The sequence below is a fragment of the Lutibacter sp. HS1-25 genome (assembly GCF_004121075.1).
GTDB lineage: Bacteria > Bacteroidota > Bacteroidia > Flavobacteriales > Flavobacteriaceae > Lutibacter.
In genome coordinates this window covers 1-57,671 of sequence record NZ_RHLN01000012.1, presented here as the reverse complement: position 1 = coordinate 57,671, position 57,671 = coordinate 1, and the positions used below count along the sequence as shown (strand labels likewise).

The 57,671-nt window shown below is 31.5% G+C and carries 42 protein-coding genes, 1 tRNA gene and 1 pseudogene (1 of these 44 running past the window's edge); 35 read left to right on the top strand and 9 right to left on the bottom strand.

What is annotated here, in order from left to right; genetic code table 11:
• From nagB to EC396_RS06330, 11 genes are all read left to right on the top strand, one after another.
• Window positions 1–433: the 3' portion of a glucosamine-6-phosphate deaminase gene (nagB, locus tag EC396_RS06380; RefSeq protein WP_129365872.1), read on the top strand. It extends 1,481 nt beyond the left edge of the window; the window shows 433 of its 1,914 coding nt (coding positions 1,482–1,914); its start codon lies beyond the left edge, outside the window; the stop codon is at window positions 431–433.
• Between the two features lie 7 nt (window positions 434–440).
• Entirely contained in the window at window positions 441–2,519 is a 2,079-nt protein-coding gene (locus tag EC396_RS06375) for a beta-N-acetylhexosaminidase (RefSeq protein ID WP_129365871.1), read from the top strand.
• Between the two features lie 46 nt (window positions 2,520–2,565).
• On the top strand, window positions 2,566–3,423 hold the full coding sequence (locus EC396_RS06370) for a BadF/BadG/BcrA/BcrD ATPase family protein (RefSeq protein WP_129365870.1): 858 nt from the start codon (window positions 2,566–2,568) through the stop codon (window positions 3,421–3,423).
• A gap of 43 nt (window positions 3,424–3,466) precedes the next feature.
• Window positions 3,467–6,751, top strand: a complete 3,285-nt coding sequence (locus tag EC396_RS06365) for a VCBS repeat-containing protein (RefSeq protein WP_129365869.1) — start codon at window positions 3,467–3,469, stop codon at window positions 6,749–6,751.
• A 75-nt stretch (window positions 6,752–6,826) separates the two neighbouring features.
• Complete coding sequence (locus EC396_RS06360) at window positions 6,827–9,199, top strand: TonB-dependent receptor (protein WP_129365887.1); 2,373 nt, start codon at window positions 6,827–6,829, stop codon at window positions 9,197–9,199.
• A gap of 4 nt (window positions 9,200–9,203) precedes the next feature.
• The gene (locus EC396_RS06355) at window positions 9,204–10,022 is read left to right on the top strand and encodes a DUF4249 domain-containing protein (protein WP_129365868.1); all 819 of its coding nucleotides are present in this window, start codon (window positions 9,204–9,206) and stop codon (window positions 10,020–10,022) included.
• Window positions 10,023–10,332: 310 nt separating this feature from the next.
• The gene (gene rsgA / locus EC396_RS06350; RefSeq protein ID WP_129365867.1) at window positions 10,333–11,271 is read left to right on the top strand and encodes a ribosome small subunit-dependent GTPase A; all 939 of its coding nucleotides are present in this window, start codon (window positions 10,333–10,335) and stop codon (window positions 11,269–11,271) included.
• Between the two features lie 204 nt (window positions 11,272–11,475).
• Window positions 11,476–11,928 carry a D-aminoacyl-tRNA deacylase gene (gene dtd, locus EC396_RS06345; protein WP_129365866.1) on the top strand — a complete coding sequence of 151 codons (453 nt, stop codon included), beginning with the start codon at window positions 11,476–11,478 and terminating at the stop codon, window positions 11,926–11,928.
• A 51-nt stretch (window positions 11,929–11,979) separates the two neighbouring features.
• The gene (locus tag EC396_RS06340) at window positions 11,980–13,887 is read left to right on the top strand and encodes a DUF3857 domain-containing protein (protein ID WP_129365865.1); all 1,908 of its coding nucleotides are present in this window, start codon (window positions 11,980–11,982) and stop codon (window positions 13,885–13,887) included.
• Window positions 13,887–15,905, top strand: coding sequence for a DUF3857 domain-containing protein (locus EC396_RS06335; protein ID WP_129365864.1), 2,019 nt, complete (start codon window positions 13,887–13,889; stop codon window positions 15,903–15,905). Before EC396_RS06340 ends, EC396_RS06335 begins: the two co-directional genes overlap by 1 nt.
• A gap of 100 nt (window positions 15,906–16,005) precedes the next feature.
• Window positions 16,006–16,578: a YceI family protein gene (locus EC396_RS06330; RefSeq protein WP_129365863.1), complete on the top strand. Its 573-nt coding sequence runs from the start codon at window positions 16,006–16,008 to the stop codon at window positions 16,576–16,578.
• A gap of 63 nt (window positions 16,579–16,641) precedes the next feature.
• Here the strand turns inward: EC396_RS06330 and EC396_RS06325 are convergent, their stop codons facing one another.
• The gene (locus EC396_RS06325; RefSeq protein ID WP_129365862.1) at window positions 16,642–17,103 is read right to left on the bottom strand and encodes an Lrp/AsnC family transcriptional regulator; all 462 of its coding nucleotides are present in this window, start codon (window positions 17,101–17,103) and stop codon (window positions 16,642–16,644) included.
• Window positions 17,104–17,257: 154 nt separating this feature from the next.
• Here EC396_RS06325 and EC396_RS06320 point away from each other — a divergent pair, with 154 nt between their 5' ends.
• The 4 genes from EC396_RS06320 to EC396_RS06305 all read left to right on the top strand — a co-directional run bounded on the left by EC396_RS06320 (window position 17,258) and on the right by EC396_RS06305 (window position 20,992).
• Window positions 17,258–18,457 carry an aminotransferase class I/II-fold pyridoxal phosphate-dependent enzyme gene (locus EC396_RS06320; protein ID WP_129365861.1) on the top strand — a complete coding sequence of 400 codons (1,200 nt, stop codon included), beginning with the start codon at window positions 17,258–17,260 and terminating at the stop codon, window positions 18,455–18,457.
• A 107-nt stretch (window positions 18,458–18,564) separates the two neighbouring features.
• Window positions 18,565–20,031, top strand: a complete 1,467-nt coding sequence (gene nhaC, locus EC396_RS06315; protein WP_129365860.1) for a Na+/H+ antiporter NhaC — start codon at window positions 18,565–18,567, stop codon at window positions 20,029–20,031.
• Between the two features lie 47 nt (window positions 20,032–20,078).
• Window positions 20,079–20,456 carry a PH domain-containing protein gene (locus tag EC396_RS06310; protein ID WP_129365859.1) on the top strand — a complete coding sequence of 126 codons (378 nt, stop codon included), beginning with the start codon at window positions 20,079–20,081 and terminating at the stop codon, window positions 20,454–20,456.
• 155 nt (window positions 20,457–20,611) lie between these two features.
• Window positions 20,612–20,992: a hypothetical protein gene (locus tag EC396_RS06305; protein WP_129365858.1), complete on the top strand. Its 381-nt coding sequence runs from the start codon at window positions 20,612–20,614 to the stop codon at window positions 20,990–20,992.
• Window positions 20,993–21,041: 49 nt separating this feature from the next.
• Here the strand turns inward: EC396_RS06305 and EC396_RS06300 are convergent, their stop codons facing one another.
• The gene (locus EC396_RS06300; protein WP_129365857.1) at window positions 21,042–23,192 is read right to left on the bottom strand and encodes a putative porin; all 2,151 of its coding nucleotides are present in this window, start codon (window positions 23,190–23,192) and stop codon (window positions 21,042–21,044) included.
• An 87-nt stretch (window positions 23,193–23,279) separates the two neighbouring features.
• On the opposite strand from EC396_RS06300, the gene EC396_RS06295 reads away from it, so the two are divergent.
• Both EC396_RS06295 and EC396_RS06290 read left to right on the top strand, forming a co-directional pair.
• The gene (locus tag EC396_RS06295) at window positions 23,280–23,882 is read left to right on the top strand and encodes a ribonuclease HII (protein ID WP_129365856.1); all 603 of its coding nucleotides are present in this window, start codon (window positions 23,280–23,282) and stop codon (window positions 23,880–23,882) included.
• 52 nt (window positions 23,883–23,934) lie between these two features.
• The gene (locus EC396_RS06290; RefSeq protein ID WP_129365855.1) at window positions 23,935–24,987 is read left to right on the top strand and encodes a nucleoid-associated protein; all 1,053 of its coding nucleotides are present in this window, start codon (window positions 23,935–23,937) and stop codon (window positions 24,985–24,987) included.
• Window positions 24,988–25,284: 297 nt separating this feature from the next.
• Here the strand turns inward: EC396_RS06290 and lipB are convergent, their stop codons facing one another.
• Both lipB and EC396_RS06280 read right to left on the bottom strand, forming a co-directional pair.
• Window positions 25,285–25,980: a lipoyl(octanoyl) transferase LipB gene (gene lipB, locus EC396_RS06285; protein WP_129365854.1), complete on the bottom strand. Its 696-nt coding sequence runs from the start codon at window positions 25,978–25,980 to the stop codon at window positions 25,285–25,287.
• A complete protein-coding gene (locus tag EC396_RS06280; protein WP_129365853.1) occupies window positions 25,980–26,138 on the bottom strand; it encodes a YqaE/Pmp3 family membrane protein in 159 nt (52 codons plus the stop codon). The genes lipB and EC396_RS06280 overlap by 1 nt, the downstream gene beginning before the upstream one ends.
• Window positions 26,139–26,227: 89 nt before the next feature.
• Here EC396_RS06280 and gldA point away from each other — a divergent pair, with 89 nt between their 5' ends.
• Window positions 26,228–27,121: a gliding motility-associated ABC transporter ATP-binding subunit GldA gene (gldA, locus tag EC396_RS06275; protein WP_129365852.1), complete on the top strand. Its 894-nt coding sequence runs from the start codon at window positions 26,228–26,230 to the stop codon at window positions 27,119–27,121.
• On the opposite strand, the gene EC396_RS06270 is transcribed toward gldA, so the two are convergent.
• The 3 genes from EC396_RS06270 to dnaE are packed head-to-tail and all read right to left on the bottom strand — an operon-like array spanning window position 27,114 to window position 33,343.
• A complete protein-coding gene (locus EC396_RS06270) occupies window positions 27,114–27,863 on the bottom strand; it encodes a head GIN domain-containing protein (RefSeq protein WP_129365851.1) in 750 nt (249 codons plus the stop codon). The genes gldA and EC396_RS06270 overlap by 8 nt on opposite strands.
• 4 nt (window positions 27,864–27,867) lie before the next feature.
• On the bottom strand, window positions 27,868–28,971 hold the full coding sequence (locus EC396_RS06265) for an acyloxyacyl hydrolase (protein ID WP_240665645.1): 1,104 nt from the start codon (window positions 28,969–28,971) through the stop codon (window positions 27,868–27,870).
• Window positions 28,972–28,984: 13 nt separating this feature from the next.
• A complete protein-coding gene (gene dnaE / locus EC396_RS06260) occupies window positions 28,985–33,343 on the bottom strand; it encodes a DNA polymerase III subunit alpha (RefSeq protein WP_129365850.1) in 4,359 nt (1,452 codons plus the stop codon).
• A 283-nt stretch (window positions 33,344–33,626) separates the two neighbouring features.
• Between dnaE and EC396_RS06255 the strand changes: the two genes are divergently transcribed.
• From EC396_RS06255 to EC396_RS06205, 11 genes are all read left to right on the top strand, one after another.
• Window positions 33,627–34,076: a SoxR reducing system RseC family protein gene (locus EC396_RS06255; protein WP_129365849.1), complete on the top strand. Its 450-nt coding sequence runs from the start codon at window positions 33,627–33,629 to the stop codon at window positions 34,074–34,076.
• A gap of 11 nt (window positions 34,077–34,087) precedes the next feature.
• Window positions 34,088–35,026: a Fe-S cluster domain-containing protein gene (locus tag EC396_RS06250; protein WP_129365848.1), complete on the top strand. Its 939-nt coding sequence runs from the start codon at window positions 34,088–34,090 to the stop codon at window positions 35,024–35,026.
• Complete coding sequence (gene rsxC, locus EC396_RS06245) at window positions 35,019–36,347, top strand: electron transport complex subunit RsxC (RefSeq protein ID WP_129365847.1); 1,329 nt, start codon at window positions 35,019–35,021, stop codon at window positions 36,345–36,347. Before EC396_RS06250 ends, rsxC begins: the two co-directional genes overlap by 8 nt.
• Before the next feature lies 1 nt (window position 36,348).
• Window positions 36,349–37,332: an RnfABCDGE type electron transport complex subunit D gene (locus tag EC396_RS06240; RefSeq protein WP_129365846.1), complete on the top strand. Its 984-nt coding sequence runs from the start codon at window positions 36,349–36,351 to the stop codon at window positions 37,330–37,332.
• A 2-nt stretch (window positions 37,333–37,334) separates the two neighbouring features.
• Window positions 37,335–37,931: an RnfABCDGE type electron transport complex subunit G gene (locus EC396_RS06235; RefSeq protein WP_129365845.1), complete on the top strand. Its 597-nt coding sequence runs from the start codon at window positions 37,335–37,337 to the stop codon at window positions 37,929–37,931.
• A 5-nt stretch (window positions 37,932–37,936) separates the two neighbouring features.
• Window positions 37,937–38,542, top strand: a complete 606-nt coding sequence (locus EC396_RS06230) for an RnfABCDGE type electron transport complex subunit E (protein ID WP_129365844.1) — start codon at window positions 37,937–37,939, stop codon at window positions 38,540–38,542.
• 2 nt (window positions 38,543–38,544) lie between these two features.
• The gene (locus EC396_RS06225) at window positions 38,545–39,120 is read left to right on the top strand and encodes an electron transport complex protein RnfA (protein WP_129365843.1); all 576 of its coding nucleotides are present in this window, start codon (window positions 38,545–38,547) and stop codon (window positions 39,118–39,120) included.
• A 325-nt stretch (window positions 39,121–39,445) separates the two neighbouring features.
• Window positions 39,446–40,015 (top strand): 30S ribosomal protein S16, encoded by a 570-nt coding sequence (locus EC396_RS06220; protein WP_129365842.1) that lies wholly within the window; start codon window positions 39,446–39,448, stop codon window positions 40,013–40,015.
• Between the two features lie 15 nt (window positions 40,016–40,030).
• A complete protein-coding gene (gene rimM, locus EC396_RS06215; RefSeq protein WP_129365841.1) occupies window positions 40,031–40,564 on the top strand; it encodes a ribosome maturation factor RimM in 534 nt (177 codons plus the stop codon).
• Between the two features lie 3 nt (window positions 40,565–40,567).
• Window positions 40,568–40,655 (top strand) — tRNA-Ser (locus tag EC396_RS06210).
• Window positions 40,656–41,098: 443 nt separating this feature from the next.
• Window positions 41,099–41,815, top strand: coding sequence for an ATPase (locus EC396_RS06205; RefSeq protein WP_129365885.1), 717 nt, complete (start codon window positions 41,099–41,101; stop codon window positions 41,813–41,815).
• Window positions 41,816–41,978: 163 nt separating this feature from the next.
• Here the strand turns inward: EC396_RS06205 and EC396_RS06200 are convergent, their stop codons facing one another.
• Window positions 41,979–42,731, bottom strand: a complete 753-nt coding sequence (locus EC396_RS06200) for a ThuA domain-containing protein (protein ID WP_129365840.1) — start codon at window positions 42,729–42,731, stop codon at window positions 41,979–41,981.
• A 13-nt stretch (window positions 42,732–42,744) separates the two neighbouring features.
• Window positions 42,745–45,672 (bottom strand): glycoside hydrolase family 2 protein, encoded by a 2,928-nt coding sequence (locus EC396_RS06195; protein WP_129365839.1) that lies wholly within the window; start codon window positions 45,670–45,672, stop codon window positions 42,745–42,747.
• Between the two features lie 234 nt (window positions 45,673–45,906).
• On the opposite strand from EC396_RS06195, the gene EC396_RS06190 reads away from it, so the two are divergent.
• The 6 genes and pseudogenes from EC396_RS06190 to EC396_RS06165 form a co-directional block, all read left to right on the top strand.
• Window positions 45,907–47,088 carry an aldose epimerase family protein gene (locus tag EC396_RS06190; RefSeq protein ID WP_129365838.1) on the top strand — a complete coding sequence of 394 codons (1,182 nt, stop codon included), beginning with the start codon at window positions 45,907–45,909 and terminating at the stop codon, window positions 47,086–47,088.
• A gap of 194 nt (window positions 47,089–47,282) precedes the next feature.
• A complete protein-coding gene (locus tag EC396_RS06185) occupies window positions 47,283–51,548 on the top strand; it encodes a hybrid sensor histidine kinase/response regulator transcription factor (protein WP_129365837.1) in 4,266 nt (1,421 codons plus the stop codon).
• A gap of 285 nt (window positions 51,549–51,833) precedes the next feature.
• Window positions 51,834–53,366 (top strand): hypothetical protein, encoded by a 1,533-nt coding sequence (locus EC396_RS06180; RefSeq protein WP_129365836.1) that lies wholly within the window; start codon window positions 51,834–51,836, stop codon window positions 53,364–53,366.
• A 2-nt stretch (window positions 53,367–53,368) separates the two neighbouring features.
• Entirely contained in the window at window positions 53,369–55,126 is a 1,758-nt protein-coding gene (locus EC396_RS06175; RefSeq protein WP_129365835.1) for an SLC5 family protein, read from the top strand.
• A gap of 13 nt (window positions 55,127–55,139) precedes the next feature.
• Entirely contained in the window at window positions 55,140–56,462 is a 1,323-nt protein-coding gene (locus EC396_RS06170) for a glycoside hydrolase family 27 protein (RefSeq protein ID WP_129365834.1), read from the top strand.
• Window positions 56,463–56,474: 12 nt separating this feature from the next.
• Window positions 56,475–57,671: pseudogene (locus tag EC396_RS06165) on the top strand (transketolase); the annotation flags it as partial.

The window sequence follows — 57,671 nt, the reverse complement described above, 5'->3', positions numbered from 1 at the left end:
TGTTGATGTTGAAATTGTAGCCGATTTAATAGCGACTATTAAGCCACACCAGGTGTATGCAGCAGGAGATTTAGCCGATCCACACGGTACGCATAAAGTTTGTTTAGATGCCATTTTTGCAGCACTAAAACAATTAAAACACAACGATTATATGAACGATTGTTGGGTTTGGTTATACCGTGGTGCTTGGCACGAGTGGAGTATTCATCAAATTGATATGGCTGTTCCAATGAGTCCAGATCAGGTTTTGAAAAAAAGAAAAGCCATATTTTTTCACCAATCACAAAAAGATGGTGTAATGTTTCAAGGAAATGATACACGCGAATTTTGGGTAAGAGCTGAAGAAAGAAATAATGAAACTGCTGTAAAATATCACAAACTAGGTTTGGCAGATTATGCTGCTTTAGAAGCTTTCAAAAGATATTACTATTAATAAAAATATGATGAAAAAAATTCTATTTCTCTTTTTTAGTGTATTTACAATAACTTGTTTTGGGCAATCAAAAAGCCTGAATTTAATGCCTTGGCCTCAAAAAATTACTTTGGAAACTGGCGAGTTTATTGTTAAACCAGATTTTACAATTGGGGTTAATAATTCAAATTCGGAAAGAATTGATTTGGCAACGACCAATTTTTTAAGAAGATTGAGTGGTAGAACAGGTGTTTTTATAGACAATGGTTTTGCTTTTTCTGCTTCTGAAGTTGAAAACCCTTCTTTAGAAATTGCGTATCAACGTATTGGAAAATTAGCAGTTAATGAAGATGAATCGTATGTTTTAAAAGTTTCAAATTCAAAAATAAGTATTGAAGCTACAACAGATATTGGTGCAATTCACGCATTAGAAACCTTGTTGCAATTGTTAAATAACAACGATTCATCTTATTATTTTCCAGCAGTATCAATTCAGGATTTTCCAAGATTTACTTGGCGTGGATTGATGATTGATGTTGCAAGACATTTTCAGCCTGTTGAGGTGTTAAAAAGAAATTTAGATGCAATGTCTGCAGTTAAAATGAATGTTTTTCATTGGCATTTGACCGATGATCAAGGCTTTAGAATTGAGTCTAAAACGCATCCAAAATTGCATCAGTTGGGTTCAGATGGTTTGTATTACACGCAAAATCAAATTAAAGAAGTGGTAAAATATGCTTCAGACAGAGGGATTCGTGTAGTGCCAGAAGTTGATGTGCCAGGTCATGCAACGGCAATTTTAACTGCATATCCTGAAATTGCAAGTAAAGATACTGTTTATACAATCGAAAGGTTTTCGGGTATTTTTGATCCAACTTTAAATCCTATCAACCCAAAAACCTATGAAATTTTAGGTGATTTGTTTGGTGAAATGGCAACTTTGTTTCCAGATCAATATGTACATATTGGTGGCGATGAAAATGAAGGTAAGCATTGGGATGAAAATGAAGAAATTCAGGCTTTTATGAAGCAGCATGGTTTGGAAACCAACCACGATTTGCAAACTTATTTCAATATTAAATTGGAAGAAATTTTGGCAAAAAACGGAAAATCGTTGATGGGTTGGGAAGAAATTATGACCGATAAAATGCCTACTTCAGCTTTAATTCATTCTTGGAAAGGTGTAAATGAAGGTGTGGAGTTGGGAAGTTCGTTAATTGCTGCAGCTAAAAAAGGTTATTATACCATTCTTTCAAATGGTTTTTATATAGATTTAATGCAACCGGTTAGCGAGCATTATTTGGTAGATCCTTTACCTAATACCAATAATTTAACTGCCGAAGAAAAAGCAAGAATTTTAGGTGGTGAAGCAACTATGTGGAGCGAGTTGGTTACGCCTTTAAATATAGATTCTAGATTGTGGCCAAGAACCGCAGCCATTGCAGAGCGATTTTGGTCTGATGCATCTGTAAATGATGTTGAAAATATGTACAAACGTTTAGCGTATGTTAACTTTAGGTTAGAGGAATTGGGAATTACTCAAATTAGAAACCGTGATGTTATTTTAAGAAATATCACCAACAATCAGCCTACAGAATCTTTGGAAGTTTTGACAAAAGTTTGTGAACCTGTGAAAATTTATTCGCGTAATGCAGGTGGAACAGAATACAAAACATTTTCGCCATTTACGCTTTTTGCCGACGCTTGTACTGTTGATGCGGCTGATAGTTTTACATTTAAAAAAGCAGTTAATAACTTTTTAACCGAACAAAATGCTTCAAATACTGAAGCAATAACCCACTTTTTTGATACTTGGATTGTTAATTATGAGGCTTTTAAAAATTTAAAAAAGAATCCGATTTTAAATACAATTGATCCTTTGTATCGCAACTTAGCTTCAATTTCAACAGCATTTAAAAATGCTTTTCAAAATGAAAATTTAAGCAAAGAGCAACTTCAAAAAATAGGGGGCTTATTACAGGTTTTAAAAGAACCAGTTGTTGATGTTGATTTGGCAGTTTATCATGATTTGCAAAAATTACATGCTTTTTTAGTCGATAAAAATAGCCGTAAAATCACTCCGAAAAGTAAAAAAATAAAACAGTAGCATTCTTATAAATACTTGTTTTTATAAATTTTAAAAAATTACAATTATGTTATTAATTGCAGATAGTGGTTCAACAAAATGCGACTGGGTTTTGTTTGAAGATAAAAAGCAGGCGCCTATTAAATTTAGAACAAAAGGTTTAAATCCTTCAATTTTAAAAAAGGAGCATTTAGAAGAAATCTTAGCCAATAGCAAAGAATTGCTTCAATATAAAAATGAAATAAAATGTATTTATTTTTTTGGTGCAGGTTGCAATACATCAAAAACAATTGAGGTTATAACATCTTTATTTTCCAAGCTTTTTCCTAATTCAAGAGCCATAGTTAAAGAAGATACTATGGCGGCTGTTTGGGCAACAACTTTTGACCCAGCGGTGGTTTGTATTTTAGGTACAGGTTCTAATTGTTGTTATTACGATGGTGCAAATATTCAGTTAAAAGTACCTGCAATGGGTTATTTGTTAATGGATGAAGCCAGTGGAAATTACTTTGGAAAAGAGTTGCTTAAAAGTTATTATTACAATCAGATGTCGCCAGATTTGAAAGCAGCTTTTGAAAAAGAATATACTTTAGATGAGAATATTGTGATTCAAAATTTATACCAGTCAAATACGCCAAATCAATATTTAGCAGAGTTTGCAAAGTTTTTATTTCAACATAAAAACAATGCTTTAATTGATAAAATTATTAGAGAAGGCATTGCTAAATTTATAGACAATAATATTTTACAATTTAAAGAAGAATTAAAAACAGTGCCATTGTATTTTGTGGGTTCAATAGCTTTTTATGCCCAAGATTATATTATGGATGCTTTAAAAGAAAGAGGTTTAAAAACATCTCGTTTTGTAAAACGACCAATTGAAAGTGTGATTTTAAAAATAAAAGAAACCAACTTTTTAGATTAATTGGCTTAAATTGTTGTTTTTAATGGTTGAAAATTAATTGTTTATGGTGCAAAAAATCTTAAAATATAGCTTCGTAATATTGTTAGTTTTAGTTGTTTCTTGTAAAAAATCAACGGAAACAATTGAGACTTCAAATAGCAATACACTGTTTACATTGGTTGATAACCAAACAACTAAAGTTAATTTCAACAATAAAATTACCGAAACACTTTATTTTAATTTTATAAACTACCCTTATATTTACAATGGTGGAGGTGTTGCTGTTGGCGATATTAACAACGATGGTTTGGAAGATTTATATTTTACCGCCAACCAAGGTTCAAATAAATTATATCTAAACAAAGGCAATTTTCAGTTTGAAGATATTACTGAAAAAGCAGCTGTAACCGATGCAGAAGGTTGGTCAGCAGGGGTTACTATGGTCGACATTAACAACGATGGTTTTTTAGATATCTATGTTTGTAAATCGGGTTCGTTAAAAAATCCTGAACTTCGAAAAAACAAGCTTTACATCAATCAGCAAAACAATACTTTTAAAGAAAGTGCTGCGCAATATGGACTTGATCATATTGGGTTTTCTGTACAAGCTTATTTTTTTGATTTTGATTTAGACAACGACTTGGATTTGTATTTGGTAAATCACAGAGAAGATTTTCAAAATAACACATTTATCAATGCTGAAATTCAACAGAATATTCAAGATTACAACTCAGATCAGTTGTTTAGAAATAACGGTGAAAAATTTGAAAATATAACCAAACAAGCTGGTGTTGCCAATAAAGCTTGGGGTTTAAGTGCTTCAATAGGCGATTTTAACAACGATAATTTACCTGATATTTACGTAGCAAATGATTTTTTAGAACCCGATTTTTTATACATCAATCAAGGAAACGGAACTTTTAAAGATGAGGTTTTAACTTATTTTAAGCATATTTCATACAACAGTATGGGGTCTGATTTTGCCGATATTAACAACGATTTAAAACCAGATTTGCTGGTGTTGGATATGATGGCAGAAGACCATATTCGCGGAAAAGAAAATATGGCAACTATGAGTACTCAAAACTTTTGGGCGTTGGTAAATGCAGGTTATCATTATCAATATATGTCTAATATGTTGCAGCTAAACAATGGCAACGGTACTTTTAGTGAAATTGGGCAACTGGCAGGAATCTCTAAAACCGATTGGAGTTGGGCGCCTTTAATGGCCGATTTTAACAACGATGGTTTTAACGATTTGTTTGTAACCAATGGAATTGCACACGATTTGTCGAATCAGGATTTTAGAAATCAGATGAAAACAAATATTCAAAATCGCAAAAAAGTTTCGTTAGATGAAGCCATAAATATGATGCCATCTAGTAAATTAAGCAATTATATTTTTCAAAATAATCAGGATTTAACCTTTTCAAATACCACCAAAAATTGGGGTTTAGATGCTGAAATAAATTCGAACGGCGCTGTTTATGCCGATTTGGACAATGATGGTGATTTGGATTTGGTTGTAAATAATATGGCTCAAGTGGCTTCAATTTATCAAAACAATGCCAACAATAATTTTGTTTCATTTTCTTTTGAAGGTCCAGAAAATAATAAAAAAGGTATTGGAGCCAAAGTCACTGTTTTTGCAGGTAAATTGCAGCAGTCTAAAACATTGTATGTTAGTCGAGGTTTTCAATCGTCAGTTTCAAATAAGTTGAATTTTGGATTGGCAAAACAAGCAAAAATTGATAGTGTTAAAGTAGTTTGGGTTGATGGATTTCAGCAAAAATTAACAGCCATTTCAATCAATCAAAATCATTTATTGGCTTATAAAAATGCAGCTGTAAAAACTTCAACTTTTGAAGAAAAAAGTGGTTTGTTTGTTAACGTGCTTCCTGAAGATTTGGGAATCAATTTTCAGCAAAAAGAAAACAATTTCAACGATTTTGACTTGCAATTGTTGTTGCCTCAAAAACAATCTGAAGTGAGTTCGCCTTTGGCAGTTGCCGATGTAAACAGCGATGGTTTGGATGATTTTTTTGTTGGAAATGCAACAGGTGCTGCAGCGGCATTGTACATTCAAAATAGCAACGGAACGTTTAAAAGTTCAAATATTAATTTGTTTGAAATGGATAAGTTGTTTGAAGATACGGATGCTGTATTTTTTGATGCAGATAACGACAAAGATTTGGATTTGTATGTAACTTCTGGAGGTTATGAAATAAAAGAAAATAGTGAATTGTTGCAGGATAGATTGTATGTAAACGATGGAAATGGCAATTTTAGCAAAGCAACTAATTTACCAAAAATTACTACAAATTCTAAAGGTATTGCGGCTTCTGATTACGACAATGATGGCGATGTTGATATTTTTGTTGGCGGAAGGGTCATTCACGGAAAATATCCTTTGTCTAATAATTCGTACTTGTTAGAAAATAACAATGGAAAATTTGTAGATGTAACTTCAGAAAAAATAAATGATTTGTCTGATTTAAAAATGGTAAACGATGCTATTTTTACCGATTATGACAACGATGGAGATTTTGATTTAATGGTTGTTGGCGAATGGATGCCTGTTGTGATATTTGAAAATGTTGGCAAAAAATTCATTAAAAAAGAAGTTTCGGTGCTTAAAAATTCAAATAATTGGGCACAAAGTATTACAGAAACCGATGCGAATAGCGATGGTTTTAAAGAATATATTATTGGTAATTGGGGTGCAAATAACAAGTTTCACCCATCCCAAGAAAAACCATTACACATTTATGCAGATTATTTAGATAGCAATACCACTTTTGATGTTGTGTTGAGCAAAGTTTCAAAAACAGGTGCGTTGTTACCGGTTCGCGGTAAAGAATGTTCGTCGCAACAAGTGCCAGTATTAAATGAAAAAGTAAAATCTTTTAAAGAGTTTGCATCGTTAACATTGCCTGATATTTACGGAGAACAAGCCTTAAACAATGCAACACATTATACCGCACACAATTTTAATTCTTTTATTTTAAAATTCAGCAAAAACAAACAATTTGAAATTGAACAATTACCAGTTCAGGCACAATTTAGTCCAACATTAAGTGCAGTTACTTTTGATTTTAACAACGATGGCTATTTGGATATTTTTGGTGTTGGAAATGTGTATGAAGCTGAGGTTGAAACCATTCGTTACGACGCTTCAAAAGGATATGTTTTGCTTGGAAATAAAAATGGCGGCTTTGATTTTTTAAATGATACCAGTTATTTTAACAACAACGAAGCAAAAGTTATTTCAAAAATTGTGATTAAAAATCAACCTCACTTGGTTATTTTAAATAAAAACAATGCACTTAAAGTATTGAAAATAAAATAATCAACGCTTACCGGTTTTAAATTTATCTTACCTATTTTTGTAACTGTGAATTCAAAAGTTTTCATAGTAAAACACATCAATTTGAAAAAGATATTTCTTCTAATTATATTCATTTCCACCTCAATAGTTGCGCAGCAACGTTACACAATTAGTGGCATTGTAACCGATGCAAGTAGTGGAGAAACCTTATACGGAGCTTCAGTTTTTATAGAAAATACAACCATTGGCGTTTTGACAAACGAATACGGTTTTTACTCTATTTCTGCGCCAAAAGGTACTTGTACTTTGGTGGTTTCCTATTTAGGTTATGCCAATGTGGTTCAGCAATTTGACTTAAATACTGATAAAAAATTGGCTATTGAGTTAAAAGAAAATTCAACCCAATTAAACGAAGTGCTTATTACATCTTCAGATTCTGAAGAAATGAGTATTTCAAAACCGCAAATGAGTGTTTTAAAATTAAGTGCAGCAACCTTAAAACAAGTTTCGTCGGTAATGGGTGAAGTTGATATTTTAAAAACCATATTGTTGCTTCCTGGTGTTACTAACAATGGCGAAGGCTCTACGGGTTTTAATGTTAGAGGTGGTGCTGTTGACCAAAATTTGGTGTTATTAGACGAAGCTATTATTTACAATACGTCGCATGTTTTTGGTTTTTTCTCGGTTTTTAATTCTGATGCAATTAAAGATTTAAAATTGTACAAAGGTGGTATTCCGGCAAGATTTGGTGGTCGGGTTTCATCGGTGTTGGATGTGCGTCAAAAAGATGGAAACAGCAAACAATTTAAAATGTCTGGTGGAATTGGTACAATTTCTAGTCGTTTGGCTATTGAAGCGCCACTTTTTAATGGTCAGGGATCTTTTATTGTTGCGGGTAGAGCGTCTTATGTTAATTTGTTTTTAGATGCTTTTAACAAAGATTATGGTGTTGGATTTTACGATTTAAATTTAAAGGGCAATTATAGTTTAAACGATAATAATAAGCTGTTTCTTTCGGGTTATTTTGGAAGAGATAATATGGTTTTTTCGGATAGTTTTAATAATTCTTACGGAAATTTATCTGGAAATTTAAGATGGAATCACATTTTTAACGATAAATTATTTTCAAATTTATCGTTGATTTATAGCAAATACGATTACGAATTAGGGATTGATATTTTTGAATTTGATTGGATTTCTTCCATAGAAAATTTCAACGTAAAATACGATTTTAGGTACTATATAAATGATGCCGTTAAATTAAATTTTGGAGCCAGTTCTATTTCTTACAATTTCAATCCTGGTGAAATTTTTCCAACGTCAGGAACTTCTTCAGTAAATTATTTTAAATTAGATCAAAAAAGAGCTTTTGAATCGGGTGTTTATGCCAGTGTTGAACAAAAAATAAGTCAAAATTTTTCTGTTGAATATGGTTTGCGTTGGAGTTATTTTAACCGTCAAGGAGGTCAGTCTGTGGCAAATTATGTAAACGGTATGCCTGTTGTTTATAATGAGAAATTAGGGATTTATGAAACGGGTGAAATTGAAAGTGAAACCGATTATGCCAAAGATGAAAGCATTGCAAATTATAACAATTTTGAACCACGTTTGGCTGTTGCTTACGAGTTAAATAATTCGTCTTCTGTAAAAGCTGGATATTCGCGTACTGCACAATACCTTCATTTATTGTCAAATACAACCAACGTAACACCTTTAGATGTTTGGACTCCTAGTGGTAAATTTATCAAACCCCAACTTTCAAACCAATATTCGGTTGGGTATTATAAAAATTTTAAAGGTGAATTATTTTCTTTAGAAGTTGAAGCTTATTATAAAGATGTTGCAAATAGAATTGATTATATTGATGGAGCCGATTTAATTGGTAACAATTATATTGAAGGTGAAATATTAAATGGTCAATCTAGGGCTTATGGATTGGAATTTTTGCTGCGTAAAACAGTTGGAAAATTTACGGGTTGGTTTGCATATACTTTGTCTAAAACCGAACAAAAAACTTTAGGCGGAAAAGCAGGTGGTTTGGGAATTAACGATGGTAATTGGTATAATTCATCTTATGATAGGGTACATGATTTGTCAATAACAGGTTCTTTTAATTTAAATGAAAAATGGTCGTTTGGAACAAATTTTGTTTTTCAAACGGGTAGACCTGTTACTTATCCCAACGCACAATATGTGTACGAAGGTTTGTCTATAGCAAGTTATACACCAAGAAATTCAAACCGTTTACCGGTTTATAATAGGTTAGATATTTCAGCAACTTATGTGCCCAATAAAAAACCAGATAATAGGTGGAAAGGCGAATGGGTTTTTGGAATTTACAATGTTTACAATCGCAAAAATGCAGCAGCTATTTCCTTTGGTCAAAATTTGGAGTCTAGTGTAAATGAAGCAACAAGAACCGCTATTTTTGGTATTGTACCATCTGTAACCTATAATTTTAATTTTTAAGAAAATGAGCAAATTGTTAAAATATAGCCTGTTACTTTTTTATGTATTGTTAACTTCTTGTACCGATGTTGTTGATGTTGATGTGCCAATGGCAACACCAAAATTGGTTGTTGAAGCTTCTATTGATTGGGAATTGGGAACTATGGGAAATAGACAAACAATTTATCTAAGTTTGTCAACTTCTTATTTTGAAAACAACAAGCAAAACATAGTTACAGGAGCTTCTGTAAAAATAACAAACAATTCCACCAATCAAGTTTTTGTTTTTGAAGATCAAAATAATGGCGCTTACACAACAAATAGTTTTAGACCAGTTGTCAATCAATCTTATTCATTAGAAATTATTTACAATAACGATATTTATACAGCAACCGAAACATTGATGCCAGTGGTACCTATTGATTTTGTGAGTCAATCAAAAAATCAGGGTTTTAATAAAGACGCCCTAGAAGTGAATGTACTTTTTACAGATCCTGCTCAAATAGAAAATTTTTATTTAATTAAATTTACTTCTGAAAGAATTTTGTTACCTGCATTGTTTGATATTTCTGATGAATTTACCGATGGTAATCAAATGAATGTTTTTTATGAAAGTGAAGATTTTGAAGTGGGAGATGCCGTGAATATTGCGTTGTACGGAATTTCAAAACAATACTATAATTACATTCGTTTATTGATAGAGCAAAGTAGTGAAGGCGGTCCTTTTAGTACCATTCCAGCACAATTAAAAGGAAATTGTATCAATACTACAAATCCGGCTGCAAATGCTTTTGGCTATTTTAGATTAACGCAAGTATCTAAAGTACCCTATGTTTTTAAGTAGTTTTTTTAAAGTATTTTAGAGGTTAAAAGAATCATTGCAAAAGGTTCAAAGGATTAAATTTTTATTCCTACGAATTACGAATTACGAATTACGAATTACGAATTACGAATTATGAACTACGAATTACAAATTATGAATTACGAATATCAAACTTCTAATATCTAATATCTAATATCTAATATCAAGTATCAAACTTCTAATATCAAATATCAAATATCAAACTTCTAATATTGTAAATCTCTAAATTCGTAATTCAATAGAACTTACTATATTTGTGCATATGTTTTTAATAAAAACCCAAAACTAAAATTTGAAAGGAATTGTAACTAAGTCTACAGGAAGTTGGTACACTGTTTATTATAACAATGGAGAGCGTTTAGATTGCCGTTTAAAGGGTAAATTTAGAATGCAGGGCATTAAAAGTACCAATCCGGTTGCAGTTGGTGATCAGGTAAATTTTGAATTTGAAGATGGAAAAGAAACTGGTGTTATCAATAAAATTTTTGATCGTAAAAATTACATCATTCGAAAATCTGTAAATCTTTCAAAACTAACACATATTATAGCTTCTAATATAGACATTGCTTTTTTGGTGGTGACTATAGACAATCCGCCAACTTTTACGGGTTTTATCGATCGTTTTTTGGCTACTGCCGAAGCTTACTCAATTAAAACAGTCATTCTTTTTAATAAATTAGACAGTTATAGCGATGAGCAGCTAGACAAGTTGGCCATGTTAGACGATATTTATACCAACATAGGCTATCAATGTATCGCTATTTCGGCAACAAAAAATATTGGTGTAGATGAGGTTGAAGCTTTGATGAAAGATAAAACTACCATGTTTTCAGGACATTCAGGAGTTGGGAAATCAACACTTATAAATGCCATTGAACCAACATTAAATTTAAAAACCAAAGAAGTATCTAAACAACACAAGCAAGGTATGCACACTACAACTTTTGCTGAGATGTTTGAACTTGGTTTTGGAGGTTTTATTATTGATACACCAGGAATTAAAGGTTTTGGTGTGGTTGATTTTGAACCAAGCCAAATTACTGATTATTTTCCTGAGTTTTTTAAGCTGAAATCAAAATGTAAATTCAACAATTGTTTGCATATAAACGAGCCAAAATGCGCCATTAAAGAAGCAGTAGAATCTGGCGAAATTGCCGCATCACGTTACAATAGTTATGTGCAAATGGTTGAAGGCGATGAAGAACATTATAGGGTAGATATTTATAGTTAGTAATTAAGTTGAAAAGTCAGAAGTCTTTTGGTTGCTAAGCGAAGTCGAAGCTATAATAATGGAGTCAGAAATTGAAAGTTAAAAAGCCTAAAGTCAGAAGTCTTTTGGTCGTTGTGCGCAGTCAAAGCGATAATAATATAGTTATAAGACCCAAGTTGTGATCTTGATCACAGTCAATAGAAACCATCAACCACAAAAAAACACATGAAATCTGTAATACAAAGAGTCACAAAAGCAGCTGTAACTATTGAGGGAAAAGTTGTAAGCGAAATAAAAAATGGCTTACTTATTTTATTAGGTATTGAACCTTTAGATGATGAAAACGATATAGAATGGCTTTCAAAAAAAATTGCAAATCTTCGCATTTTTAATGATGAAAACCAAGTAATGAATAAATCGTTGATTGAAGTTAATGGCGATGCCATTATTGTTAGTCAGTTTACCTTACACGCTAGTACCAAAAAGGGCAACCGACCGTCTTATTTAAACGCTGCAAAACCTGAAATTGCCATTCCGTTATACAAACAATTTATCAGCAGCTTTGAAAATCAAATCAATAAAAAAGTAGGAACTGGCGAATTTGGTGCAGATATGAAAGTTGATTTGTTAAATGACGGCCCTGTAACCATTATTATTGATTCAAAAAATAAAATTTAATTGAGGGTTATTTAGTATTTTTTTTTATTTTTATTGGAATAAAAAATTCTAATGAAAAACATATTAACCCCACTGCTCTTTTGCATTTTTTCAACAAGCTTATTCTCACAAGATTATAGTTTTGAAATTTCAAAAATTCCAATAAATCTGCTTAATAATGCAAATTCTGTTGTGCTTTTTGAAGACACTTTTGTAAATGTTAAATCTCAAAATCAAATGACGATTGAGGTTAATACAGCTGTAACAGTACTAAATAAACTGGGAGACTACAATAGCCATGTATACGTCCATTTTGATAAAAATCAAAAAATTAAAAGTATTGAAACTTATATTTACAATGCTTCTGGTAAAGAAATTAATAAAGTTAAAAGTAAAGAATATGAAGATGTAAGTGCTGTAGATGGAGGTACACTTTATGGAGATAGTAGAATGTTATATTATAAATATACACCAATTTCTTATCCATACACTATTCAAAAAAAATATGTTATTGAAACTATAAATACTGGATTTGTACCTAGTTGGCAGCCTGTAGATAGTTATTCAACTTCAGTTTTAAGCAGTAGTTATCAAATTAAATCAAGTGAAGGTTTAGCTATTAGATTTAAAGAGAAAAATTTTGAAAATTACACCATTGAAAAAGAAGTTGCTACAAATAATCTAAAGTATAAAGTAGTTAATGTTGAAGCTATTAAAAGAGAACCCTATTGTCCAATATTTAAAGATTTTACACCTTATTTATTGGTAGGTCTAAATAAATTTAGTTTAGAAGGTATTGATGGTGAAGCTAATAATTGGGCGGAATTTGGAAAATGGAGATATGACTATTTGTTAAATGGAAACGATGAAATTAATGATAGTGCGAAATCTGAAGTTCTAAATCTGGTAGATGGAATTTTAGATCCGATAGAAAAAGCTAAAATTATTTACAAATATGTTCAGGACAGAACCAGATATATCAGTGTTCAGGAAGGAATAGGAGGTTGGATGCCTATAAAAGCCAATGATGTTCATAGATTGGGCTATGGAGACTGCAAGGGGCTATCGAATTATACTAAGGCGTTACTTAATGCCGTTGGTGTTGAAGCATATTATACTATTATTTGGGCTGGTGATGAAAACAGAGATGTTGAAGAAGATTTTTTCTCTATGCAAGGCAACCACATCATTCTAAACTTACCAACAAATGATGGTGATATTTGGCTAGAGTGCACAAATCAAAAAGTGCCATTTGGGTATTTAGGAGATTTTACAGATGACAGAAATGTTTTAGTAATAAAACCAGATGGTGGAATTATAAAACGTACTAAAATTTATGAAGCTTCAGAAAATTTACAAAAATCTATTGGAAGTTATGAGGTTAGAGGAAATGGAAGCATTCAAGCTGAAGTTAAAATTATTTCAAAAGGAACACAATATTTTGACAATCTAAAAAGTGATGGTGCAAGTGATAAGGAGCTTGACGTATTGTTTAAAGATTATTTTTCTCATATCAACAATATAAAATTTTCAGAGTTACAAGTTATTAATAATAAAAAAGAAATGGCATTTGAAGAAGAAATCGCGTTTGAAGCATCTAATTATGCCATTCTTAATGGTAACGAAATGTTAGTGCCAATAAATGCTTTTAATAGAAATTTTGTCATTCCTAAAAGAGTAAGAGAACGAAAATTATCATTCCAAATTTCGCAAGGTTATTTAGATGTTGATGAAGTTGATATTAAATTGCCTGTAAGTTTTGATATTGAGTATGTTCCTGAAAATAAAACAATTGAATCTAAATTTGGTAAGTATATAGTTGAGGTTTCTAAAGTTGATGAACATACCTATTTGTACAAAAGAACCATACAAATTAACGAAGGTGAATACCCAAAAGAAGAGTATGAGCTATATAGAAATTTTAGAAAAGAAATTAGTAAATATGATAATTCAAAAATAATTTTAAAAAGTAAATCCTAATGAAAAAGATTTTAATTACTCTAGTCATTGTTTTTAACATGGCACAACTAATAGCGCAAGATTATAAATTTGGAAAAGTTTCAAAAGAAGAGCTTGAGGAAACCTATTATCCGCTAGATTCTTCAGCAAATGCAGCTATTTTATATAAAAAAAGATATACCCATTTTGAATACATTCAAGGGGTGGGTTTTGAGGTTGTTACAGATGTTCATGTTCGAATAAAAATATACAATACTGAAGGTTTTGATTGGGCTACAAAAAGTATAAAATATTATAAATCTTCTTCTGCAAATGAGAAAGTATCGTCTTTAAAAGCAACAACTTTTAGTATTAATAATGGTAAAATTGTTGAGACAGATTTAAGTAATAAAGATGTTTTTGATGAAGAGATAAATAAATATTGGTCTCAGCAAAAATTCACAATGCCTAATTTAAGTCCAGGATGTATTGTAGAGTGGAAATACAAAATTTCTTCGCCATTTAAATCTATTGATAATCTTCAATTTCAATATGGTATTCCTGTGAAAAAGATGCATATTGAGATAGAGATTCCTGAGTATTTTGTGTACAATAAAAGTTCAAAGGGTTATTATCTTGTGTCTCCAAAAGTTGAAAAGAAAAGAGGAAATATTATATTTAATACTAAATCTAGAGCTGAAGGAACTGGGTGGACACCTTCAGGAACTACTAATTTTTCACAAACTAATATTGATTATATAATAACTAAAGAGATCTATGATGTTAACGATGTTCCTGCATTAATTGAAGAGCCTTATATTAATAATATTGACAATTATAGGGCTACAGTAGAATATGAATATTCAGAATTGCATTGGCCAAACGAACCAGTTAAGTACTATGCAAATAGTTGGGAAGATGTAACTAAATCTATTTATAACGATTCAGATTTTAGCAATCAAATTTATAAATCAAATCATTATAATGAAGATTTAGCCGTGGTTTTAGATTCGGCTAAAACAAATTCGGATAAAATTAATGGAATTCTTGAATTGGTGAAACGAAAAATTAAATGGAATAATTTCAACGGTTTTACAACAGAAAATGGTACTAGACAAGCCTACAAAGAGGGTGTAGGTAATGCAGCTGATATCAATTTAAATTTGGTTTCAATGTTAAATACAGCTGGTTTTAAAGCAAATCCTGTCTTAATTAGTACTAGATCTCATGGTATACCCTTATACCCAACTATTGAAGGTTTTAATTTTGTAATTGCAGGGGTAGAATTAGATGATAAAATTATATTGTTAGATGCTACCGACCAAAATAGTACTCCAAATAATTTACCGCTAAGGGATTTAAATTGGCAAGGAAGATTAATTAGAGATGATAAATCTTCAATTTCAATAGATTTAATTCCTACTGAACCATCTGAAGTAAATTCAAAAATAATTATTAAAGTTGATGAACTTGGAGAAGTATCAGGAATGGTAAGAAATAGTTACACTAATTTAAGAGCTATAAATTACAGAGATACTTATTGTAAACTTAAAGATGAAGATATTATTACTAAAATTGAAGATAAGAATAAAATAGAAATTGAAGAATTAAGGGTTGACAATAAAAAAGATCTTTATAAGTCTGTTGTTGAAATGTATAGATTCAATAGTGAAAATCTTGTTGATCGTGTAGGAGATAAAATTTATATAAAGCCATTGTTATTTAAATCAGAAACTGAAAATCCTTTTAAATTAGAAAAAAGAGAATACCCAATTGATTTTGGAACTCCACTGATTGACAATGTTACAGTTTCAATTGCAATACCTGAGGGTTACAAAGTAGCCTCTATTCCTGAAAAAATAGCCATTGGTCTGCCAAATAATTATGGTATGTATTTATTTGATGTTTTAACTTCAGGAAATTCAATAAATGTTAAGTCGTATTTAAAAATTAATACTGCAATATATCCAGCGTTAGATTATGATACGCTTAAAGTTTTTTTTAAAGACATAGTTAGTAAAAATCTAGAAAGCATTGTTTTAGAGAAGGCAACATTGTAATATGATTCATAAAATTTTATTAAAAAAGGCTATTCTTATGTAAGTTTTTAATCTAAAACTGTACTATTGTAATAACTACTAATTGATAAAATTTTAAAAAATGAAAAAAATAGGAATCTTAATATTTGCCATTGCATTTATTGCAATGTCTTTTACATTGGTTGAAGAAAATTATACAGTTGATACTGCAAGTTCAAAAATCACATGGAAAGGATACAAACCAACAGGTGACCATTCGGGAACTATTATGTTAAAATCTGGTACTATTAAAATGAGTGCTGGTAAATTAAAATCTGGATTGTTTGTAGCTGATATGTCTTCAATAAAAGATAATGATGGCAGTGCAAAGTTAGAAGGTCATTTAAAATCTGCTGATTTTTTTGACGTTGAAGCTTTCGAAACTTCAAAATTTGAAGTTACAAAAACACACCATAAGGCTGGTAAAATGCATATAACTGGAAATTTAACAATTAAAGGCATTACCAAAGAAATTACTTTTGAAGCTGCAGTAGTTGCAAAAGGAAATACGGTTACTTTAACAAGTGAAACTTTTCAGGTTAACAGAGCTGATTACAATGTTAAATACAAGTCAAAATCGTTTTTTGACGATTTAAAAGATAAATTTATCAATGATGAATTTGACCTTCAAGTGACCATTGTTGCTAAAAAATAAACAAGGTTTACGCAAGTTAAAAGGCTGTTTTAAAAATTCAATTTTTTAAAACAGCCTTTTTTATTAAAGTAATTCCAGTTTCGAATGTTCTTTTACCGTACTCATTACAAAATTACTTTGCACATTTGCAACCGATGGTAAAACCGATAATTTATTTTTTAAAAATAACTGATACGATTTTATATTGGGAGTTACAATTTTTAACAAATAATCAAAATTACCAGCAATGTGGTAACAACCAATAATTTCGGGCATTTTTGAAGTTGCGTTTTCAAACTGTGTAATCAGTGTTTTTGAGTGTACTTGTAAAGTTACCTGACAAAAAACAACCAAATCCAACCCCACTTTTTCCTGATCCAATTCTGCAACATACCTTTTAATAATCCCCGATTTTTCCAATCTTTTTATACGATCGTAAGTAGGCGAAACAGTCAAATTTACTTTTAAAGCAATTTCCTTAATGTTGATTTTTGAGTTTTCTTGTAAAAGTGTTAAAATCTGTTTGTCGGTTGTGTCTAAATTCATTTTAGTAAATTTTCCTAAAATTAGTAAAAAATTTCAATAAAAACAGTAATATATATTGTTGTATTTGTTTATGAAAGTTTAAAATACTGAATATGTAAAATAATACAGAATATAAACTTGTTAATTGGTAAATTTGAGATAAATGTAATTTATTATGACAAATAAACCGGCAAATAACATTCAGGATTTACAGTATTTTGGCGAATTTGGAGGTGTAAATCCTTCAATATCAGACTCGGCAACGTATACTTTCTTACATGCCAAAACAATGCTCGATACATTTGAAGGTCATGCAGAAGGTTGCTATTTGTACTCACGACATACAAGTCCAAGTAATTTGTATTTAAGCAAAGCATTGGCTGCGATGGAATTTACTGAAACAGCAAATGTAGCTGCTTCAGGTATGGGCGCTATAACATCGGTAATTTTGCAGGTTTGTGGCGCTGGTGATCACATAATTTCAGCACGAACAATTTATGGAGGTACTTATGCTTTCTTAAAAAACTTTGCACCCAAACTAAACATCAATACTTCATTTGTAGATATTACTTCATTAGAAAAAGTAGAAGCAGCCATAAATCCTTCAACAAAAATGATTTATTGTGAGGCTATAAGTAACCCATTATTAGAAATTGCCAATCTTTCTGCATTGTCTAAAATTGCCAAAAAATACGATATTCTTTTGGTGGTAGACAATACTTTTTCGCCCATGATAATTTCGCCTCAAAAATTAGGCGCCAATATTACCATTCATAGTTTAACAAAATTTATAAACGGTACCAATGATACTGTTGGTGGTGTGGTTTGTGGTTCTCAAAAATTTATAGATAGTTTACGCAATGTAAATGATGGTGCCGCTATGCTTTTAGGACCTGTAATGGATAGTTTTAGGGCAGCAAGTATTTTAAAAAACCTGCGTACTTTGCATATTCGTATGAAAAAGCACAGCGAAAATGCCTTGTATTTAGCTCGGCATTTTGAAAATGATGGTTTAAAAGTGGTGTATCCAGGCTTGGAAAGTCATAAAGACCATAAACTTTTTAAATCTATGTTTAATGTTGAATATGGATTTGGAGGTATTTTAACTATTGATGTTGGCAATTTAGAAAAAGCCAATGAATTAATGGAATTAATGCAAAACGAAAATTTAGGCTATTTAGCTGTAAGTTTAGGATTTTATAAAACCCTTTTTAGCGCTCCAGGTACCAGTACATCTTCTGAAATACCTGTTGAAGAACAAGCAGCTATGGGACTTTCAAACGGAATTATACGTTTTTCAATAGGTTTAGACAACGATATTGAAAGAACTTATAAATCTATGAAGGATTGTATGAAACAAGTTGGAGTGTTGTAATTATTCTTTCTTTTTACACGTTGATGCCCCGCTCACATTCTGAGTGGGGTTTTTTGTTGCAAAAAAAATCAATTTTCCGTACTATTACATTTCTTAAAAAATAGTAGATGGATAGTAACGATAATTTATCGGAAATTGAGATTAACGAACAAAAAATAATTAAAAATAAGGAGTTGAATATTTGGGAAGCCATGATACCTGTGGTTTTGTTGATGTGTATGCTGGCTTATAATATTTTTTATGCAAATGGCGAATTGTTGGGCGAATATTCTAACCAGTTTATTTTACTGGCAGGTGGAGTTATTGCCGCAATAGTTGGTTTTTTTAATAAAGTGCGCATAAAAGGTATGTTTGTTGAAATTAAGGAAAATATGAAAAGCGTATTTGTGCCAATTATCATTTTATTTTTGGTTGGTGCTTTGGCTGGTACTTGGCTGGTAAGTGGTATTATTCCGGCAATGGTTTATTACGGTTTACAGGTGTTAAGCCCTGCAATTTTTTTACCGGCATCCGTTATTATTGCTTCAATAATTTCAATAGCAACAGGTAGCTCTTGGACAACATCAGCAACGGTTGGTATTGCATTGGTTGGAATTGGAACTGCACTGGGTATTCCAACCGGAATGATCGCGGGTGCTGTAATTTCGGGTGCTTATTTTGGAGATAAAATGTCGCCTTTAAGCGATACTACAAACTTAGCTCCAGCAATGGCAGGAACCGATTTGTTTACCCATATTGGGTATATGACTTATACAACTGTACCATCTTACATTATAACGTTAATTGTATTTTCTATTTTAAGTTTTACCATAGAAACCACAGGAAGTACAGATCTAAGTAGTTTGTTGCATTCTATAAACAGTACTTTTAATATTTCGCTTTACCTGTTTATTGTTCCTTTGGTTGTTATTGTTTTAATTGTTTTAAAAACAAGACCGTTAATTGCATTGGGAATTGGTGTTATTTTAGCAGCAATATTCGCTTTTATTTTTCAGCCTGAAATTTTAAATTCACTTTCTTCTTCAAAAATAAGTGCTATTATAAATGCGGTTTTTAGTGATACAGAAATTGTAACAGATAACGAAAAATTAAACGAACTTTTTAGTGCTGGAGGTATGAAAGGAATGTTGTGGACTATTTATCTTATTTGTTGTGCTATGGTTTTTGGTGGTATTATGGATGCCATTGGTGCTTTGGCAAGAATTACCAATGCATTGTTAAAAATAGCAAGTTCGGTTTTTGGTCTTTTTGCAAGTACGGTAATAAGTTGTGTTGGTTTAAATGCAATTGCATCAGACCAGTATTTGGCAATTGTTATACCAGGAAAAATGTTTAAAAAAGCGTATCAAGATAAAAATTTGGCGCCTGAAAATTTAAGTAGAACCTTAGAAGATTCGGGTACTGTAACTTCGGTTTTAATTCCTTGGAATACCTGTGGAGCTTACCAATCGGGTGTTTTGGGTGTGGGCGTTAGCGAGTATTTTATATATGCAATTTTTAACTGGTTGAGTCCAATAATGACTTTAACTTTTGCTGCATTTAATATTAAAATTAGACAACTGGTTAAGAAATAAATTATTGATGTTTTAGATTGATTAATACTAAAAAATAATATTAAAAAATGGGCTTATTTAATAAATTACTTGGAAATGCAAGTGAAGTTTCTTCGGAAAAATTAAATGAAAAATACAAAAGATTGCTTGTAAATGGCGAACAAGTTGAACTTGGGTTTAAACTTTTGAGAGATGTTTTTATGTTTACAAACAGAAGGTTAATTTTAATTGATATACAGGGAATTACAGGAAGTAAAGTCGAATACAAATCGATGCCCTATAAAAATATTTCAAGATTTTCACTAGAAACTGCAGGAACATTTGATTTGGATGCCGAATTGAAAATTTGGATTTCAAGTGAAGATACACCAACAGTTAGTAAAAAATTTAACAAAAGTATAGATGTTTACGAGGTGCAAAAATATTTGGCAGATAAAGTAATGTAATTTGTAAAGTGTTTTAAGTTATATAAGTAATGCTGTTAAACTTATCCTAAATAACACGTTATGAGGTGTTTGAAATTTTAGGATTCATTGTAATTGTTTAATTTTGCAAAACTGTCAATATCAAGCGTTGATAGTTTAATTTTTAATACAATGAGATGGAGTTAACACAAAATTATAAGTATCATTTTGATGCTTCTTTGGGGGTTTTATTTAAGTATTATTATGGTGAAATTAGTGTGACAGATATTTCATCTTCTTGGAAATATGCTTTTGACAATAATTTAATTCCAAAAGAAACCAAGGGTTTTGTAATTGATTATACCAATGCTAGTTTTGCTATGGAAGTTCAACAGCATAACTTAATAGCCGATTTTTACAGAGACCATATTGAAGAATTTGATAAATGTAAAATTGCTGTTATTACTTTAAATCCTAAAGACATAGTAATACCAATTTTGGTTGGATCTAAAAATCTTGGATGCGAATCTCAACCATTTAGTACGCTAGAAGCAGCCATAGAATGGGTGTTAAAATAAAATTATAAATGTTTTTTTATCATTAAAGAAAAAGGCTTCAAAAAAAAAATTAAATAAAGAAATTCCAAACCATACCTATTCTAAAGGTCAAATCTCGGTAAGGATAAGAAGGTGCTGAATAGTAGTTTCGCCCTGTAAATCCACCACTAAAATTTTCCAACTGTAAATAAAATCGAGTTCGTTGAATTCTAAAATTTAAAAAGAACTCTAACAACGGAAAGTTTCCAATATTAGTAGCATCTTGTAAGTAAAATTCACTTATTAAAGGGTTGTAAGCATTCATTAAATAATTGCTAAAATAGTTAAAAGTAACACCAGTTTGTAAGTAAAGCGGTTTGCCTTTAAATACATCTGTAGCATAGTACAAAGTGTTACGTGTTACCCATGTTGGAACTCTAAAAAACGATTGGCCAGTAACCACATTTTGATACATTACTGTATTGTCAAGTGAAAATTTACCAACAGTAAATTCTTTTAACAATTTAATTTTAAAATAGTTCAGTGTTTCGCTTGCTTGCTCAGGAAGTGACTCTTGATTAAAGTAAGTATAATTGTCAATTATATTGTAACTGGCTTCTACAGTTGCCCATTTTTCTGAATTAAAAGCACCTCCAAAAGTGGTTATTTTTTCGTTTCCAAAATTGTTTTGCCAATTGTATTTTATATAATCACTTTGGTATAATTGCTTGTTAAATTCGGGTACTTTTGATGTAAATTCGGCATATCCCTTAAAATTAAAAAGGTCATCCATTTTGTAGGTAATACCTGTTTTTATGGTGTTTCCGTTTAAATTTCCTATAGCAATTGTTGAAGCATCAGCAGTTAATTGTAAATCTCCAAAAGTTTTTACCCACTCTGCTCCAATTGAAAAAGCGTTTCCTTTTATTTTGTCTCCAATGGTTTTGTCATTGTAAAATAAAACACTGTTGTAATGGTAGTTGTAAGTAAAATAATCGACTTTAAATTTTACGCTTCCAGTGTAAACAGAATATAGTTTTAAAAACAATTCACCATTAAAAGTTTGGTAAGAAGTATGATCTTTAATAACACTTTCAAAAGCATTTCCGTAAATAGAACTTGCACTCGTTTGATTGAAACGATAATGTTCTGTTTCGTATAATAACGAGTTTCCTAGTTGAAGGTTAAACAATTGCTTTTCAATTTTATCAATTACAGAAAGTGTGTCTTTTTTTAACTCTAATGAAGTCAATGCAACAGCATCTAAAGACAAGCTATCTATAGGTTTTACAGCATCTTTTTGTGCTAATTTAATTGATTTTTGAATAGAATCATTTGGTTTTATTCGAAAGTTTTTATGCAGCGAGTCAAGTGGTTTTGGTGTTTTAATCTGACTTTTCACATTGTTTTTTTCAAAGCTTCTATTTGAAAACAAAGTAACAATTTGATCAATATAATAACGTTTTCCCTCCAACGTATTATCGGCATTGTTGTAATTTACTTCAAGTCTAGAACGGTCGTTGTAATTTGGATTGTTGTTTTCAAAATAAATGACAGACTGTGGTGTCAATCCACCATTTTGTTCATTGTTTAAATTATAACCATACATATGTCCACGTAAATAGTAACGCTTATTTTTTGTGTGGTAATTAAATGAAGTTCTAAAATTTCTTTGATCTGATTTTGAATTTTGATAGCGACCTTCAGATTTTACGCCTTTATACGCAATATATATATTAAACTCCTTTGAGGTGTTTGCAGTTAAAAATACATCAGCCACTTGCCCTTGTTGAATCCCTTTTCGGTACATCAATTCTGAAGTTGGCGTAGGAACACGATAATAATAAATATCGTTTAAAGTGTAATAATTAAATTGCTTGGCATTAAAACCAATACTTGGTAGCACAGCACTGTTGTAAAAATTATACCCCAAATTATTAAAAGTCTCACCTTGGTTGGCAAATTCTATCAACTCAAAATTATCTTTTCTTAAAAAGTTAAATTTGTATTTTTTTTGAATTGTAAGTATGGTATCAACAATTGTTGTATCGTTGTTAAGAGCTATTAATTTATAGTCTTTATAACTTGTTTTTCCGTCAATAGTAACTTTACGTTCTTTACGGTATAGCAAACTATCACTTTGATAATTGGTATTTGTATCATTATAACCATTGTTGGTTATTTGACCAAAACCATTTAAACAAAACAGTCCAAAAATTGCGATTAAAAACATGTTTCTCATAAGAGGCAAAGGTAAAATATTTGATTGAAATGAGCGACAATAAATTATTTGATAAATTAGTCTAATTTTACAGCTTAATTTTAAGAAATGGCACTTCAAAAATTTTATTTAAAAAACTGTGTAGAAGCAGGTACAGACGAGGCTGGAAGAGGTTGTTTGGCGGGACCTGTTGTGGCTGCTGCCGTTATTTTGCCTGCCAATTTTGAACATCCACTGTTAAACGATTCTAAACAATTAACCGAAAACCAACGTCAAATTTTAAGACCAATTATTGAAAAAGAAGCTCTTGCTTTTGGAGTGTCGTTTATTTCAGAAGAAAAAATAGACGAAATCAACATTTTACAAGCTTCAATTTTGGGAATGCACAAAGCCATAAAAAAGCTAGCTATTATACCCGAGCATATTATTGTTGATGGTAATAAATTTAAGCCATATAAAAATATTCCGCACACAACTATTGTAAAAGGAGATTCAAAATTTATGAGTATTGCCGCAGCTTCAGTTTTGGCAAAAACCTATAGAGATGAATTTATGGAGAAAATTGATGCTGAATTTCCTATGTATTTATGGAAACAAAACAAAGGATATCCCACTAAAAAGCACCGAGATGTTATAAGAGAATGTGGTCCAACCTGCTATCACCGTAAAACATTTAAATTGTTACCAGAACAGTTAAAATTAAAATTGTAGTTGTAAAATGTAGCTATAAAATGATACATTTGCTATCCTTAAAAATAAACCAATGATTAAAAGAACCAGAGCAGCCATTTCAAAATTTATTATTCATAAAGTTGGTAATAAATTTAACAGCGCCACAAATATATTTTCAGAAAACGTGATTACTTTTGATGAAGAAAGTTACGAGTTAATGAAACCTTTTTTATTAAAATCGTTTGGAAATTTAACCGAAAGTTACCGTTTTAATCACCATTCAAATGTTGAATTAAATGAGATTAACAACTATACTTCTCAAATTTTTCAAGACAACGAATCGTTTGTTGAAGTTTCAAAAAACATTGTAAAACATTTGTTTGAACAATCAAATTCGGCACAAATTAAAACAGGTGACGTAATTATTGCTTTGTTTGAAGATATTGAGTTTAAAGAAGTAGTTACCCAAGCTGTAGGTATTTTTAAAATTGAAAATAAGTTGAATTTCTTTCAAACTTATACAGAAAATAACAGTTTGGATATTTTTGTTCAAAGTGGTATTAGTACCCGAAAACTAGACAAAGGTTGTTTAATTATCAATTCTTCTGACGCTGAAGGTAGAGCGGTTTTAAGTATTGATACCAACAATTACGATGCGCAATATTGGATTAAAAACTTTTTAAGTGTTAAGTTGGCCGATGATAGCAACCAGCATACCCAAAATTATTTAGAAATGTGTAAAGATTTTTCTGATGAAATTATCAAAGAAGATTTTGGAATGCAGGAAAAATCTAAATTTTTAGCAAAAACTGTCGATTTTTTTAAAGAAAATGAAGATGTAAATATTGAAAGTTTTAAAGAAGAAGTTTTTGAAGAAAACAACGATTATAAATCAATGTTTGATGACTATAAAAAGCAATATGAAGAATTAAATGATGTGTTTGTTCGCAATCAGTTTGCAATTTCAGATGCTGTAGTAAAAAAGCAAAAGCAAAAACTAAAAACGGAAATTAAGCTAGATACCAACATTCAAATAAAATTGGATATCGACTCACCCGATGCTTCAGCTGAGTATTTAGAAAAAGGCTACGACGAAGAGCGTAAAATGAAATATTACAAAGTATTTTTTAACGACGAGGAGTAAAACTTAGTCTGAAAGTTTGAATGTCGAAAGTTAAGTGAAATGCCCTCTTGAGAGGGGTTAGGTGGTATGTTTTTAAAGTCAAAAGTTTAAAAGTTTTGCTCACTAAGCGTAGTTGAAGTGTGGTTGGAAAACCTCAGGTTCACTTCAAAACGAAGCTAAAACCTCAATAAAACTTCAAAGTTCACTAAGTTTAATACAAAGCGCTCAGCGCATTATATTTTTTAGTGAACTCTGTAAGTTTTTTATGTATTTTGTGGTAAGGTTGATTGAAACGGTAAACTTAAAGCTATCAACTTTTTAACCAACAAATTCAACTTCAAAAAGTTCAGTAAAATGTTTTAAAATTTTAGCTTTTACTTCTTCCATAGGGATTTGTTTACCTAGTTCGGCTTCCATAGATGTTACTGCTTTTCCTTTTATTCCGCAGGGAATAATATTGTCAAAATAACCTAAGTTGGCATTTACATTTAACGCAAAACCGTGCATAGTAACCCAACGACTGGTACGAACACCCAAAGCACAAATTTTACGGGCAAATGGCGTACCAACATCTAGCCAAACACCTGTTTCGCCTTCACTTCTTTCAGATTTAATACCGTATTCTTCAAGGGTTTTGATAATAATTTCTTCTAAAAAACGTAGGTATTTATGAATATCAGTAAAAAAATTATCTAAGTCAATAATAGGGTAACCAACCAATTGCCCAGGACCGTGATAGGTAATGTCACCACCGCGATTGATTTTGTAAAATGTAGCACCTTTTTCAACCAATTGTTCTTCATTTAACAACAAATTACTCATATCTCCACTTTTACCTAAAGTGTAAACATGAGGGTGTTCAACAAAAATAAAATAGTTGTTAGTTGGGTTTGTTAAATTATTACGTCTGTTATCAACTTTTACGTCAATAATTTTTTGAAATAATGTTTCTTGATATTCCCAAGTTTCTTTGTAATCTTTTAAACCTAAGTCAATTAATGTAACTTTTTGCATTAGTTGTTTGGATTGTTATTAATAATTAAAGCTGCAATTACACCAGGAACCCAGCCCAGGCAAGTTAAAATAAATACAATTATTAAAGAACCACAGCCTTTATCTACAACAGCCAAAGGTGGAAAAATAATACAAAGTATAACTCTAAAACAGCCCATTTAATGTTTTTTCAAAGGTCACATAATTATATGTACTATGCAACGTTAAATTGTTACAAATAATTACAATTAAAATGTATTTTTGTTGAATGAGTATTGAAGTTAAAAATATTACCAAATTATACGGAGAACAGCAAGCCTTAAATAATGTAAGTTTTACAATTAATAAGGGTGAAATTGTTGGTTTTTTAGGGCCAAATGGTGCTGGGAAATCTACTATGATGAAAATTATTACAGGTTATATTGATGCCTCTGAAGGTGCTGTAATAGTTAATAATTTTGATATTTTTATTGATAAAATTGCTGCTCAAAAAAGTATTGGCTATTTGCCAGAACACAATCCGTTGTATTTAGATATGTATGTACGCGAGTATTTACAATTTAATGCTGAAATTCACAAAATTGCAAAAGTTGAAGTCGAAAATTGCATTCAAAAAGTAGGTTTAACTCCTGAAGCACATAAAAAAATAAATCAGCTTTCAAAAGGCTATCGTCAGCGTGTTGGCTTGGCTGCTGCTTTGTTACACAATCCAGAAGTGTTGATTTTAGATGAACCAACTACAGGTTTAGATCCTAACCAACTTTTGGAAGTAAGAAATTTAATTAAGGAAGTTGGGAAAGATAAAACGGTACTTTTTTCGACACATATAATGCAAGAAGTTGAGGCCATTTGCAATCGTGTAATTGTAATTAACAAGGGGCAATTGATTGTAGATAAAAAGTTAAGTGATTTTAAAGAAAATGAAGAACAAATAATTGAAGTTGAATTTGATTTTAAAATTGAAAAACGTTTTTTTGAAAGCATTCCGTATTTAAAATCTGCCGATAATTTTCATGACACTTCTTGGGTTTTAACATTTTCAACTACTATTGATATGCGTTCAAAAGTATTTGATTTTGCACACGATAATGGCTTAAAAATATTGCAATTAAACACTAAAAATAAAAATTTAGAAAGTTTATTTAGAGCGTTAACTACTTAAAAATAAGTTTGCCGTAATTACCCAAAGCTTCCAAAGTTACTGTAGGTGGCTGGTTGTAAGAAATTACGTTTCCGGTAGAATGAATTGTGCCTGTTAAACTTTGAATAGGATAAACAACCATATCATTAGAGCTAACCTGTTTTACATTGATGTTTTGGGCTTTAAAATTTTTACCTTCAAAACGCGTATCTCCATCTGAAAAATTGATATCTAATTTGTTGGTAGTGCCTTCTAAATTAAAAACAGCAATACCATTTCCCCAAATAGAAACACTTTGGTTTTTAATGTTTAAATACCAATCTCCAACAGATAAAAATCGGCTTTTATCACCAACAGACATAAGGTATAGTGTAGGGTAGGTTAGCACACCATTTGAGGTAACATTAAATTCGGAAGCATTTCTAATACGTGTTAAGTTTGGAACTGTAATGTATATTTTGGTTAAATCGTATTCTCTTATAAAATTACAAGTATTGTGATTTTTCAATATCAATTCGTTGTTAATAATTTCAACACTAATATCGTTTTGTAAATTTTCACCTGTTTCTACAATTACTTTTTGCGTATCGCCTTGGGTAATAATTAATGATATGTGTTCGTGTACTACTACTTTGTCAAAAAACGGAACATCAACTTCTTTTTGAGTTGTTTTTCCTGCAGTTTGAAAACAATTGTTGGCATTTTCACTGTTGCAGCTTCCAATAAGTATTAGTGTAATTATGTAAATTATTTTTTTCAACATGATTTTAAATTCTAATTCCTATTCCAAATTCAGCAGTTTCAGCATTGGCAGCATGGGCTTTTAAGCGTATTGATAAAAACCATTTGTTGTTGATAATGTATCTTTTTAAGCCCAAAGTTTCATACACTCTTCCATCATAAGGAAAAGGATATTTTACATAATAACCAACAGATCCAACTATAGATAATTTGTTGATAAACAATTCGTAACCTGCAAAAAGGCTAATTCTTGAAAACGAATCAACTTCGCCTAAATCAGATATTGGAATTGTTAAATTAATGTCGTAATAATTTTTTAACATAGGTGAAATATACAAATCAGATCCAATTTGAAATGCAGATTTTCTACTAATGCGTTTGTCTAAATATGCTGAAGCTACAAAAAACGGTTTTATACCACTATTGATAATTGACGACTCGTTAGCGCCACCTCTAATTGCCAAATTTAGTTTTATTGGCTCTGTAAATTTTTCAGTATTAGAAGGTGGAATAAATGTAATAGCAGGTTCTTTTGGTGTTAAATTGTAGTTTAAACCTGCAGTAATTGCCCAAGTATTAACGCCTGAGTTGGGTGATTTTAAATTGGCATTTGATGCGTGAACAAAGGTCAATCCTGCTGTAACACCTAAATTATCTAATAAATAATTGCGTTGGTAATACAATTTAAAATAAGTGCTAGAGTTAATAGCGGTTCCAAAAGCAGTATTTTTGTTGTTATTATCTTTATCGTATGGTTTTGTGTTGTACGCCAAACCAATTCCTGCACGAACTACTAACTGATTGGGCGAAGTTCTGTTAGTTAAGTAAAAATTATAATGACTATAAAGCGAATAAAGTTCGCCAAGTACCTTTGATTTATAATCTTGATATCCAAATGAAATACCAACATCAGGATATTTGTACAGGCCTTGCCAGTTTTTTAAACCATAAGTTTTTATGTTGTAACTGGCAAAAACACCTGTTGGATGACCTTGTAAAAATATTGTTGCATCTGGATTGGTGTTTAGTATGTTGCCATAAAAATAATCTGCTTGAAAATAGGAAGGTTTGGTTTGACCAAAACTCATTTGCCAATACAATAGTAACAACGCAATAATTGTTTTTCTCATGAACAATTCAATCTTAATTAAGTTTAAAGTTTATTTGTTCTTTGTTAAGTACTTCAATAAATTCATTTGAAATATCAACTTTAAAACTTCTACTAGGTAAATTAAGCGTTATGTTTTCTTCAGAGTCGAACACAACAAAACTCAGGTTTTTTGTACCTTTAAATTTATTGAAAATGGTATTTAATTTTTGAATATTGCCTTCGTTAATATCGTTTAATGAAATATTTAAGGTTATTTTTTTTGAAAATTCTTCTAAAATATCTTGTAACATTTGTATGGTTCCAAAAGTAATTCTAACATCGTTATTCCAGCCTTTTCTGCAGAAAATTTTGGCATAAATAAAGGCATTTGGCACTAAAAAATGTCTGAATTTTAAATATTCTTCACCAAAAAGTCTAAATTCGTGAGAGCCGCTATAATCTTCTAAGTTAAAAGATGCCCAGCCTTTTCCGTTTTTTGAAACACGGTGTTCAACATTGGTAATAATACCGCCAACAGCTAAATCTTTATTTATCAATTCGGCCTGATTTTGAAAAACAGCCAATGGTGTATTGCAATAATAACGTATTTCAGTTTTAAAATCGTCTAAAGGATGCCCAGAAATATAAATACCAACCAATTCTTTTTCTTTTGAAAGTGCTTCCATCATACCCCATTTTTGCGCGTGTGGAATTTCAGGTTCAGGAAATTGAATTTCAGAAGCTTCACCAAACATAGATATTTGTGCAGAATTTTTATTTTCCTGATATTTATTACCGTATCTAATGGCTCTTTCAATAAAAGTCACACCTTTTTCGTCTAATTGGTAGTATTGAGCGCGGTGAACATTTGTGAAAGAATCTAATCCGCCAGCCATTGCCAAACCGTCAAATGCTTTTTTGTTTGCAGCTCTCAAATCAACACGTTTTGTAAGGTCGAAAATTGAAGTGAAATTGCCATTTTTTGAGCGTTCTTCAACAATAGCATCAACAGCAGCAGCTCCAACTCCTTTAATAGCACCCATTCCAAAACGAATGGCTCCATCTTTATTTACAGCAAATTTATAATAAGATTCATTTACATCTGGTCCTAAAACAGGAATTTCAGCACGTTTGCATTCTTCCATAAAAAAGGTAACCTGCTTAATGTCATTCATATTATTAGACAATACAGACGCCATATATTCAGCAGGGTAATGTGCTTTTAAATAGGCTGTTTGGTAGGCAATATAAGCGTAACATGTTGAGTGTGATTTGTTAAAAGCATAGGCTGCAAAAGCCTCCCAATCTTTCCAAACTTTTTCTAATTTATCTTCTGGGTGGTTGTTGTTTTTTCCTCCTTCAATAAATTTAGGTTTCAATTTTTCAAGTAAGGCAAATATTTTTTTACCCATTGCTTTTCGCAACATATCGGCTTCACCTTTGGTAAAACCCGCTATTTTTTGCGAAAGTAACATCACTTGCTCTTGATAAACGGTAATTCCATACGTTTCTTTTAGGTATTCTTCCATACCATCTAAATCGTAGGTAATATCTTCACGTCCGTGTTTTCGATCAATAAAAGATGGAATATATTCCATTGGACCTGGTCTGTACAATGCGTTCATGGCAATTAAATCGGCAAACTCTGTTGGTCTTAACGATTTCATGTGCTTTTGCATTCCGGGCGATTCGTATTGAAAAACGCCAATGGTTTCACCTTTTTGAAAAAGCTCGTATGTTTTTGGATCGTCTAACGGAAAATCGTCTGGAATTAAATCTATTCCATGTTTTGCTTTTACAATTTTAACGGTATCTTTAATTAAGGTCAGTGTTTTAAGACCCAAGAAGTCCATTTTTAATAAACCCGCAGTTTCCACAACATTGTTGTCGAACTGGGTTACATACATTGCAGAATCTTTAGCGGTTGCTACAGGAACCAAGTTTGTAATAGGTTCTGGTGTAATAATTACGCCACAAGCATGTGTGCCCGTATTACGCACAGAGCCCTCTAAAGCACAGGCTTGTTTAATAGTTAGCGCATCTAAATTGTTGCTTTCAGCTATTTTTCTAAGTTCTATTACATTTTCAAATTCTTCAGATTTTAGCCCTTTTATTTTGTCTTTGCTTTTTTGATCTTCGCCAAAAATATTTTGCAGTTTAACGCCCGGAATTAATTTGGCAATCCTGTCGGCATCCATTAAAGGTAAATCAAGTACACGTGCAGTATCTCTAATTGAAGATTTTGCTGCCATAGTACCGTAGGTAATAATTTGAGCTACCTGACTTGCGCCGTACTTTTCAATTACAAAATCAATAACTCTTTGGCGGCCTTCATCATCAAAATCAATATCAATATCGGGTAATGATACACGATCGGGATTTAAGAAACGCTCAAAAAGTAAATCGTATTTAATGGGGTCAATGTTTGTAATCCACAAACAATAGGCAACTGCAGATCCTGCTGCAGAACCACGTCCGGGACCAACCGATACATCCATTTTACGTGCCTCTAAAATAAAATCCCAAACAATTAAAAAGTAACCAGGATATCCGGTTTTTTCAATAACTGCAAGTTCAAAATCCAAGCGTTCCTTTATATCGTCGCTAAAATTTTCGCCATAACGTTTTTTTGCACCTTCGTAAGTTAAGTGTTTTAAATAAGCATTTTCACCTCTTACGCCACCATCTGTAAGATCTTCGGGATTAATAAATTCTTTTGGAATGTCGAATTTAGGTAATAAAACATTTCTAGCTAAAGTATAAACTTCTATTTTATCTACTATTTCTTGTATGTTTGAAATGGCTTCCGGAATGTCTTTAAACAAATCTTTCATTTGTTCCTGAGACTTAAAGTAGTACTCGTTATTTGGCAAACCATAACGATAACCTCGACCACGTCCTTTTGGTGTTGCCTGTTTTTCACCATCTTTTACACACAATAAAATATCGTGCGCTTCAGCCTCTTCTTCGGTAGTATAAAATGTGTTGTTAGTAGCTATTAATTTTATTTGGTGTTTTTTTGAAAACGCTATTAAAACATCGTTTACATGGTTTTCATTTTCTTGATTGTGACGCATTAACTCTAGGTAAAAGTCGTCTCCAAATTGTTCTTTCCACCAAATCAAAGCTTCTTCGGCCTGACTTTCACCTACGTTTAATATTTTACTTGGTATTTCACCATATAAATTTCCTGAAAGTACAATTAAATCTTCTTTGTGCGCTTCAATAATTTTTTTATCAATTCTTGGAACGTAGTAAAAACCATCAGTATGTGAAAGTGACGACATTTTAGCCAAGTTGTGATAGCCATTTTTGTTTTTGGCTAATATTACAATTTGGTAACCATTGTCTTTATTGCTTTTGTCAGTATGGTCTTCGCAAACATTAAATTCACATCCTAAAATTGGTTTTAAAATGCTTTTAGGTTGTTGGCCTTCGGCTAAATTACTGTTGTGTTTTTCAACAGTTCCATTGTATGCAAGAGCATCTCTAACAAAGTAAAAAGCGCCCATCATATTACCGCTGTCTGTTAAGGCAACGGCTGGCATATTGTTTTTTATAGCGGCATTGATAAGATTGCCAACGCTAGATGTAGATTGTAAAATAGAGAATTGAGAATGGCAATGTAAATGTGCAAATTGAGCACTTTTAAAATCGCTTATAATTTCTTTGGAATGAACAATATCTTCTTCAGAATTATTAGCGGTTTTTAAACTTAATTTACGACTCTCTTTTTTTAAGTTAACATGATTTAACCCTATAACATTAATTGTTGAAGGATTTTTTGCGTCAAAATGCTGAAAATAATCAGCAGTAACATCCAATTCCTCTTTTGTAAAAACACGTTGTCTTATCAACTCAAAAAAGCAACGCGTTGTTGCCTCTACATCGGCAGTTGCATTGTGCGCTTCAGAAAAAGGCTTTTGAAATAAATACTGGTGAAGCTCGGTTAATGTTGGTAATTTAAATTTACCACCTCTACCACCAGGAATTTGACACAATGTTGCTGTTGTTTCTGTACAGGTGTCTAAAACAGGTAAGCTGTTTAAATCTGTTTGAATGTTTTTTCTAACAAATTCACAACCCATAATATTTAAATCAAAATTTACATTTTGACCTACTACAAATTTTGATTTTGAAAGGGCTTCATTAAAAAGTTGCAATACTTTTTCAAGACTTTCTCCTTTTTCCTCGGCTAATTGGGTTGAAATACCATGAATTTTTTCAGCATCAAAAGGAATGTTGAAATTTTCAGGTTTAATTAAATAATCCTGATGTTCTATTACTTCACCATATTCATTGTGTAATTGCCAAGCTATTTGAATACACCTAGGCCAATTGTCGGTATCGGAAATTGGAGCATTCCATTTTTTTGGTAAACCAGTGGTCTCAGTGTCAAATATTAAAAACATTTATGGTGTATTTTTTTGATAAGAAAATAGAATTTTTAAAATTATGAATTTTAATATTTTGAAGATTGAATTAATTGTGTTATTTATTAACAATTAAATTTGAAGGTTATTTATCTCATATTCAGTAAGCTGGTTAACCAATTTAGCGATTCAACAAAATACATAAATGTGTTAAATCTGTATATAAAAGTTAAATTAAGCTAAAACCTAATATTCGTCATATTTTATTTTTTAATTTAAGTATAATTTTACCGCATTAATAGCATATTGTATCAATTTAATTATGACAAAACTGGATTTAGACAGTTATAAAACACCACAAGTTAACTTAATAAAACATGAAGGAGTTATCTCAAAAATCTCTGATGTGGGTTATACGGTTTCTTTAAAAGGAAACGTAAGTTGTGAAGGGTGTAAGGCGCAGTCTGCATGTGGAGTTTCAGATTCAAACGATAAAGAAATTGAAATTTTTAGTAACGACCAATCTTTTCAGTTAAATGAATCAGTTGATGTGGTTTTGAAAAAAGAATTGGGTTTAAAAGCGGTGTTTTGGGCATATGTTTTTCCTTTTATCCTTTTGTTTGTAGTTTTAATTATCACTTCTTTATTTTTAAAAGAATGGATTGCCGGGTTGGTGTCAATAGCTATTCTAGTACCTTATTATTTAGTGATTTATTTTATGAAAGATGCATTTCAAAAAGTATTTCAAGTTTCAATTTTAAAATTTAACTAAAAAAATTAAAAATGACAGATTCCGTGTTATATAGTGTTTTGCTATTAGCTTCTTTAGGAGTAGTTGCCGCAGTTGTGCTGTATATTGTTTCTAAAAAGTTTTATGTGTACGAAAATCCTTTAATTGGGGAGGTTGACGAAATTTTACCAGGTGCAAATTGTGCTGGTTGTGGTTCGCCGGGTTGTAAATCTTTTGCTGAAAAATTGGTGAATACTGAAGATATTTCAGATTTATTTTGTCCAGTAGGAGGAAATGATGTTATGAAATTAGTAGCAGCTAAATTAGGAAAAGAGGTAACTGAAAAAGACCCAACGGTAGCAGTTTTACGTTGTCAGGGAGGTTGTGATGTGCGTCCTAAAACTTCAGAATATCAAGGGCCAAGAACCTGTGCTATTTCTGCAATGATTTATAGTGGAGAAACCGATTGTCAGTTTGGTTGTTTGGGTGATGGAGATTGTGTAAATGTGTGTGATTTTGATGCCATGTATATGGATGAAGCTACAGGTTTACCGGTAATTATTACCGACAAATGTACTTCGTGTGGTGCTTGTGTAAAAGCTTGTCCGCGTGATATTATTGAAATGCGTCCAAAAAATAAAAAGGATTTAAAAATATTTGTTGGATGTTTAAATGAAGACAAAGGTGGTATTGCCAAAAAAGCATGTGCTGTAGCATGTATTGGTTGTTCTAAGTGTGAAGATATTTGCCCTAAAGATGCCGTTTTAATGGAAAATAATTTGGCATATATAGACCCTGCATTGTGTACACTTTGTAGAAAATGTGTAGAGGTTTGTCCAACACATTCAATTATAGAAACTAATTTTCCTCCTAAAAAAGAGAAAAAAGTAGTAGAGAAAAAGGTTGAAGAGAAAACACCAGAAATTGAAAAAGTTGCAGTTGTAAAAGAAACAGTTACTGTTGAATCAAATAATACAAAAACGGATGCTTAAAACATTTCCAAAAGGAGGGATTCATCCTCCAGAAAATAAAATCACGTCTTCAAAAGAAATTAAAAGAATGAAGGTGCCAACAGCTGTTAGTGTTCCTATTGCTCAGCATATTGGAATTCCTGCTGAAATTGTGGTTCAGGCAAAAGAAAAAGTTGCAAAAGGTCAGGTAATTGCAAAATCTGGTGGGTTTGTTTCTTCAAATATTCATTCGCCTGTTGCAGGTACAGTTACCAAATTAGACTTAATTATTGATACAAGTGGATATAAAAAACAATGTATTGTAATTAGAACAGACCCAAAAGATCCTTCAAATTTTGAGGAAATTGAGTTGCCTTTAAAAACAGATATTGAGCTTGAGCCAAAAGAAATTTTACAAAAAATTACCGATTGTGGTATTGTTGGTTTGGGTGGTGCTACGTTTCCTTCACAGGTAAAATTAAATGTTAGAGAAGGTTCAAAACTAGACTACCTTATTATAAATGGTGTAGAGTGTGAACCATATTTAACAGCTGATCACCGCTTAATGCTTGAAAAAGCTGAAGAAATTGTGGTTGGTATTAAAATTTTAATGAAGGCTTTAAATTTACAAAAGGCTGTTATTGGAATTGAAAACAATAAAAAAGATGCCATTGGTCTTTTTAAAAGTGTCATCAAAAAAGAAGATGGTATTCAAGTTGCTGCTTTACAAGTAAAATATCCGCAAGGTGGTGAAAAGCAGTTGGTTAAAGCTATTTTAGGTCGTGAAGTTCCAAAAAACGGATTGCCTTTAGATGTAGGTGTAATTGTGCACAATGTGGGTACTATTTACGCTATTTATGAAGCCATTCAGTACAATAAACCTTTAACTGAGCGTGTTGTTACGGTAACAGGTAAAAAATTAGAAAACCCTTCAAATTTTTGGGTGAAAATAGGAACTTCTATTAAGGATTTAGTTGCTGAAGTTGGTGGTTTGCCAGAAGGAACTAGAAAATTAGTAAATGGAGGTCCAATGATGGGGAAAGCAATTAAAAATACCGATGTGCCAGTAACCAAAGGAACTTCGGGTATTTTGATGATTTCTGAAGAAGAGGCGAGTAGAGGAAAGGCAGAAAATTGTATTCGTTGTGGCGAATGTGTTTTTGTTTGTCCAATGGGATTAGAACCTCATTTATTGATGAATTTATCAGAAAAAGGATTTTATGAAAAAGCTTCAGGTGAAGATATTATGACTTGTATTGAATGTGGTTCATGTAGTTATGTTTGTCCATCTAGCCGTCCTTTATTAGATTATATCCGCTTCGGAAAAAATATTGTTAAAAAATTAGAAACCTCTAAAAATTAAAATGAGTCAACCTATTATTATATCGGCCTCACCGCACGTACATTCCAGTAAAACATCAAAAAAAGTAATGTACGATGTGGTTATCGCTTTAGTTCCAGCATTTTTAGTTTCACTATATGTATTTGGATTTAGCGCATTGTTATTAACTGCAGTTGCAGTAATTTCTTGTATTTTATTTGAATTTTTAATTCAAAAGTATTTATTAAAAACCGAAGTAACAGTTGCAGATGGTTCTGCATTAATTACGGGTATTTTGTTGGCTTTTAACTTGCCTGCAGGATTGCCAATTTGGATGATTGTTGTTGGTAGTTTGGTAGCAATTGGTGTTGCTAAAATGTCGTTTGGCGGACTAGGATTTAACATTTTTAATCCTGCTTTGGTAGGGCGTGTGTTTTTACTGGTTTCATTTCCTGTACAAATGACAATGTGGCCATTACCTGATGGGATTACCGGAGCTACTACTTTAGGAATTATTAAAGAAGGTTTGATGTTTGGAAATACAATGACAGACATTAGCGCTCAACTGCCATCTAATATGGATATGTTTTTAGGAATAACAGCAGGTTCTATTGGTGAAATGTCTGCTTTGGCATTGTTACTTGGTGGTGTTTATTTGTTAATTAGAAAAGTAATTACTTGGCATATTCCTGTTACTATTTTAGCTACAATGGCTGTTATGACAGGTGTTTTTTGGGTAGTTAACCCAGAGAGTTATGCAAGTCCGTTAATTCATATTTTATCGGGTGGAGCTATTTTGGGTGCATTTTTTATGGCAACAGATATGGTAACCAGCCCAATGACCAGAAAAGGGATGATTATTTTTGCAATTGGTATTGCTGTAATTACTGTAGTTATTCGTTTGTTTGGAGCTTATCCAGAAGGGGTTTCGTTTGCAATAATCATTATGAATGCCTTTGTGCCACTTATTAATAAATATTTTAAACCTCGCCGATTTGGTGCAAAAATCAAATCTAAAATTGTATAATCATGAGTAAAAATAAAGATACATTTATTAATATGGTGGTTTCGCTATTTGTAATCACTATTATTTCAGGTTTTTCATTGGGTTATGTAAACGAATTAACCGTTGGGCCAATTGCCAAAGGTAAAATTGAACGTAAAGTAGTTGCCTTAAAAATGGTATTACCTGAGTTTGATAACAATCCAGTTGAAGAAGTTATTATGTTAAAATCTGCTTCTGCTAAAGATTCAGTTGAAGTCTATCCAGCTTTTAAAAACGGTGAGTTTGTTGGTGCAGCTGTAATTGGTTCTACTGAAAAAGGATTTAGTGGATTGGTTAAAATTATGGTTGGTTTTAAACCAGATGGAACCATTCAAAATATTGAAGTATTAGAACAAAAAGAAACACCAGGTTTAGGAACAAAAATGAAGGATGAATCATTTATTGCTCAATTTAGAGATAAAAATCCTTCAACATTTAATGTTAAACCAACCAAAGATCAAGGTAATGTAGACGCTTTAACAGGCGCAACTATTTCAACAAGAGCTTTTGGAGATGCTGTGCAAATGGCTTATGATGAGTTTATGTTAAATAATAGTTCAATTATAGCACTTAAAAATTAAAAAGAATGGCAGAATCTGTAAATCAAACCCAGAATTTTTTAAAAGGGATTGTAAAAGAAAATCCAATTTTTGTAATGTTATTAGGGATGTGTCCTACTTTAGGAGTCACCTCATCAGCATTTAACGGATTGGGAATGGGCGTAGCAACTATGTTTGTATTGATAATGAGTAATATTGTTGTTTCTTTAGTAAAATCTCAAATACCAAGCAAGGTTCGTATACCTGCATTTATTATTATCATCGCATCGTTTGTTACCATTGTTGAAATGATTTTAGAAGCATTTGTACCTTTTTTATATGAGCAATTAGGAATTTTTATTCCGTTAATTGTTGTTAACTGTATTATTTTAGGAAGAGCAGAATCTTTTGCTTCTAAAAACAACGCACTTTCATCATTAATAGATGGTTTAGGAATGGGATTGGGTTTTACGTTGGCATTAACAATTTTAGGAGCAACACGTGAGATTTTAGGAAACGGAAGTGTTTTTGGATTTAAATTTGTTCCTGCAGATGCAAACACATTTATCCTATTTATTTTACCTCCGGGAGCATTTATTGCACTCGCTTATTTAACTGTTTTATTTAACAAATCAACCACTAAAACAACTTAAAAATGGATTATATTATTATACTTATTGCTGCGGTTTTTGTTAACAACATTGTACTAGCTCAATTTTTAGGAATTTGCCCTTTTTTAGGGGTGTCAAGCAAAGTATCAACTTCGGTTGGTATGTCAGGAGCTGTATTGTTTGTAATGACCATTGCAACTATGGCAACTTATTTATTACACCAATATATATTGGTTCCTGCAGGTTTAGATTATTTAAGAACCATTACTTTTATTTTGGTAATTGCCGCATTGGTTCAAATGGTTGAAATTATGTTGAAAAAAGTGAGTCCGCCATTGTATCAGGCATTAGGGGTTTTCTTGCCATTAATTACAACAAACTGTGCTGTACTTGGGGTTGCTATTTTAGCTTTAGGTTTAGAAGGCGGAAGTTTGTTGAAAGCCGTATTTTTTGCAGTTTCAAACTCGTTGGGTTTTGCTTTGGCATTGATTGTTTTTGCAAGTATTCGTGAGCATTTAGAATTGGCAAATATTCCAAAAGGAATGAAAGGAGTACCTATTAACTTATTGGTTGCAGGTTTACTTTCGTTGGCATTTTTAGGATTTACCGGATTGGTTTAAATGTTGAATGGTTTAAGGGTGTAAAGGTTTATTGGTATATAGGAGCAAAGGTTAAAAGTTATGAAAATTTGTAATTGAACTTTGTTAATTATCAATTCGGATCTGAAAAGCTGTCAACAATTTAATATTGAGCACTTTAAATGGAATATCGTAAAATAGCAATCTATATTCTTTTCTCTTTGTTCTTTTTCTAAGTTGAAGAATTTTTAAAATCACATTTCAATTCGAAATAACCTAAAATACAGATTGTTATTTCAAAAAAACACATTATATTTGCAAACTCAAATTTATAACCAAGGTCGAGAACCTTTAAAATTAAAAAAGAATGCCAGTAAAAATTAGATTACAAAGACACGGTAAAAAAGGAAAACCATTTTATTGGGTAGTTGCTGCAGATGCACGTGCTACAAGAGACGGAAAGTACTTAGAAAAATTAGGAACATACAATCCTAACAGCAACCCAGCAATTATTGATTTAGATGTTGATGGAGCCGTAAAATGGTTGCAAAATGGTGCACAACCAACTGATACTGCAAAAGCAATTTTATCTTATAAAGGTGTTTTGCTAAAAAATCATTTAGCAGGTGGTGTTAGAAAAGGTGCTTTAACTCAAGAGCAAGCTGAAGAAAAATTCCAAGCTTGGTTAGATGAAAAAGCTGGTAAAATTACTGCAAAAGTTGATGGTTTAGCTAAGTCTAAAGCTGATGCAAAAGCTGCAATTTTAGCAAATGAAGTAAAAATTAATGCAGAGCGTTTAGCTGCTGCAAATGCTGCTATTAAAGCTGAGGCTGATGCAAAAGCTGCTGCAGAAGCTGCAAATGCAGTTGTAGAAGAAGAAGCTGCTCCATCTATTGATGATGAACAAGCTGCTGCTCAAGAAGGAAAAACTGAGTAAATTAATGTTGCGATAATGCGTAAAGAAGATTGTTTTTATTTAGGCAAAATCGTTAGAAAACATAGTTTTAAAGGGGAAGTTGTAGCTAAGTTAGATACAGACGAACCAGAACTTTACGAAAATTTGGAATCAGTATTTGTTGCTTTAAGCAATAATCTGGTTCCTTTTTTTATTGAAGAAAGTATACTTCAAAAAGGAAATCAATTGCGTATTCAGTTTGAAGATATTACAACTGAAGAAGAAGCTGATGCTATTTTAGGTGCTGGCTTGTATTTGCCACTTGAATTTCTTCCAAAATTAACAGGAAACAAATTTTACTTTCACGAAATTATTGGTTTTGATATTGAAGATATTCATTACGGTTACCTTGGTGTAATTACAGGTGTAAATGATACTTCAGCACAACCATTATTCGAAATCGATTCAAACGGAACAGATGTTTTTATTCCAATGATTGACAATTTTATCAAAAAAGTTGATCGTGATCATAAAAAAATCATTGTTGAAGCTCCAGAGGGTTTAATTGATTTATACCTAGATAACCAATAAATTAGAGGGGTGGCCGAGTGGTCGAAGGCGCACGCCTGGAAAGTGTGTATACTCCAAAAGGGTATCGAGGGTTCGAATCCCTTCTCCTCTGCAAGTAAATAACCAAAAAACAACAAAACCCCATAAACGCTATGTTTATGGGGTTTTTTAATGCCTCAATTTATAACCAAAAACCAAGATGGTCGATTGGCAAGCCACCGCACGGAGTTGGATGCTAAAAGCGGAAGAAATGAAATTATCATCTCGAGCGCAGTCGAGAGCAAACGATCCAAACGCTTTACCACTTGACCATTTTCAAGACAACCTCCAGGTCAACCAAAACAAAAGATATGATATCCCGCTATGAAAATTTTAAAAAACCCCTTTTTCGAAAGAATATATCCTTAAAAGCTTCGAAACCAGGAACGCAGTGACGCGAAGTTTTAAGGATGGTTCTGCGCAGCAGAAATTCCTACGAAAAAGTGTCCTTTTTTGATTCGTTTTTTGGACAAGCAAAAAATGAATAGAATGTTTAATCAAATCCAAAAAAAAACTATGAACCCAACACCACACATCAAAACAGAAGGCACCTCAAAATTCCAAATCGGTGAAATCCGAAACAACACAATTCACTACGATTTTGAAAAAATAAAAACCTACCTCAACATCAAAGGCCATATGTTATTCGGAAAAAACTTCAGAATCTACAAAGAAGACGAAGCTTTGTTCTTCAAACTATGCTCATACTTCATTCAAGACCACCACAGCTGCGCTCAAATGGGAATCGACACCAGCAAAGGTTTGTTGCTTACTGGACCCGTAGGATGTGGCAAAACATCATTAATGAAGTTACTTTTGCACCTGGCACCACACAAAACAAACTACGTGTTTGTTCCAACCCGAAATATTGTGTTTAATTTCAATACATCCGGATTCGAAGTTTTAGAAAAATACAACCAAACAAAAAACTACTGCTTTGACGATTTAGGTGTAGAACCAACCGGTTCTCATTACGCCAAAGAATGCAACGTAATGGGTGAAATACTTTTATCACGTTACGATCTATTTACCCAAACCAGTCAAAGTCTTAGTTTTAGTCAAAGTCTTAGTTTTAGTTTTAGTCAAGGTCATAGTCATTCAAAAACCCACATCACCACCAACCTCAACGTAGACGAAATCGAGAAAAAATATGGAAATCGTGTAAGAAGCAGACTAAGACAAATGATGAACGTTATAGCATTTGACTCAAAATCCACAGATAAAAGGCTGTAGTTCATCATTCACGAATACCAAAACAAATAATAAAGGGATGAGTAATGTTTAACTTGATAAGCTTTGTTCGTGATTCAAAAGATAAAAGACAATAGTATATTTTATGGTTTAATCAGATATTTTTTTAGATAATAGTTATGTTAAACGAAAGATTAGTAAGATTTTAATGATTGGTGTTTACCCATTTTATACCCCTTGTTAACAATTGCCAAGATTCATAGTTGTCAAAATCCTGTGGGTCATGTCCTATAGATAAGTAAAAGATATTTCCTTTTCCAAATTTTGTTGTCCAACAAATGGGCATTACAGCGCCTTCTATCCAATAGTCATAAGTATTAGAAAATGTAGTAGTTGCTAGCACTTTTACTTTAGGGTCTATATGCATATAATACTGCTCAGTATGTTTTATGTCAAAGCTTTTTAATCCTTTACTGATTGGACTTTTCTCATTAGAAATTTTAACAGTATAATTTATTAAACCTCCTGGGTGTGCTACAAATTGTCCGCCAATCATGTATTGGTAACCAGTATTGTTTCTAAATGAATCACCCAATCCACCGTGGCAACCTGCTAATCCAACACCATTTTTCACAGCTTTTTGTAGCGCATTGCTTTGTTCTTTTGAAATTTGCCCCATGGTCCAATGTTGAATAATAATATCGGTATTTTCCATGATTTCTTTTTGTGTATAAACTCCTAATGAATCACTTAAAGTTACAATAGCACCTTCTTTTTGAAGCCATTCATTGACTCTTTTTGCAAAAGCTTCTGGTTGATGACCTTCCCAGCCTCCATACACTAACAATACTCTTTTGTTTTTTAAAGAAGCTAATTTCATGCTTTCCTGAGAAAAAATAGAAGTTGTAAAGAATAATAGCAATGCAATAGCGGATAAATGAATGACTTTATGTTTCATATTCAAATTGGTTTTAATAAAGAATCATATTCTGTAATATTTTTTTGGCTACAATACTTGCGGAAGTATTTGATTTTATTGCTTTTTTTAAATCTAATGTTGAAATGATAATTTCGCCTCTTCCAACCGGAATTCTAACAATCGCCGAAAATAGTTCTTCTTTATGATCAGCATAGATGCCAACAATAGTTTCTCCATTTTCACAACGAATACCAAAACGATTGTTTTCATAACCAGCCAAACATTGATACTCCCAATTGAAAGCGGTATCAACAGGTAATTCATTGAAAATACCATCTTCTTTTACAAAATAATTACCACCATACCAATTGGTTTTTATTTTCCTGTTACCTCTATAATCCATCACTTCTTTAGCTGAAAGCCACTCGGCAAATTTTTCAACATCATCAATAATTACCAATTTATTTCCGTGATTTAGCCATTGTAAAATGTCTTGTCTTAATGGGAATTTTTGTTTTCCAAACAAATCTGTAAAGTTGTCTGTAACCATTACCTGTGTTTCAATATCTTGCGTTTTAACAGCAGTGACATTGTTTTTAACAATAGCGATCTCTTTTAAAATTTCAGGCAAATAATTAGTCGTGTCTGAAATAGTAATAGTTGGTAATTTGTTATTTAATGATGTTACAAATAGTTTCTCGCTACCAAAGGCAATTGTTTTATTTCCTTTTTTTAAGGTGGTATTTACTGTAACATACCCATTATTATTTACGTTGAATTTGATTCCGTTTTTTAAAAGTTCACCATAAGTAGTTCCTCCTGTTACGTTTACAGTAAATGATTTTTTATAGATTTCACCACTACTATCAGTTACAGAAATTTCTAATAGATGCTTGCCTTTTATATTTTTTTCATTTACAATATAAAAATCTACTGAAGCATTTTTTCCTTTCTCTAAAACCAATTCTTGAGCCTTTACAGCTATAAAGAGCGGTTGATTGTAGTGTGCCATTATTTTCGGATCTGCTTTTGGGTTTCTGAAAATATCAACAATACCAGAATGGTTTTCTATTTTTTCACCTTCCCAGCCATTTACAACATAGCAGTCTACAACATTGCTAATTCGCACATTTTCAATAATTCGACCTTGATAATACATTGCCACAGCTCCTAAACTTTGAGTAAGGTCGTCAACTGTTGGAAAAGCTGTTCTAAAACCTTTATCGGTTAAAAAACGATCAAAAGCGTTAAATTGATTGATGTATGCTTGACCGTCCCATCCTAAATTTTTTCCTTGTAGTTCTTTGTTAATTAATTCCAATCTATGAGGAGTTCCTATTGCACCATCTTCTCCCCACATAATAATTTCTTCTTTATTTGTTGAATTTTTATGAAAATTAGTAGGGTCGTTATAAAATTTATCTAAGTAAACTCCTGGTCCGTCAGCATAATGCATATCCCACCAACCTTTGTAAAGAGGCTTATGGTTATAAGGTAGCATGTGCAATTTTACAGGAGCTTCGATTTTTTCAGGATTCATATTATTTTCATAATTCATTCTTTTTGAAAAATTTGTTGACGTAAAAGTGATTGCTCTGGTTTCATCCCAAGTATGCGCTAACTGTATATCTTCAATTTCAAAAGGTTCAGGATCACGAGTAGATTCGTTAATCATGTTGTATAGTACAAGTGAAGGGTGACTTCTAAAAAGTACCATCATTCTTTTTAAACGTTCTCTATTCATTTCCTGAGAAAATTCTGAATTCATCCCAGTTTTGTACCCTCCAGGTTCTGCATAATACAGCAATCCCATTTCGTCAGCTAAATCTAAAATCATTTCTTGTCCAATGCCTCTATGGAAATTTAACATATTTAGTCCTAAATCTTTCGCAATCTGAATTTGTTTTTTTGCCAATTCTTTGTTTGGAATTATTCCGTTAACAGGCCAATAGCCCCAAGAAATAGATGTGCGTAACATCACTCTTTTATGATTTAAGTGAAATTGTTTATCGCCGTTTACATCAACCACATCAAACCATCTAAAACCAAAACGCTTCGTAATTGAATCTGTACTTCCATCATTTCCTTTCCAGGTTAATTTTACATAGTAAAGGTTCGGATTTTCAATAGACCAAAGTTTTGCTTTTGGAAAATTAAAACTAAAGTTAGTTTGATTGTTGTTTAGGACCTGGATACTCTTAGATAAAAGTACCTTATTTTCAGTTTTAAAAAGTTCAGCAATCAATTCACCTGAAACCGAATTGTTAAGGCTATTAAAAGTGGTTTCAATATCAATTTTTGTAATTTCGGGGGTGTTTTTAACAAAAACATCTTCAATATAAGTTTGATCCTTTACCGTAATGTTTACACCACCAGTTATACCGCCAAAGCCGTGGCTGGCACTTAATGGCTTTTTTCCACCCCATTTATCATTTAAAAAGTCAATCCAGGCAAAATTCCCGTCGGGATCCGTGATTCTTACGGCAAGTTCATTTTCTTTTGTGTAATCTATATAATTTGATATTTCAACTGTAAAAGGCGTTCCGTTAAACATGTCGTAACCAGCTAATTGATTATTGATGTAAATTTCAGCTCGTAAACGTGTACTTTCAAAATTTAATAAGATGCGTTTTCCTTTCCAATTTTCATTTGCTTTGAATTTAGTTGAAAACCAGGAAACACCAATATAATCACCAGCTATCCCAAAATCGTTTCCATTTTTACCCCAAAAATATTCTTCAACAGTTGCCGGAATATTAATTTCAATACCATTTTTTTGAAGTGATTCCCATCCTGTAGTAGGTGGATTGTTTGGAAGGTCTTGCAAGTTTGGTTTTAAATGTAATTCATCATCAACCCAAGTAGCATCCTTGTCTAACCAAAGGCGCCATTTGGAAGATGTAAGATCTACAAAATCTAATTTTTGAGCTTGTATGTGGAAAGAAATGAAAATTGCGAAAGTAAAAGCTAAATATCTCATAATAATTTAAGTTAAATTTTATTGTAAATTTATGAGTATGTGATAGCTATGATTTGTTTAATTGAACTAGATAATTGCTGCTTTGTCTAAATATTTACGTTTCAATAAAAAAGAACATAATATTTAAAATAAATGTGTTGAATAAAACAAATTAACTATTATTTGGAACAATTATGATATTAGTTGTTTTTAAGGTTGCTTAATTTTACAATTATAACTTTTAAAAATTTTAAAATGCTCCGTAAAATAATATTTGTAATTCCTGTAATTTTTGTGTTGGTTTTTGTAGCCTGTAAAAACAATGTCGATAAAAAAAATGAAGCAGGATTGTTAGATCAAAATATGTCGACAACGTTAAAATTAAATGAGAAAACATTTAAAGGGAACGATGACGCTATTAAATTATTTACTATAAAAAACAAGAACAATCTTTCGGCAACTTTCACCAATTATGGTCAGCGTTTGGTAACTTTAATGGTGCCAGATAAGGATGGTAATTTGGCGGATATAGTTTTAGGTTTTTATACTTTGGATGAATATAAAAATGCCAGTGAAAATTATTTTGGAAGTTCAGTTGGACGCTATGGAAACAGAATTGCTAAAGGGAAATTTAGCATTGATGGTGAAACATATACTTTGGCTACAAATAATGGTGAAAATCATTTGCACGGAGGGGCTAAAGGATTTAATGATGAAATTTGGAAAGGTGTTCAGCTTGCTGAAAATAAATTAGAATTTAGCCGTTTATCACCTGATATGGAAGAAGGTTATCCTGGAAATTTAAATGTAAAAGTAACTTATACTTTAACCAATGAAAACGAGCTAGTAATGAAGTATGAGGCAACCACAGATAAACCTACAGTTGTAAATTTAACGCATCATTCGTTTTTTAACTTAAAAGGTGACGGTGAAGGAAGTATTAACAATCATATTTTAACCATTAATGCGAATGCATATACTCCTGTAAATAAGACCTTAATTCCGACAGGGGAAATTGAGAGTGTTGTGGGCACTCCATTCGATTTTACTTCACCAAAAACGATAGGTAGGGATTTAGAAATTGAAAATGAACAACTTTCTAATGGTTTTGGTTATGATCATAATTTTGTTTTGAATGAAGAACCAAAAAACGAGGCTGGATTAATTTTTGCAGCCAGAGTTGAGGAACCTGAACATGGTAGGGTTATGGAAATTTATACAAATGAACCTGGTTTACAATTTTATGGAGGAAATTTTTTAGACGGAAAAACAGTTGGGAAAAGTGGAAAGCCCTATAACTATAGAGGAGCTTTTTGTTTAGAAACACAACATTTTCCAGATTCTCCAAATCAAACAAATTTCCCAAGCACTTTGTTAAAACCTGGTGAAAAGTACAACTCAGTTTGTATTTATAAATTTGGAATTATTGGTGAATAATAATTTGTATAAAGTTTTTTGCACCTTAATTTCTTGTTTTTTTATTAAAATAGCATAAAATAGCACAAAATAGCAATAGTTTAAACTGAAATCGCTAAATTTAATTTGGTTGATACGTTACATTTGTTTCATTATTTATTGAGCAACTGAAATATGCTTTTTAGCGAATTTGGACATTTTGAAAACTATTTTATATGAGAATACATAAAACTATTGTCTTTTTCTTGGCATTTATAATTGCATTGCCAACTCTTTTTTCTCAAGAGATAGATTTAAGATTTAATAAAATTTCTGTCGATGACGGTTTAGCGCATTCCGACGTAACTTCAATTGTTCAAGATGAAGCAGGTTTTATATGGTTTGGTACTCTTGGAGGTTTAAATAGATATGATGGGTACGACTTAAAAACATTTTCAAATCAAAACAATCCTTTTGAAAGTGTTTATAAAAATAGAATTTCAAAAATTATTCCTAAGGATAATTATCTGTGGTTGGTTACCCAAGGTGGAATTGAATGTTTTAATGTAAATACAGAATCATTTTTAAAGTTAAAGTGGAAATTAAATGACAATTCACCATTAGTCAACATTAAATTAAATTCTGTTTATGTTTCAAAAGAGAATACCATTTATGTATTGGCAAATAATTATTTTAAAGTTTTTTCAATTCAATTTAATGGTTTAAATGAAATTACTTTAAGCGAAAATTTTCTTCCAGAAGTACCTAAACAAGCAAATTTTTTAGATATGAAAATTGATGAAAATGGCTTGGAGTGGGTTGTTTCAAATGTTGGGTTGTATTACGTTCAAAAATCAAATAATAAAGTTAATTTAAGGCGAATAAAAGTTTCTACAGGTAATAATAATTACAATATGCTTACGGGTTTAAATACCAGTGAAACAAATTATTTGTTATTGGGAACCGAAGGAGGTTTTTTAAAAGCAAATACTGCAGTTTTTGATAAAGTAAATGAAAATAGTTTATCAGCTTCTTATTATAAAATTGAAAATCCATACATCAGTAATAAAAATATTTTTGATAATCAATTCTATATAAGTTCTTTTGAAAAAGGATTAAATAATGATTATTGGATAGCTACAAGTTACGGTTTAGTAAAAGCAAATTTGGTAAATACCACATATGAGTTTAGTTATTTTAACGAGGAGAATTCTAATTTATCATCGAGCTCAATAATTGGTTTGTTAAAAGATAGCTCAGGAATTTTATGGATATCTAATTACGATGGAGGTGTAAGTTATGTTGATTTAAATCAGAAAAAATTTAATTCTATTAAGCACGAGGCAAATTCAACAAACACTATTTCTGAAAATTATGTTAGAGCTGTTTTAGAAGATAATGATGGTAATGTTTGGATTGGTACTGAAAAGACCGGGCTTAATTATTATGATTTAAAAACAAATAAAGTCAAGGTTTTTAAACATCATGCTGAAAATTCAAGTAGTATATCAAGTAATAAAATTAGAAGCTTGGTACTAGATAACAAGGAAAGGTTATGGGTTGCTACTGTTGAAGGTTTGAACATTTTAGAAAACAAGTCTGATAAATTTCTAAAGATATCTGATGATGAAAAAAGTAAACCTTCAATTTCAAACAATATTATTTTTTCACTAGCAAAAGATAAATTTGGAAACATTTGGGCTGGGTCATGGTTAAAGGGTTTGAATAGAATTGAATATGACAACATAAATAATTACAAAATTGAACATGTTTTTAAAAAAACAGAAGGAGATAAATATGGTTTGTCATCAAATGTAATAACATTTGTTTATGCAGATGATTATTATCCTGAAGTGTTTGTTGGAACAGATAATGGTTTAAACCATATTTTTTTAAATGAAGATGGAACCATTAAAGAAATTTTACATTATATAGGAAATGTAGATTATAAAAATAGTATCAGTTCAAATTGGATTTGGCCAATAGTTCGTGAAAACGATTCAACCTTATGGGTTGGAACTTTGGGAGGCGGTTTAGATAAATTGATTATAAGTCCTAAATATGAGTTAGGCTATAAGGCAAAAAAATATTCTGTTGCTGAAGGAGCGCCTTCAACAGATATTGAAAGTATTTTATACGATAGTAAAAATAATGAGCTTTGGTTAGGCGGTAAGGGGTTGTCAATGTTTAATATTGAAAAAGAAGAATTTACAAATTTTGACAAAGAAGATGGTTTGGTTGGTAATAGTTTTAAGGTTGGGGCGTCTTATCATGGTAAAAGTGGAAATTTTTATTTTGGTAGTACAGCTGGTCTTAATTACTTTTTACCCTCAAACATATTAGTTAACAATTATAAATCACGAGTTGTTTTAACTAATTTATATGTTAATAATAAAATTGTAAATGTTTTTAAAAGTGATGATGATGACAATCAAATATTAAAATCTTCAATAAATTCTGTTGAAGAAATTACCTTAAATTATTTAGAAAATAATTTTCAAATACAGTTTTCTTCACTGCATTTTGCAAATCCTAGCAGAACTCAATTTAAATATAAATTGTCTAAATATAACGAAGAATGGATTTATGCCGAATCTAACGATAGAAAGGCTAGTTATTCAAACCTTCCATACGGAGAATATATTTTTAAAGTAAAAGCAACTAACAATGATGGTGTTTGGTCAGATGAAATGAAAACTTTAAAAATTACCATATTAGCACCTTGGTGGTTAACAAATACAGCTATTTTTTTCTATATATTATTTTTTATCCTCATTCTTATTGTTGGCTATTTGGCAATTGTAAGATGGTTTAAATTAAAAAATGATTATGAAGTTTCTTTGATTCATGAACAAGAAAAAGATAAATTATTTCAGTTAACAAGCCAGTTCTTTACCAATATTTCTCATGAATTTAAAACTCCTTTAACTTTAATTTTAAATCCTTTGGAGAAGTTAATGAGTAATGATGAAAGTAACGATTATAAAAAGGAAAAGTATTATCAATTAATGTACAAAAATGCCAAAAGACTTTTAAGATTAATTAATGAATTGGTAGACTACAGAAAAGTAAATTCCGACTCTTATAAGTTAAAGGCTAGGTTACATGAAATTGCTCCATTTTTTAATGAAATACAAGAGTCATTTATAGCTACAGCTGAAAATAAATCTATAGAATTAAATTTTGAAAATAATTTACAAATTAAAGAGTTGCAATTCGATAGATCGGTACTAGAGAAAATTATTTTTAATATTTTAGGAAATGCTTTGAAATTTACTCCAAATGGAGGTAAAATTTCAGTGAGATTAAATGATAAACCTGAAAAAAGTAATTTTAGATATGCACATTCCAATCATATTAAATCTGATTACAACGCACCAGATTACGTATACTTAACAATAGAAGATACCGGTAAAGGTATTGATGAGCGTTCGATGGAATTTATTTTTGATAGATTCTTTCAAGGAGACAATGCATCGGACATACAAGGATCTGGAATAGGGTTAACGTTGGTCAAAAGTTTGGTAGGTATTCATCATATAAATTTGCATGTTTTTAGCCAAGAAAATATTGGTACAAAATTTATTTTAGCAATTCCTAACATTGATTTTAAGGAGGTTTTTGGTGAACAAAAATTAGAAAATTCTGTTCAGCTTTCTAAAAGTGCATTAAGTCCTTTTGTAGATAAGCAAAGCATAATTACAGACAGTAAACTAAAGTTGTTTGAAACTTTTACAAAACCAGAAGTACTGTTGGTTGAAGATAATTCAGAATTAAGAAGTTTTGTGAAAGATCATTTTGACGAAGAATTTAATATAATTGAAGCAGAAAATGGTGTTGAAGCGCTTAAACTTTTAGAGAAACATAAAATTCAGGTTATAATTAGCGACATAATGATGCCTGAAATGGACGGCGTAACTTTGTGTAAAAAAGTAAAAGAAAATTACAAGTATCGTGGAATTCCATTTATTTTATTATCAGCAAAATACAATGTAGAAAGTCAAATTGAAGGTGCGCAATCTGGAGCAGATGTCTATATTTCTAAGCCATTTAGTATGGAAGTATTGCATTTAACAATTTTAAATATTTTAAGAACAAGAAAACAACTCAAAGAAACAACATTAGAAAATACTTTTGAAGAAGCTCGAAAAAATGTAAAAGGAGATATTGAAGATGAATTTTTAAAAGATGTAATAAATTGTATAGATGAAAATATAGAAGATGTAGATTTTGATGTTGTTAAATTGTGTAGTTTATTAGGTATTAGCAAAACCAAACTTTATACAAAAATTAAAGAAGTAACTTCAGAGTCGGTAGGTGGCCTAATAAGAGAGATTCGTTTAAAAAAGGCAGCTCAAATTTTATCTAGTTCAGATTTAAATATAATTCAGGTAATGGATAAGGTTGGAATTCAAAGCCAATCTCATTTTACAAAAAGTTTTAAAAAACAGTTTGGTGTAACCCCTTCAGAGTTTGTGAAAAATTTAAAAAATAACGATTAACTTATAGCGAAAGTACCTTCTTATAGTAAATTAAAATTAAATATCTAAAGCCTGTTAATTAAAATTAACAGGCTTTTTTTATGATAAATAAGTACCAATATTTTGTTAAGAGAAAAATTGCACAAAAAAGTAAAGATTTTTAAAAATTACACAAAAAAGCAAAATGTCTTTTCATTTGAGCAACGTTAAACGCCGTTTATGTCAATAAATTTGAACTATTATTAAAAATAAAAGAATGATAGAGCAAGTAAATGCATCGAAATTAAAGGTTTTAAATATAGTAAAATGAAAAAAATAATTATAACATTATTGGTAGGACTATTGTTAGTTGTTGGATGTAAAAATGATACATCAAAAGAAGTAGTTTCTCAAGATACAGTTGTACTGTATCCACCAGTAAAAGACATAGACAAAATTCATGGTATGTCTGAATCAACAATATTTGATTTAAAAGTAAACAATAAAGATGCCTTTGTTTACCATACCCGAGAAATAAAAGATGAACATGAACATGTAAAACAGTTAAAAAGTGTTTCGTATGATGGTGTTTCGTATGTAAATTTTTCAACAAATGAAAGTGTTACCCTAGAGGTAAAATGTTTATTAGAAAATGCTTCAAACTGGAAAGTGTTACCTTTTAGAGAAGGTGTCGTTGTAAATGAAGAAAACCAAACTTTAACACTCACAATTAATCAACCTGAAAAATTTGTTGTTAGCGCTACAATTAATGGCAAAGAGCATTCTTTTATAATTAGTGTAGAATTGCCAGAAATGTTAATTCCTTCAAAAGACGATAAAGGTGTATTGTTTCTCGAACCAGGGATTCATCAATATGGTCAGGCTTGGGACCCATATGTAAATGGAATTCATACAGTTTATGTTGCTGGTGGTGCCATTTTAGAAGCTACAATTAAAGCTAAAAATAAGAAAAACGTTAAACTTATAGGTAGAGGGTTTATTTCTCAATCTTTTGTTCCACATGCTGAGGAATCTTCAGAAGACGAAAATGCAAGAGAGCAAGAATGGGATGCAGATTGGTTAGGTATTGTTTTTATTGATTCTCAAGATGTTGTAATAGACGGTATTGCTATAGGAAGTAGTCCTAGTTACCAGGTGGAGGTTGCAAACTGTAAAGATATTGTTATGCGAAATTTAAAACTTTGCGGTTTTGGTGAACATAATAATGATGGCGTACATACATACAGTTCGGGTGTGTTGCTTGAAGATACTTTTATTGCTAGCAATGATGATCGCATATGTATTACCGGTTTGTATGATAAAGAAAATGGTAGTGATGAAATACAATGGGACGGAAGTGATGAATTAACTGGAGTTTCTGTGTCAAATATAAGAATCAAAAATATGGTTTTTTGGGGTTTAGATAATAATGGCGGAGACATTATGCTTACTTGGAATGGCGCTGGTTTTGCAAAAGATATTTGGGTAGAGAACGTAGTGAGTTTAACAGGAACTAACAAAGCTTTTATTGCTGCTCGCCACGGAGGAAGCGCAGATATTTACAATTTAACTTTCAAAAACGTACAATTAAATCACGGAAACTTATTTGATGTAGAAATTGGAGAATCTAATTATCAAGGAGCCGGTGGTGGAAAATTAAGAAATGTATTATTAGAAAATATTACTATAAATGCAAGTTTTGCTGAAATAGGAAAACAATTAATAGGTGAAAGTACTGCTAGTAATATTGATGGAATCAAATTAAAAAATATACAAACAAATGAAGGGGTTGTAACAGATTTTGATCAGCTTAATGTTGATACAAATACCTTCGTTACTAATATTGAAATTATTAAATAATTATGGAGAATAGCATTTTTGTACTTGGTTTTTGGGATTATTTTGCTTTTTTCGGATATTTTGCTGTCTTAAGTTTTATAGGCTGGTGGTTTGGTCGTAAAAAGAATGATAGTTCTTCTGATTATTTTTTAGCAGGTAGAACCTTACCTTGGTACGTTGTTGGTAGTTCATATATAGCTGCTAATATAAGTACAGAACATTTTATTGGATTAATTGGAGCTGCAGTTATTTACGGAATTAGTGTAGCCACAGGTGAGTGGAGTACTGTAATTGCCTTCACGTTTTTGATATGGCTTTTTATACCATACTTATTAACTTCTAAAGTTTATACTACTCCAGAATATTTAGAAAAAAGATTCAATAAAAAAACAAGATTAATTTTTGCGTTGGTTTCAATCTTAGCAAATGTTTTTGCTTTTATGGGACCTGTAATTTATGGAGGTAGCTTAATCTTAATCGAGTTTTTTAACCTTTCTCCAATTAACGCATGTATTATTATAGGTATTACTACTGGTGGTTGGGCTGTATGGGGTGGATTAAAATCGGTTGCATTTATGGATGTGTTAACCATTTTAATAATGGTGTTTGGAGGTTTAACAGTTACGTTTTTAGGATTGGTTTATTTAGGTGAAGGTGAAGGGATTTTTTCAGGATTTTCAAAAATGATTGATGTAAATACTGGAGGTATTGCCTGGGCAAAAGATTGGATTGATATCAATGTGACAAATATTTTAAAAGGTTCAAATGTTGGAGATAACTATAATAGATTATCGGTTATTCAGCCTTTAAATCACGATACAAACCCTTGGACACATTGGGTGTTTAGTTTCTTTTATATAGGACTTTGGTATACAGTTATCAATCAAACAATGGTTCAGAAAATATTTGCAGCAAAAGACATGTACCATGCACGTGCTGGGATGATGTTTGCAAGTTTTTTAAAGTTGTTATTACCGGTTATTGTGGTAATTCCAGGATTGATATTTTTTGCTATGAAACCTGAGTTTTTAAGTTCAAGTGATTGGAGTTTTCAAAGTGAACAAGCCAACAAAACATATATTGTAATGGTCAATATTTTAGTGCCAACTTTTATGAAAGGTATTTTATTGGCAGCTCTTTTTGGAGCCATACAGTCTACCGTTAGTTCTGTGTTAAACTCAACTTCAACAATGTTTACTATTGATTTGTATAGAGATGTTTATAAAAAGAGCGAAAGCGAAGGCCATTATATTAATGTAGGTAAAGTTTCAGGAATCATATTTTTAGGCACATCAGTATTGTTTGCTATTATATTATCAACAGTAACAAAGGTAAATCTATTTGTACTTATTCAAGCACTGTATACATTTATAGCACCACCATTTTCTGCATTGTTTTTATTAGGTATGATTTGGAAAAGAGTTGGAGGAAAGGATGCTTTAGTTACTATTATTGGTGGTTTTGCAATGGCCGGTTTGTTAAAGTATTTAGAATTTGGTCCATTGCAGGATTCAACTTCAACAATCGCCAATATAATTAAGCCATTTGCAAATCAAGGGTTAATAACTTGGGTGTTTTCAATGATACTTTGTATAGGTTCAACATTAATAACTAAAAAACCTACGGGTTACCAAGTTAGTGATGATTTGGTTTTTAATATCAATGGTGAAGCACTTAAAGAAGGATTAGGAACAAAGTGGTATAACAGTATTTTCTTGTGGTGGCTATTATGTGTGTTGATGTTAGTAGGAATTATAGTTACGTTTTCAGTGATATTATAAAAAGTAAAATAAAATGAATAATAATAAAATCTCAAAAAGAGCTTTAAAACCACCAATGGGGTGGAATAGTTGGGATTGTTTTGGTACCAATGTAACAGAACAAGAAGTAAAAGATAATGCCGAATTTATTGCAAAAAACTTAAAGCAATATGGGTGGGAATATGTAGTAGTTGATTTAGGATGGTACGGACCAGAGATTGACAATCATAATTATAAAACAGAAAATATTCCTCAATTAATTGATGAATACGGAAGGTTAATACCTGATCCAATTCGCTTCCCTTCATCGGTAAACGGAGCAGGGTTTAAACCTCTGGCCGATTATATTCATAGTTTAGGGTTAAAGCTAGGAATTCATATTATGCGTGGTATTCCTGTACAAGCAGTTCAACAAAAAACCAAAGTAAAAGGAACAAATGTCACTGCAGATCAAATAGCTTACAACAGAGAGCGTTGTCCTTGGTTTAATAGTTTAAGAACATTGGATTTTTCAAAGCCAGAAGCACAAAACTATTACGATTCTATATTTGAATTATATGCGCAATGGGGGGTAGATTATATCAAAGCCGATGATGTAAATGCTTGGTCTGAAGTTCATAGAAGTAGTGGTTCTCCAACAGGGGAAGGTTCTCCTTACAGAATTGATGATATTGAAGGAATGGCGAAGGCTATTAACAATTCAGGAAGAGAAATTGTATTTAGTATTTCTCCAGGAGGTCCTGAAACCACAATTATCAATCATTTGAGAAATCACGCTAATCTATGGCGTATTTCTGCAGATTTTTGGGATGAATGGGGTTCGTTAAAGGCTCAAATGGATCGATGTGAAATATGGGCACCTTTTGTAACAGAAGGTCATTGGCCAGATGCAGATATGTTACCATTAGGCGATTTGCCAAGAGGTGAATCAGGCGGAATAAATCGTGTTTCAAACTTCACAAATGATGAGCAAATAACAGTAATGACTTTGTGGTCTATGTTCCGTTCGCCATTAATGTTTGGAGGAAATTTACCTAAAACAAGCGAGTTTACAATTGGTTTAATTAGTAATGAAGAGGTTTTAGAAGTAAATCAACATAGCTGGAATAATAGATTGTTAAGAGGTGATTCTAACGAAAAAATATGGGTAGCTGAAAATGAAAAGGGAATTTATGTAGCCTTGTTTAATGTTTCAGATGATGAAAGAGAAATTACTTTCAATTTTTCAGAAGTACAACTGTCAGGAATTCAATCATTGAGAGATGTGTGGAAAAAAGAAGACTTGTTCAATATTTCTGATAGTTTTTCAGCAAAAGTAGCACCACACGGAGCTAAAATGTATTTAATAAAAAGATAAGACAGCGTTAAAATGAGTAACATAAATTTAAGATCAGCAGACAATATAAGAGCTTTGGCCATTTCAATGGTTGAGCAGGCAAATTCAGGACATCCAGGAGGACCAATGGGAGGCGCCGATTTTATGCATATTTTATATTCAGAATTTTTAAACTTTGATCCAAGTGATATGTCTTGGCCATTTAGAGACCGTTTCTTTATGGATGCAGGACATTTATCAACCCTATTATATGCACAATATTATTTATTGGGTAATTATAAAAAAGAAGATATCAAAAACTTCAGACAATGGGGTTCTGTAACTCCAGGTCATCCAGAAGTTGATGTTTTAAGAGGAATTGAAAATACATCAGGACCATTAGGACAAGGACATACAATGGGTGTTGGAGCAGCCATTGCAGCTAAATTTTTAGCAGAACGTTTTGGTTATTGGATGAATCATAAAATTTACGGATTTATTTCAGATGGAGGCGTTCAGGAAGAAATTTCACAAGGAGCAGGAAGAATAGCAGGACATTTAGGATTGAACAATTTTATTATGTTCTATGATGCAAATGATGTGCAATTATCTACAATGACTGATGAAGTAACATCAGAAGACACTGCAAAAAAATACGAAGCTTGGGGTTGGAAAGTAGTAACTATTGATGGTCATAACCACGATGAGATTAGAAAAGCCTTAAAAGATGCTAATAATGAGCAAGAAAAACCAACCTTAATAATTGGTAAAACCATTATGGGTAAAGGTTGTGTTACTGAAACAGGTGCTAATTGGGAAGGACATTGTGAACTACACGGACAGCCAATTGGACATACAGGAGCCGATTTTAATGCTACCCTAAAAAACTTAGGTGCTGATGTAAACGATCCTTTTGCAAAATATGCCGATGTTGAAGCGTTTTACGCAACCCTTTTAGAAAATAAAAAAGCAGCTGCAGCAGCAAAAAAAGCTGAAATAAGCAAATGGAGAAGTGACAATCCTGAACTAGCAGAAAAGTTAGATGGCTTTTTAGCAGGAAAATTACCAGCGTTAAATTTTGAATCTATTGTTAATAAACCAGGATTGGCAACCAGAGCAGCTTCAGCAAATGTGTTGGGTTATTTAGCACAAAATGTGGAGAATATGATTGTTTCTTCAGCCGATTTATCAAACAGTGATAAAACAGATGGTTTCTTAAAAAATACACACGCCTTAAAAAAGAATGATTTT

Excerpts from the sequence above, each read along its gene's own strand:
- EC396_RS06265 (WP_240665645.1), bottom strand. The coding sequence starts at position 28,971 with ATGAGAAAAACAATTATTGCGTTGTTACTATTGTATTGGCAAATGAGT.
- EC396_RS06240 (WP_129365846.1), top strand. The coding sequence starts at position 36,349 with ATGAGTCAACCTATTATTATATCGGCCTCACCGCACGTACATTCCAGT.
- EC396_RS06365 (WP_129365869.1), top strand. The coding sequence starts at position 3,467 with ATGGTGCAAAAAATCTTAAAATATAGCTTCGTAATATTGTTAGTTTTA.
- EC396_RS06300 (WP_129365857.1), bottom strand. The coding sequence starts at position 23,192 with ATGAGAAACATGTTTTTAATCGCAATTTTTGGACTGTTTTGTTTAAAT.
- EC396_RS06225 (WP_129365843.1), top strand. The coding sequence starts at position 38,545 with ATGGATTATATTATTATACTTATTGCTGCGGTTTTTGTTAACAACATT.
- lipB (WP_129365854.1), bottom strand. The coding sequence starts at position 25,980 with ATGCAAAAAGTTACATTAATTGACTTAGGTTTAAAAGATTACAAAGAA.
- EC396_RS06375 (WP_129365871.1), top strand. The coding sequence starts at position 441 with ATGATGAAAAAAATTCTATTTCTCTTTTTTAGTGTATTTACAATAACT.
- EC396_RS06170 (WP_129365834.1), top strand. The coding sequence starts at position 55,140 with ATGAATAATAATAAAATCTCAAAAAGAGCTTTAAAACCACCAATGGGG.
- EC396_RS06305 (WP_129365858.1), top strand. The coding sequence starts at position 20,612 with ATGGAGTTAACACAAAATTATAAGTATCATTTTGATGCTTCTTTGGGG.
- EC396_RS06295 (WP_129365856.1), top strand. The coding sequence starts at position 23,280 with ATGGCACTTCAAAAATTTTATTTAAAAAACTGTGTAGAAGCAGGTACA.
- EC396_RS06290 (WP_129365855.1), top strand. The coding sequence starts at position 23,935 with ATGATTAAAAGAACCAGAGCAGCCATTTCAAAATTTATTATTCATAAA.
- gldA (WP_129365852.1), top strand. The coding sequence starts at position 26,228 with ATGAGTATTGAAGTTAAAAATATTACCAAATTATACGGAGAACAGCAA.
- EC396_RS06340 (WP_129365865.1), top strand. The coding sequence starts at position 11,980 with ATGAAAAACATATTAACCCCACTGCTCTTTTGCATTTTTTCAACAAGC.
- dtd (WP_129365866.1), top strand. The coding sequence starts at position 11,476 with ATGAAATCTGTAATACAAAGAGTCACAAAAGCAGCTGTAACTATTGAG.
- EC396_RS06200 (WP_129365840.1), bottom strand. The coding sequence starts at position 42,731 with ATGAAACATAAAGTCATTCATTTATCCGCTATTGCATTGCTATTATTC.
- EC396_RS06190 (WP_129365838.1), top strand. The coding sequence starts at position 45,907 with ATGCTCCGTAAAATAATATTTGTAATTCCTGTAATTTTTGTGTTGGTT.
- EC396_RS06325 (WP_129365862.1), bottom strand. The coding sequence starts at position 17,103 with ATGAATTTAGACACAACCGACAAACAGATTTTAACACTTTTACAAGAA.
- EC396_RS06185 (WP_129365837.1), top strand. The coding sequence starts at position 47,283 with ATGAGAATACATAAAACTATTGTCTTTTTCTTGGCATTTATAATTGCA.
- EC396_RS06335 (WP_129365864.1), top strand. The coding sequence starts at position 13,887 with ATGAAAAAGATTTTAATTACTCTAGTCATTGTTTTTAACATGGCACAA.
- EC396_RS06330 (WP_129365863.1), top strand. The coding sequence starts at position 16,006 with ATGAAAAAAATAGGAATCTTAATATTTGCCATTGCATTTATTGCAATG.
- EC396_RS06235 (WP_129365845.1), top strand. The coding sequence starts at position 37,335 with ATGAGTAAAAATAAAGATACATTTATTAATATGGTGGTTTCGCTATTT.
- nhaC (WP_129365860.1), top strand. The coding sequence starts at position 18,565 with ATGGATAGTAACGATAATTTATCGGAAATTGAGATTAACGAACAAAAA.
- rimM (WP_129365841.1), top strand. The coding sequence starts at position 40,031 with ATGCGTAAAGAAGATTGTTTTTATTTAGGCAAAATCGTTAGAAAACAT.
- EC396_RS06195 (WP_129365839.1), bottom strand. The coding sequence starts at position 45,672 with ATGAGATATTTAGCTTTTACTTTCGCAATTTTCATTTCTTTCCACATA.
- EC396_RS06270 (WP_129365851.1), bottom strand. The coding sequence starts at position 27,863 with ATGTTGAAAAAAATAATTTACATAATTACACTAATACTTATTGGAAGC.
- EC396_RS06310 (WP_129365859.1), top strand. The coding sequence starts at position 20,079 with ATGGGCTTATTTAATAAATTACTTGGAAATGCAAGTGAAGTTTCTTCG.
- EC396_RS06205 (WP_129365885.1), top strand. The coding sequence starts at position 41,099 with ATGAACCCAACACCACACATCAAAACAGAAGGCACCTCAAAATTCCAA.
- EC396_RS06250 (WP_129365848.1), top strand. The coding sequence starts at position 34,088 with ATGACAGATTCCGTGTTATATAGTGTTTTGCTATTAGCTTCTTTAGGA.
- EC396_RS06280 (WP_129365853.1), bottom strand. The coding sequence starts at position 26,138 with ATGGGCTGTTTTAGAGTTATACTTTGTATTATTTTTCCACCTTTGGCT.
- EC396_RS06175 (WP_129365835.1), top strand. The coding sequence starts at position 53,369 with ATGGAGAATAGCATTTTTGTACTTGGTTTTTGGGATTATTTTGCTTTT.
- EC396_RS06220 (WP_129365842.1), top strand. The coding sequence starts at position 39,446 with ATGCCAGTAAAAATTAGATTACAAAGACACGGTAAAAAAGGAAAACCA.
- EC396_RS06230 (WP_129365844.1), top strand. The coding sequence starts at position 37,937 with ATGGCAGAATCTGTAAATCAAACCCAGAATTTTTTAAAAGGGATTGTA.
- EC396_RS06255 (WP_129365849.1), top strand. The coding sequence starts at position 33,627 with ATGACAAAACTGGATTTAGACAGTTATAAAACACCACAAGTTAACTTA.
- EC396_RS06355 (WP_129365868.1), top strand. The coding sequence starts at position 9,204 with ATGAGCAAATTGTTAAAATATAGCCTGTTACTTTTTTATGTATTGTTA.
- rsxC (WP_129365847.1), top strand. The coding sequence starts at position 35,019 with ATGCTTAAAACATTTCCAAAAGGAGGGATTCATCCTCCAGAAAATAAA.
- EC396_RS06320 (WP_129365861.1), top strand. The coding sequence starts at position 17,258 with ATGACAAATAAACCGGCAAATAACATTCAGGATTTACAGTATTTTGGC.
- EC396_RS06180 (WP_129365836.1), top strand. The coding sequence starts at position 51,834 with ATGAAAAAAATAATTATAACATTATTGGTAGGACTATTGTTAGTTGTT.
- dnaE (WP_129365850.1), bottom strand. The coding sequence starts at position 33,343 with ATGTTTTTAATATTTGACACTGAGACCACTGGTTTACCAAAAAAATGG.
- EC396_RS06370 (WP_129365870.1), top strand. The coding sequence starts at position 2,566 with ATGTTATTAATTGCAGATAGTGGTTCAACAAAATGCGACTGGGTTTTG.